The 57,671-nt window shown below is 50.1% G+C and carries 55 protein-coding genes and 1 rRNA gene (1 of these 56 running past the window's edge); 31 read left to right on the top strand and 25 right to left on the bottom strand.

The genetic code is table 11. The annotated features are described in order from the left end of the window. A protein-coding gene (locus tag GVI43_RS12980) for a FecCD family ABC transporter permease (RefSeq protein WP_159567285.1) crosses the window boundary here: on the top strand, positions 1–243 show its final stretch. 774 nt of this gene lie to the left of the window's left edge; 243 of the gene's 1,017 nt are visible here — the last part of the coding sequence; the start codon falls outside the window, past its left edge; it ends in the stop codon at positions 241–243. Positions 244–449: 206 nt separating this feature from the next. Here the strand turns inward: GVI43_RS12980 and GVI43_RS12975 are convergent, their stop codons facing one another. From GVI43_RS12975 to GVI43_RS12965, 3 genes are all read right to left on the bottom strand, one after another. Next, positions 450–752: a helix-turn-helix domain-containing protein gene (locus GVI43_RS12975; protein ID WP_159567284.1), complete on the bottom strand. Its 303-nt coding sequence runs from the start codon at positions 750–752 to the stop codon at positions 450–452. A 4-nt stretch (positions 753–756) separates the two neighbouring features. Further along, positions 757–1,110, bottom strand: coding sequence for a type II toxin-antitoxin system RelE/ParE family toxin (locus GVI43_RS12970; RefSeq protein WP_159567283.1), 354 nt, complete (start codon positions 1,108–1,110; stop codon positions 757–759). Positions 1,111–1,452: 342 nt separating this feature from the next. Beyond that, positions 1,453–2,133, bottom strand: coding sequence for an ash family protein (locus GVI43_RS12965; RefSeq protein ID WP_159567320.1), 681 nt, complete (start codon positions 2,131–2,133; stop codon positions 1,453–1,455). Positions 2,134–2,182: 49 nt separating this feature from the next. Between GVI43_RS12965 and GVI43_RS12960 the strand changes: the two genes are divergently transcribed. After that, entirely contained in the window at positions 2,183–2,329 is a 147-nt protein-coding gene (locus GVI43_RS12960; protein ID WP_159567282.1) for a hypothetical protein, read from the top strand. A 48-nt stretch (positions 2,330–2,377) separates the two neighbouring features. On the opposite strand, the gene GVI43_RS12955 is transcribed toward GVI43_RS12960, so the two are convergent. The 10 genes from GVI43_RS12955 to GVI43_RS12910 all read right to left on the bottom strand — a co-directional run bounded on the left by GVI43_RS12955 (position 2,378) and on the right by GVI43_RS12910 (position 11,562). Further along, positions 2,378–3,298: a nucleotidyl transferase AbiEii/AbiGii toxin family protein gene (locus GVI43_RS12955; protein ID WP_159567281.1), complete on the bottom strand. Its 921-nt coding sequence runs from the start codon at positions 3,296–3,298 to the stop codon at positions 2,378–2,380. Continuing rightward, positions 3,291–3,824 carry a type IV toxin-antitoxin system AbiEi family antitoxin gene (abiEi, locus tag GVI43_RS12950; RefSeq protein ID WP_159567280.1) on the bottom strand — a complete coding sequence of 178 codons (534 nt, stop codon included), beginning with the start codon at positions 3,822–3,824 and terminating at the stop codon, positions 3,291–3,293. The genes GVI43_RS12955 and abiEi overlap by 8 nt, the downstream gene beginning before the upstream one ends. A gap of 193 nt (positions 3,825–4,017) precedes the next feature. Then, positions 4,018–4,509: a GNAT family N-acetyltransferase gene (locus GVI43_RS12945; RefSeq protein WP_159567279.1), complete on the bottom strand. Its 492-nt coding sequence runs from the start codon at positions 4,507–4,509 to the stop codon at positions 4,018–4,020. After that, positions 4,506–4,799, bottom strand: a complete 294-nt coding sequence (locus GVI43_RS12940) for a type II toxin-antitoxin system TacA family antitoxin (protein ID WP_159567278.1) — start codon at positions 4,797–4,799, stop codon at positions 4,506–4,508. Before GVI43_RS12940 ends, GVI43_RS12945 begins: the two co-directional genes overlap by 4 nt. A 309-nt stretch (positions 4,800–5,108) precedes the next feature. After that, positions 5,109–6,347, bottom strand: a complete 1,239-nt coding sequence (locus GVI43_RS12935; RefSeq protein ID WP_159567277.1) for an amino acid deaminase — start codon at positions 6,345–6,347, stop codon at positions 5,109–5,111. A gap of 10 nt (positions 6,348–6,357) precedes the next feature. Beyond that, positions 6,358–7,842, bottom strand: a complete 1,485-nt coding sequence (locus GVI43_RS12930; protein WP_159567276.1) for a sodium:solute symporter family protein — start codon at positions 7,840–7,842, stop codon at positions 6,358–6,360. 165 nt (positions 7,843–8,007) lie between these two features. Next, a complete protein-coding gene (locus GVI43_RS12925) occupies positions 8,008–8,400 on the bottom strand; it encodes a RidA family protein (RefSeq protein WP_159567275.1) in 393 nt (130 codons plus the stop codon). Between the two features lie 18 nt (positions 8,401–8,418). Beyond that, positions 8,419–9,870 (bottom strand): N-acyl-D-amino-acid deacylase family protein, encoded by a 1,452-nt coding sequence (locus GVI43_RS12920; protein WP_159567274.1) that lies wholly within the window; start codon positions 9,868–9,870, stop codon positions 8,419–8,421. A gap of 17 nt (positions 9,871–9,887) precedes the next feature. Further along, positions 9,888–10,517, bottom strand: coding sequence for a 2-dehydro-3-deoxy-6-phosphogalactonate aldolase (locus tag GVI43_RS12915; RefSeq protein ID WP_159567273.1), 630 nt, complete (start codon positions 10,515–10,517; stop codon positions 9,888–9,890). Position 10,518: 1 nt separating this feature from the next. After that, positions 10,519–11,562, bottom strand: coding sequence for a 2-dehydro-3-deoxygalactonokinase (locus GVI43_RS12910; RefSeq protein WP_159567272.1), 1,044 nt, complete (start codon positions 11,560–11,562; stop codon positions 10,519–10,521). A 263-nt stretch (positions 11,563–11,825) separates the two neighbouring features. Between GVI43_RS12910 and GVI43_RS12905 the strand changes: the two genes are divergently transcribed. The 5 genes from GVI43_RS12905 (at position 11,826) to GVI43_RS12885 (ending at position 16,871) form a co-directional block, all read left to right on the top strand. Beyond that, positions 11,826–12,596, top strand: coding sequence for an IclR family transcriptional regulator (locus GVI43_RS12905; RefSeq protein ID WP_159567271.1), 771 nt, complete (start codon positions 11,826–11,828; stop codon positions 12,594–12,596). Between the two features lie 358 nt (positions 12,597–12,954). After that, the gene (locus tag GVI43_RS12900) at positions 12,955–14,619 is read left to right on the top strand and encodes an FAD-binding oxidoreductase (protein WP_159567270.1); all 1,665 of its coding nucleotides are present in this window, start codon (positions 12,955–12,957) and stop codon (positions 14,617–14,619) included. A 221-nt stretch (positions 14,620–14,840) separates the two neighbouring features. Continuing rightward, entirely contained in the window at positions 14,841–15,032 is a 192-nt protein-coding gene (gene relB, locus GVI43_RS12895; RefSeq protein WP_159567269.1) for a type II toxin-antitoxin system RelB family antitoxin, read from the top strand. Then, a complete protein-coding gene (locus GVI43_RS12890; protein ID WP_159567319.1) occupies positions 15,032–15,307 on the top strand; it encodes a type II toxin-antitoxin system RelE/ParE family toxin in 276 nt (91 codons plus the stop codon). Before relB ends, GVI43_RS12890 begins: the two co-directional genes overlap by 1 nt. A 76-nt stretch (positions 15,308–15,383) precedes the next feature. Then, positions 15,384–16,871 carry a PIN domain-containing protein gene (locus tag GVI43_RS12885; RefSeq protein ID WP_159567318.1) on the top strand — a complete coding sequence of 496 codons (1,488 nt, stop codon included), beginning with the start codon at positions 15,384–15,386 and terminating at the stop codon, positions 16,869–16,871. A 361-nt stretch (positions 16,872–17,232) separates the two neighbouring features. Here the strand turns inward: GVI43_RS12885 and GVI43_RS12880 are convergent, their stop codons facing one another. Beyond that, positions 17,233–18,102 carry an HpcH/HpaI aldolase/citrate lyase family protein gene (locus tag GVI43_RS12880; RefSeq protein WP_159567268.1) on the bottom strand — a complete coding sequence of 290 codons (870 nt, stop codon included), beginning with the start codon at positions 18,100–18,102 and terminating at the stop codon, positions 17,233–17,235. 215 nt (positions 18,103–18,317) lie between these two features. Here GVI43_RS12880 and GVI43_RS12875 point away from each other — a divergent pair, with 215 nt between their 5' ends. Genes GVI43_RS12875 through GVI43_RS12845 form a run of 7 tightly spaced genes read left to right on the top strand, consistent with a single transcriptional unit; the run spans position 18,318 to position 28,278 of the window. Further along, positions 18,318–20,186, top strand: coding sequence for an IucA/IucC family protein (locus GVI43_RS12875; protein WP_159567267.1), 1,869 nt, complete (start codon positions 18,318–18,320; stop codon positions 20,184–20,186). A 30-nt stretch (positions 20,187–20,216) separates the two neighbouring features. Further along, complete coding sequence (locus tag GVI43_RS12870; RefSeq protein WP_159567266.1) at positions 20,217–22,346, top strand: TonB-dependent receptor; 2,130 nt, start codon at positions 20,217–20,219, stop codon at positions 22,344–22,346. Positions 22,347–22,357: 11 nt separating this feature from the next. Continuing rightward, complete coding sequence (locus GVI43_RS12865; RefSeq protein WP_159567265.1) at positions 22,358–23,761, top strand: Y4yA family PLP-dependent enzyme; 1,404 nt, start codon at positions 22,358–22,360, stop codon at positions 23,759–23,761. Between the two features lie 11 nt (positions 23,762–23,772). Then, positions 23,773–24,789, top strand: a complete 1,017-nt coding sequence (locus GVI43_RS12860; RefSeq protein ID WP_159567264.1) for a PLP-dependent cysteine synthase family protein — start codon at positions 23,773–23,775, stop codon at positions 24,787–24,789. Beyond that, entirely contained in the window at positions 24,786–25,955 is a 1,170-nt protein-coding gene (locus tag GVI43_RS12855; protein WP_159567263.1) for an NAD/NADP octopine/nopaline dehydrogenase family protein, read from the top strand. Before GVI43_RS12860 ends, GVI43_RS12855 begins: the two co-directional genes overlap by 4 nt. Then, positions 25,946–27,154 (top strand): MFS transporter, encoded by a 1,209-nt coding sequence (locus GVI43_RS12850; protein WP_159567262.1) that lies wholly within the window; start codon positions 25,946–25,948, stop codon positions 27,152–27,154. Before GVI43_RS12855 ends, GVI43_RS12850 begins: the two co-directional genes overlap by 10 nt. Beyond that, on the top strand, positions 27,154–28,278 hold the full coding sequence (locus GVI43_RS12845) for an ABC transporter substrate-binding protein (RefSeq protein ID WP_159567261.1): 1,125 nt from the start codon (positions 27,154–27,156) through the stop codon (positions 28,276–28,278). The genes GVI43_RS12850 and GVI43_RS12845 overlap by 1 nt, the downstream gene beginning before the upstream one ends. Positions 28,279–28,378: 100 nt before the next feature. On the opposite strand, the gene GVI43_RS12840 is transcribed toward GVI43_RS12845, so the two are convergent. After that, the gene (locus tag GVI43_RS12840; RefSeq protein ID WP_159567260.1) at positions 28,379–28,612 is read right to left on the bottom strand and encodes a thioredoxin domain-containing protein; all 234 of its coding nucleotides are present in this window, start codon (positions 28,610–28,612) and stop codon (positions 28,379–28,381) included. 121 nt (positions 28,613–28,733) lie between these two features. Here GVI43_RS12840 and GVI43_RS12835 point away from each other — a divergent pair, with 121 nt between their 5' ends. Next, entirely contained in the window at positions 28,734–29,282 is a 549-nt protein-coding gene (locus GVI43_RS12835; RefSeq protein ID WP_159567259.1) for a MarR family winged helix-turn-helix transcriptional regulator, read from the top strand. A 189-nt stretch (positions 29,283–29,471) separates the two neighbouring features. Beyond that, positions 29,472–30,305 carry a formate/nitrite transporter family protein gene (locus GVI43_RS12830; RefSeq protein WP_159567258.1) on the top strand — a complete coding sequence of 278 codons (834 nt, stop codon included), beginning with the start codon at positions 29,472–29,474 and terminating at the stop codon, positions 30,303–30,305. A gap of 138 nt (positions 30,306–30,443) precedes the next feature. Here the strand turns inward: GVI43_RS12830 and GVI43_RS12825 are convergent, their stop codons facing one another. Then, entirely contained in the window at positions 30,444–30,974 is a 531-nt protein-coding gene (locus GVI43_RS12825; RefSeq protein WP_159567257.1) for a hypothetical protein, read from the bottom strand. Positions 30,975–31,256: 282 nt separating this feature from the next. Here GVI43_RS12825 and GVI43_RS12820 point away from each other — a divergent pair, with 282 nt between their 5' ends. Beyond that, complete coding sequence (locus tag GVI43_RS12820) at positions 31,257–31,601, top strand: DUF4156 domain-containing protein (RefSeq protein WP_159567256.1); 345 nt, start codon at positions 31,257–31,259, stop codon at positions 31,599–31,601. A gap of 154 nt (positions 31,602–31,755) precedes the next feature. On the opposite strand, the gene GVI43_RS12815 is transcribed toward GVI43_RS12820, so the two are convergent. Beyond that, positions 31,756–34,908 (bottom strand): autotransporter outer membrane beta-barrel domain-containing protein, encoded by a 3,153-nt coding sequence (locus GVI43_RS12815; protein WP_159567255.1) that lies wholly within the window; start codon positions 34,906–34,908, stop codon positions 31,756–31,758. A gap of 610 nt (positions 34,909–35,518) precedes the next feature. Between GVI43_RS12815 and GVI43_RS12810 the strand changes: the two genes are divergently transcribed. Genes GVI43_RS12810 through GVI43_RS12790 form a run of 5 tightly spaced genes read left to right on the top strand, consistent with a single transcriptional unit; the run spans position 35,519 to position 38,920 of the window. Next, a complete protein-coding gene (locus tag GVI43_RS12810) occupies positions 35,519–35,944 on the top strand; it encodes a PPC domain-containing DNA-binding protein (protein ID WP_159567254.1) in 426 nt (141 codons plus the stop codon). Between the two features lie 50 nt (positions 35,945–35,994). Then, on the top strand, positions 35,995–36,573 hold the full coding sequence (locus tag GVI43_RS12805) for an ECF transporter S component (RefSeq protein ID WP_159567253.1): 579 nt from the start codon (positions 35,995–35,997) through the stop codon (positions 36,571–36,573). A gap of 1 nt (position 36,574) precedes the next feature. Further along, on the top strand, positions 36,575–37,279 hold the full coding sequence (locus tag GVI43_RS12800) for an energy-coupling factor transporter transmembrane component T (protein ID WP_159567252.1): 705 nt from the start codon (positions 36,575–36,577) through the stop codon (positions 37,277–37,279). Next, positions 37,270–38,133, top strand: a complete 864-nt coding sequence (locus GVI43_RS12795) for an energy-coupling factor ABC transporter ATP-binding protein (RefSeq protein WP_246201855.1) — start codon at positions 37,270–37,272, stop codon at positions 38,131–38,133. The genes GVI43_RS12800 and GVI43_RS12795 overlap by 10 nt, the downstream gene beginning before the upstream one ends. Continuing rightward, on the top strand, positions 38,117–38,920 hold the full coding sequence (locus GVI43_RS12790; RefSeq protein ID WP_159567251.1) for an energy-coupling factor ABC transporter ATP-binding protein: 804 nt from the start codon (positions 38,117–38,119) through the stop codon (positions 38,918–38,920). Before GVI43_RS12795 ends, GVI43_RS12790 begins: the two co-directional genes overlap by 17 nt. A 22-nt stretch (positions 38,921–38,942) precedes the next feature. Here the strand turns inward: GVI43_RS12790 and GVI43_RS12785 are convergent, their stop codons facing one another. The 5 genes from GVI43_RS12785 to GVI43_RS12765 all read right to left on the bottom strand — a co-directional run bounded on the left by GVI43_RS12785 (position 38,943) and on the right by GVI43_RS12765 (position 43,605). Beyond that, positions 38,943–39,977, bottom strand: a complete 1,035-nt coding sequence (locus tag GVI43_RS12785) for a ParB/Srx family N-terminal domain-containing protein (RefSeq protein ID WP_159567250.1) — start codon at positions 39,975–39,977, stop codon at positions 38,943–38,945. Between the two features lie 283 nt (positions 39,978–40,260). Beyond that, positions 40,261–40,590, bottom strand: coding sequence for a FaeA/PapI family transcriptional regulator (locus GVI43_RS12780; protein WP_159567249.1), 330 nt, complete (start codon positions 40,588–40,590; stop codon positions 40,261–40,263). A 230-nt stretch (positions 40,591–40,820) separates the two neighbouring features. Further along, positions 40,821–41,612: a DNA-binding transcriptional regulator KdgR gene (gene kdgR, locus GVI43_RS12775; protein WP_159567248.1), complete on the bottom strand. Its 792-nt coding sequence runs from the start codon at positions 41,610–41,612 to the stop codon at positions 40,821–40,823. Positions 41,613–41,736: 124 nt separating this feature from the next. Further along, positions 41,737–42,651 carry a ribonuclease Z gene (rnz, locus tag GVI43_RS12770; protein ID WP_159567247.1) on the bottom strand — a complete coding sequence of 305 codons (915 nt, stop codon included), beginning with the start codon at positions 42,649–42,651 and terminating at the stop codon, positions 41,737–41,739. Between the two features lie 6 nt (positions 42,652–42,657). Then, on the bottom strand, positions 42,658–43,605 hold the full coding sequence (locus GVI43_RS12765) for a LysR substrate-binding domain-containing protein (protein WP_159567246.1): 948 nt from the start codon (positions 43,603–43,605) through the stop codon (positions 42,658–42,660). A gap of 119 nt (positions 43,606–43,724) precedes the next feature. Between GVI43_RS12765 and GVI43_RS12760 the strand changes: the two genes are divergently transcribed. Together GVI43_RS12760 and ycaC are read left to right on the top strand one after the other, a co-directional pair. Then, positions 43,725–44,591, top strand: coding sequence for a pirin family protein (locus GVI43_RS12760; RefSeq protein ID WP_159567245.1), 867 nt, complete (start codon positions 43,725–43,727; stop codon positions 44,589–44,591). Positions 44,592–44,689: 98 nt separating this feature from the next. Next, the gene (gene ycaC / locus GVI43_RS12755) at positions 44,690–45,307 is read left to right on the top strand and encodes an isochorismate family cysteine hydrolase YcaC (protein ID WP_159567244.1); all 618 of its coding nucleotides are present in this window, start codon (positions 44,690–44,692) and stop codon (positions 45,305–45,307) included. Between the two features lie 71 nt (positions 45,308–45,378). Here the strand turns inward: ycaC and GVI43_RS12750 are convergent, their stop codons facing one another. After that, positions 45,379–45,960 (bottom strand): NAD(P)H-dependent oxidoreductase, encoded by a 582-nt coding sequence (locus GVI43_RS12750; RefSeq protein WP_159567243.1) that lies wholly within the window; start codon positions 45,958–45,960, stop codon positions 45,379–45,381. Between the two features lie 345 nt (positions 45,961–46,305). On the opposite strand from GVI43_RS12750, the gene GVI43_RS12745 reads away from it, so the two are divergent. The 3 genes from GVI43_RS12745 (at position 46,306) to GVI43_RS12735 (ending at position 49,329) form a co-directional block, all read left to right on the top strand. After that, positions 46,306–47,022, top strand: a complete 717-nt coding sequence (locus GVI43_RS12745; RefSeq protein WP_159567242.1) for an AzlC family ABC transporter permease — start codon at positions 46,306–46,308, stop codon at positions 47,020–47,022. Next, positions 47,019–47,342 carry an AzlD domain-containing protein gene (locus GVI43_RS12740; protein ID WP_159567241.1) on the top strand — a complete coding sequence of 108 codons (324 nt, stop codon included), beginning with the start codon at positions 47,019–47,021 and terminating at the stop codon, positions 47,340–47,342. The genes GVI43_RS12745 and GVI43_RS12740 overlap by 4 nt, the downstream gene beginning before the upstream one ends. 88 nt (positions 47,343–47,430) lie before the next feature. Further along, positions 47,431–49,329, top strand: a complete 1,899-nt coding sequence (locus GVI43_RS12735) for a diguanylate cyclase domain-containing protein (RefSeq protein ID WP_159567240.1) — start codon at positions 47,431–47,433, stop codon at positions 49,327–49,329. A 129-nt stretch (positions 49,330–49,458) separates the two neighbouring features. Here the strand turns inward: GVI43_RS12735 and gltP are convergent, their stop codons facing one another. After that, entirely contained in the window at positions 49,459–50,760 is a 1,302-nt protein-coding gene (gene gltP / locus GVI43_RS12730; RefSeq protein ID WP_159567239.1) for a glutamate/aspartate:proton symporter GltP, read from the bottom strand. A gap of 858 nt (positions 50,761–51,618) precedes the next feature. Here gltP and acs point away from each other — a divergent pair. The 4 genes from acs (at position 51,619) to aqpZ (ending at position 56,865) form a co-directional block, all read left to right on the top strand. Continuing rightward, a complete protein-coding gene (gene acs, locus GVI43_RS12725; protein WP_159567238.1) occupies positions 51,619–53,577 on the top strand; it encodes an acetate--CoA ligase in 1,959 nt (652 codons plus the stop codon). 54 nt (positions 53,578–53,631) lie between these two features. Further along, positions 53,632–53,943, top strand: coding sequence for a DUF485 domain-containing protein (locus GVI43_RS12720; protein ID WP_159567237.1), 312 nt, complete (start codon positions 53,632–53,634; stop codon positions 53,941–53,943). Further along, positions 53,940–55,595 (top strand): cation/acetate symporter ActP, encoded by a 1,656-nt coding sequence (actP, locus tag GVI43_RS12715; protein ID WP_159567236.1) that lies wholly within the window; start codon positions 53,940–53,942, stop codon positions 55,593–55,595. The genes GVI43_RS12720 and actP overlap by 4 nt, the downstream gene beginning before the upstream one ends. Positions 55,596–56,163: 568 nt before the next feature. After that, a complete protein-coding gene (aqpZ, locus tag GVI43_RS12710) occupies positions 56,164–56,865 on the top strand; it encodes an aquaporin Z (protein WP_159567235.1) in 702 nt (233 codons plus the stop codon). 557 nt (positions 56,866–57,422) lie between these two features. On the opposite strand, the gene rrf is transcribed toward aqpZ, so the two are convergent. Beyond that, positions 57,423–57,538: ribosomal RNA gene (rrf, locus tag GVI43_RS12705) — 5S ribosomal RNA — on the bottom strand. Between the last annotated feature and the right edge of the window lie 133 nt (positions 57,539–57,671).

Below are 57,671 nucleotides of genomic sequence, written 5' to 3'. Positions count from 1 at the left end.
ACCGGCGTTATCGGCTTCGTCGGTCTGATGGTGCCGCATGTTGCGAGATATATTGCAGGCGTCAGGCACCTTTTGCTTATTCCTCTGTCCGCGCTGTTGGGTGCCGTATTACTTTGCGGGGGTGACATTATTAGCCGCACCCTTATTGAGGATCAGGAACTCCCCGTTGGCATCATTACTGCCGGGCTTGGTGGCTTTTTTATCATCACACTACTGGCGCGACAGTCATCGAAAACCATGTAGATCGTGCTGGCGGTGAGCGGACTTAAGGTCGATTTCCCGAACCAGAAGGCCCGGTAATCGCAATAGTTCGATAATGCTTTCACCGATACAGCCATCCGTAATACAAAGCCGCTCGGCAAACCTTATAAACTTGCGCATTAAGCCGAACGGTTCAAAGCTCTGGCGCCTCAAATACCGCTTTAGCGGTAAGGAGAAGGCGCTGACGTTTACAGTGCAAATCCGTAGTGCGAACCATCTGGCAGTTCGACGTCAAGACGCAGTTTTCCGCCTGTTGCCTCAACGTAGCGTTTGAGGGTGGAAAGCTTCAGATCGCGGCCCGGTTTTTCCATCCCGGCGACGGTCGGTTGCCTTATACCCAGTGCCTGCGCAATTTCCACCTGCGTTTTCTGCACTTTTTCACGCAGTTCGGCAAGGTGAATATTGAGCAGGATATCTGCAGCCATCACTTCTGCTTCAGCCACGACTTCCGGTTTTTCATCCGCAAGGAGCTGTTCCAGCGTTCTGCCCATAGCGTTACTCCTTCTTTTTCAGGTTGTTCAAATAATTTGTAAACTCCCGCTCGGCCAACGGGAGCATTTCATCGTAAAAACGTTTTTCATTGCCAACCTTGTTCCCTGCGCAAAGCAGAATGCCGGTACGACGAGGGTCGAAAGCGAAAAAAGCCCGTATCGGATCCCCCCGGTTTTGTATGCGCAACTCTTTCATGTTGCTGTAGCAGGAACCGTTGATCGTATCGGCATAAGGTCTGGACAACATCGGACCTTTTTCCCGCAGAACAATCAGTGCGGCCAGCACGCTGGCCCGGTTCGCGCTGTTTAACGAACGAAACCAGTCGTCAAACGTATCTGTTGTTTCAATAGACCACATGGGTTCCCCTTATCAATATAGCCCAAATGATATATAGGTGTAAACCTATAATATGGATTATGGCGCAGCTATTTCAGAGGTGCATTTGGATAACTGGGGGATTGCGGGAGGCATTCCGGTGATGTGGTGAATGCAAAATAAGGCTGTCGCCATTCTGCGAACCAGATTGAAAAATTGCCCGTTACGATTTACAGGTACAGGGTGAGATATGGCCTTAACCACAGATAGAGCTTGTTGTCCGGTATTTAAAGTTATCACCAAGAAACAGAGAGAAGGCTCATTTTTAAGAGAGATGGATAAAGGCCCGATACCTCGGGCCATGTCGCATTGCTCAGCAGCGTCTCACCGTGTCCCCCGCACCTCATCAATCAGCTTCACTCCCGTTGCCGTGCGTACAAAGCGCGGCGTTCTTAGCTCATCGGAAAAATAGCACACCAGCTCAAACAGCAGCCCGTTAAGCGATTGCTCCATTTCCGGCAGAAATGCGCGACCGGACAGCAGCTGCGCCAGTGTGAGGCAATAGTCACAAAGCAGTTCGGTTTCAGGCTCAAAGCAGGGAGACGTTTCGGGAATATCATCGACGGTGAGGCTTTCGATCAGACGGCGCGGTATGGGTTTGGCCAGCGCGGGTTGCAGCAGCGTCAGCATGGCGGTCAGGCGGCTGCACAGCGCCAGTCTTTCCGGCAGGCTGTGGCATTCCACCAGATTTTCAACCAGTCGTTCACAGTATCCGGCCAGTTGGGTGAAATCGTCGCTTGCGTCAAAGGCTAGAGTCAGCAGGGAGTCTTGTGAGAAATGTATTTGGGTTGGGGTAGTAGCCATAAGGGCAGCCTCCAGTATGTAGTAGTTAAAACCACCACCAAAGAGGTCAATCTTATGGGTGGTGGACTGAACGAGGTTGACCTTACCGGCCATACTGGAAACCGGCGCACCTTGCGGTGCCCTCGCCCAGCCCACCGTAGAACAGTGTAACTGAGCGCACGACACAAAAAAAGACGCTGGCGCGTCGTGTGTCGCCGGTATGGTATTTCAGGAGGTCAAGCCCGGTGCCTGATTTTTCAGGCGCGAGGACATGCTACCGTTGGCAGTCATTAACGGCAAGGGAATTTGTCAGGGTATTTTGTTGTTTGCGGGATGGCTCGCAAACTATACCCGTCATACTTCAGGCTGTCGGTGCGTTGAGCCGCGCTGGTGCTTTGCGATGCCAAAAGAATTCTGACCTTTTTGTCCGGCAACTTGAATTATTCATGGTATTGATTTGATATTTCTACAAAATAAACGAATCAACCTCATCACCGCCCTCATAAAGCTCCCTTTTCAACTGCGTTAACAGTTCCGTCAACGTATCCTGCAGAAATAATGAGAACCCTTCTTTCGCCAGAGACGTTTCATAAACAGCCGCAGGAATAAACCGTTTCATTTCCTGATGAAAGTGACCGCCAGAGATAATCGTTGGCAAGGAATCAATGCGTGTCTGGAGCTTTTTGCTGAAATTATCAATTCTGTAATCCGCTAACTTTTTGCTCACCAGTTGCGCATTCATCTTCGCGCCTTGTTGCTTAAGCCATACCAAATCCCACATGTCCCGATAACGGATATACTTCGTTGATGCAGGAAAAGCGACCAGTTTGTCTGCCATCACTTCTTCCAGCGTTTCAACATTAATCAGTGTGTCGCTGTAACCATCCGGTAATACGGAATAATTACGCACCAACTGCCTAACGGCTCGCGTATAAGCAGGAACATTGACCACTTCAATCTTAATGCGCTGTCGCGGGATGTCTCGTCGTTCAGGCGCTGTTGTTACCGAAATCTGCCATTTATCAACGCTCACTTCAGCGTATTCAGGCTCATTACGCAGTTCCTTTGGTTCTTTAACCGTCACTTCCAGCCCGTACCGATCTCCGAGATAGCGCTCAATACACTCTTTCATTTCCGCCAGATCGGCCGCGCAAAATTCGATTCTACCGGCGAAGTCCAGATCTTCACTGAAACGGTTTGAGTTGTAGCACAGCCGGAGTGACGTTCCGCCCTGAAACGTTAGGGTTCTCAACAATCCGGCCTCTGATAAACAGAATAAAATGTCGTAATGCAGCAGCTCTTTTTCCACCACAGGTCGTAACGCCGCCAGCCCATTTTGCCGGATTGCCTCCGTTACCAGCGTGTCAAAATCCACACGTTTAGACATTTTTCAGCTCCGCATTATCAATAAGGTGAGTGTTACGGCCCACACGGCGTAAGTCTCTGACCGCCGTTTCTTTGTTGGCAAGCCGAAGGGGGGATTTTGTTTCAATTGTGCCGGTCAGGATATCGCCGACAGAACGTGCGGTGTGGGTTAATTCAATCACTCCCCACGGGGTTTTATATTCGCCGCTTCGCCCGGTTGTCATGATGGTCAGGCGATCAATCGGGATCTGCGAAATTACCCCATACTGCGACAGAGCCGATTCCAGACTGACATAGCTGTACTCTCCCCGGCGCAGAGTTTTAGCAATATGTTCAAGGATAAAGCTATCCGGTGCCGCCCGATTGTAAATATAAACGCCATAGGCCGCACGTATCAGAATATGGCTTCCAACCAGACGATTAATAGAGGCTTTCAACGCCCGCTCCGATTCGTCCGGGAACAGTTTATCGAAGTCGCGCAAATGAAAAACGTAACGCCCGTTACGGCTGAATTCATCCAGTCTGTTGATTGCTGTGAGTTTATCCATTGATATATCTCTACATAAAGTACCCTTATAAGGGTACTTTTTGCCTATATAAAGCAGATTACATAATTATCTTAGCAAAAACAACGCTTATATACGTACTTATAGTAAAGAAGGGAAGACGGCTAGCAGATAATGAATGAGCCTGTCTTGTACTGAAAAACGACACGGCAACTAAGCGGAGAGTTCAATAAATTTAAACACTCCCCACCAAATCCTCCAACGTCACCATCAGCATCATCGGATCCATCGGCGACGGCTCAAACCCCACCCGCAGATAAAATTCCCGAGCTTCATCAGACAACGCATGAACCAGCATCCCGCGAATCCCAATAGTTTCCGCGACCTGAATCACGCGCAGTCCGGCATCCCGCACCAGCGCTCGCCCAATGCCCTGCCCGTGCAGTGATGTATCCACCGCCAGTCGCCCCAATACCACTACCGGGATCGGGTCGGGCATATTGCGGCGAAAGCGTCCGGGAGCGGTGATTGTCGTTACCGCACTGGACGCCAGCGAGTAATACGTTAATACGCCTGAGTTTCCGTCGCAGCAGACAAAGGTACGGGATGCACCAGTGACCTGATTTCTCATCGCCCGCTGTTTCAGCCAGTTATCCATAGAGTCCACCCCGCAGCAAAACGAGCTGAGATTATGCCCGGCATGGAGTGGATCAGGAGCAGAAATCATTTTTTATGTTCCCACGGCGCAGGGGTTTGCATGGTTTTACGCAGCGCAGCATTCGGTGTAGGAGCCTGATCCAGCCGGGTCAGAAACTCTTGATACGCTTGCGGATCAGCCATAATGATACGTTGCTCGATTAATGCGTCTTCGGCAGCTGCACGAGCCGCATCCAGCACAAAGTCCGTGCGGTTTTTCCCGCGGGCTTTCGCTGCGCGATCGATCAGATCGCGCTCGGCGGGCTTGATGCGTAGGTTTAATGTTTCACGCTTCAGGGAAAGGCTATTAGTCGCTGGCATGATGGGATCCTCAATGTATTACTGAATATTAAGCATACACGTGCGTAACGCCAATGTCATTACAATACTACGACGCTTAAAAGGAATCGTACTTAAGGAACGAACCGAGATTATTTTCGCGTGTATTGCTCTAGTATTCTGATATATAGAGCAAAATATGAGTTAGCCAGTGAGTTTTGGCAGCCAGCAGGAGAAGAACCGATGATGAAAACCAGTTCAATAGATAACTGAACGTTCGCGAATACGAACCCAAAACCAAAAAAAACACCGCCACAAACGCAGCGGTGTCTTTGACCTACAGGCTATCGATTAAAATGCCGTTTCCAGCATCTCCAGAACGTTGTAATCATCATCCACTAACAGCAGGGTTTTCCATTTATCGAACGTGAGGCACGGGTGGGAGGTGCCAAATACCAGAATGTCTCCCACCTGAACGTCGCCGTTTGGGGCCAGTTGCAGCATGCAGTGTTGATCCATGATGCCCACGCTGGTGATGGAACCCTCTTCCAGCACCAGCGCGTTACCGGCCCGGTAGTGGGCGATGGGCTGCGGGAGCCCGGCGTCAAATGCGCTGTCACGCTTGCCAAAATTGACAATCGCACGGCCCGGTTCTGGTACCGACTGTACCATCGCTACCAGCTCCAGCGCAGCGGTTAGATCGCCGCCCAGATCGCAGGCAATGCTATCGCGGGCCATCAGTTCATTTTGCGCCTGCTGATAGATACCGTTGTCATGGGTAATATAGCAGCCGGGGCGAATGGCGATGCGGCACTGAGGGGGTTTTTCCACTGCCAGCCAGATGTTGCATACCACGTCATACCAGACGGTTCCCGCGCCGGTAAGAAGAAATTCTCCGTCGACGTAACATGCCATGCGGCAAGCCAGCCCGGCGGCATCTCTCAACAGGGCTTCTACCCGCGCTTGGGTACCATCTCCGTGCAATACGCCTTCATAAAGCTCTAAGCCACGCAGCTTCAGCCCCGGTAGTTTTGCAACGGCGTCTGCCAGAGCGAGTGCCTCATCAACCGTGCGACACCCACAGCGGCCACCCGATACGCCCAGTTCGATCAGCACATCTAGCGTCAACCGTTGAGCGCTAAAAAATGCTGAGAGCGCTTGGGCGTTGGTCAGGCTGTCGATACAGCACAGGAAATCAGCCTCGGGATACTCCTGTTTAAGCTGAGCCACCAGCTGCATATTGGCTTTACCTACCAGCTGATTGGCCATCAGCACCCGGTTAATGCCGCCTTTTACCGCCGCCGTTGCCTGCCAAGCGCTGCCCACTCCGATTGCCCATGCGCCAATCTCCTGCTGTTTACGAAAGATCCAAGGAGTCATGGTGGTTTTACCATGTGGCGCAAGGCTGACGCCGCGCTGGTCCGCATAGCGCTGCATCCAGCGAATGTTATTGTCCAGCGCCTGCAGCTTAATCACAGCAGCGGGCAAGCAGGCATCCTCATTCAGGACATTAGCCTTGCCATCTGGAGTGGCAAACATTAGCGCTGATTTATGCCCCGCATCGCGGGGCTGGTGTTTTATCGTGGTCATTCAGCTTTCCTTAACGGCGAGCTGGCGCTGCAAGGGGCGTGGTAACAGGAGTAGCACTGGTATTTTCACGTTCATCGGTGATAATTTTCAGCACTTCTTCACGCGACAGTTTGTTCTTCGGCGTGATCAGCGTAACCACCACTGCAGCAACTAGGCTGGCTGCTAGTGCTGGAATAACCGGGTTGCCAAGCGCTTTCGACCATTCTGGCGTCATGATCACGCTCAGGGAGGTCAGGCTACCGCCCAGCAGTGCGGCAATGCAACCCTGCCAGTTAAAGCGCAGCCAGAATTTACCCAACAGCACGGTGATACACATACCTGACATAATCGTTGAAATCATCTTGGTGATGTAGCCGATGATGTCATTAGACGTCAGAGCGAACATCAGCGCCAAGAAGATCACGCACAGCAAGAAGATACGCGATAGGTTGATGGCTTTTTCCGGCGGTGGCATTTTGCCGGTTACCATAGTGTAGAGATCGCGCAGGATGATCGACACCCCGGCAATGGCGTCAGAGCTTCCTGATGACAGGTTGGCGGACATCCCGGCAATCAGTACAATCATCGCCAGCACATAAGGCAGGGCGTTGGTTGCATACAGGAACGCAAAGCTTGGGTTATCAAGGCCCGGGTTCATCACGTGCGTCGCCATACCGATAATAGCCGGCAGGAAAGAGAAGCCCATATACAGCAGGCCGGTAATAACAAACGATTGGCGAACCGCTTTTTGTGATGCAGCGGAATAAATACGCTGGCGGTAGGATGGTGTCGCCAGCACGCCAATACCGATAACGATAGACAAAGAAATAGCGGGTAGCATTCCCAGTTTATCAATGCCGAACAGCGTGAAAGCTTTCGGGTCGGTATTCGCTACAACGACATCCCAGCCACCCACATAGCTTACTGACATTACGGCGAGCATGATAAAACCGAGGAACAGAACAATCGACTGCAAGGTATCTATCCACGAAACGGCCTTGTAGCCACCGATACCGACATAGAAGATAAAGCCGACGGCAATGATAATCTTAGCCGTGTTGATATCAATATCCGCCGCCCAAGCCAGATACAGCCCACCACCGAGGATGTGCGCGCCCAGCCAGCCAATGGAGGCCAGAAAGATAAGCAGTGCCACGACATTTTTAACGATGCGGCTGCCGCCGGTGTAGTAGCAAACCTCTTCGCTCATGGTCATAAAGCGTAGATTTCTTAATGGGCCGAACAGCCAAGCGGTCAGCAGAATGCCTGTCGCACCGCCAATACCATACAGCATACCCGCCCAGCCATTGGCGTAGCCAAAGCTTACCGCACCAATACTGGAACCGGTACCCACCATCGTGCCTACGGTGGAGCCTAGGGTTAAAAGCATCGGCAGCTTTCTGCCGCCGAGGATAAAATCTTCTCCGGTTTTCTGATGACGGGTGACATACCAGCCAACTGCCATCATGCAGAAGGCATAAATCAAAAACCACATCAGGAAGTTACTATGTTTCATAATAAGTCCTTGTTACCTAATTATTAATTATTGTCGTTACAGACCCGCTATACGTCAGGTTGCCTCGTTGCTGGCGGCCTTCAGTCACCCCGTTCGCATAGCTATCTATGCTCCTGAGGACTCATTTCGTTGGCGCCTCGATGCAACTCGAACTATTTGGCTGTATCAGCTTTTAAATTTGGCGTTAAAACAGGTGAGATCCACTTCCACCATGCAATCGACCACCAGATCGGCCACGCAGCACACTCTGGCCGGTGGGTGATCGGCAAAAAAGCTTTTGAATACCTTATTGAAGGATTGGAAGTAACGGGCATCGGTCAGGAAGACCTTCATATGCACGATGTCCTCTTTGCCAAATCCTGCTTTGGTCATAATGTCGAGACAGTTTTGTATCGCCTGCGTTGACTGCGCAATAATGCCGCCGTCGATGATTTCTCCATCGATCATTGGCGTCTGGCCAGAAACGTACAGCCAGCCGTCGGCGGCGACCGCTTTAGCAAAAGGCAATGCCTGCCCACCGGTTCCTTTGGTACCTTCTATTCCGTATCGTTTAATCATGGTGTCCTCTGAATTGTATTATTTAGGATCTACATTATTGTTTTTACTTAAAAACCTACCCGACCGCTTGCCAGTCATCTGTTTCTGGCTATAGGTCAGTACGCCGTTAACAAAGACATGCTCAATGCCTTCTGCCTTTTGTTTCGGATTCTGGAAGGTGCCTGCTTCGTTGACCTTATTCGGATCAAAAACAACCAGGTCGGCGAAGTGACCTTCTTTAATTAGTCCCCGGTCCTGCAGGGCAAAGCGCTTGGCAGACATGCCAGTCATCTTGTGTACTGCGGTAGTGAGCGGGAACAGCTTTTCATCCCGGCTGTAGTAGCCGAGTACCCGTGGGAAAGTACCCCACAGACGCGGGTGCGGATTGGGATCGCAGGGCAGCCCGTCGGAGCCGATCATTGAGCTGGCGTGCTGTAGCACTCGGCGCACATCGTCTTCATGCATCTGGAAGTAAATAGCGCCAGCGGGTACCAAACGGCTTGCCGCCTCGTGAACGTCTACCGCCCAGTCTGCGGCAATCTCCTGAAGCTTTTTGCCGGCCATGTCAGGATGCGGCGTCGACCAGGTAATGAGAATGTCGTAGTCTTCTGTCACCTGCTTCAGATCGAGGTTGGAAGAACCAGCCCGATAGGGGTAGAGGTCGCAGTTGATATCCTGGTTTTGCTGATACTTTTCGATCAGTGCCAGCGTTTCCACCGTACGCCCCCAGTTTTTGGCACCGGCGCATTTGTGATGGGAAATCTGTACCGGCACTTTGGCGTGGCGCCCAACGTGAAAAGCTTCCTGCATGGCATCGATAATGCCGTCGTACTCGGTGCGCATATGGGTGGTGTAGATACCCTGAAACTCAGCCAGCAGTTCTGCCAGCGCGCAAATCTCTTCGGTTGAGGAGTTGATAGCATTGCCATAAGACAGGCCGGTACTTAGCCCCAGCGCGCCCTGTTCCAACGCCTTACGCAGTACCTGTTGCATCTGCTTAACGTTGGCGGCGTTAGCCGGTTCGAGCAGTGAGTCAACGCAGTTATTACGTAGCGTGGTGTGCCCGATCAGCGTGGCAACATTCACCGAAGGGGTAACGCTATCTATTTTGTCGCGATAGCTTGCCAGATCGGGATAGTGAAACTCGTCAAGCTCGCCCAGCAGGTTGATAGGATCGGGAACTTCATCTTTTAAAACCGCGCAGACGGCGCTGATGCCGCAGTTACCGACAATAATACTGGTGACGCCCTGCGAGGTTTTTTCAACATATTCCGGGCGCTTAACCACGATCAAATCGTCATGGGTATGAACATCAATAAATCCTGGTGACAGCACAAGGTTAGTGCAGTCGATCACCGTTTCGGCTTCTTCAGTAATCGTTGGGGCGATGCGGATAATCCGATCCCCTTTTATCGCCACATCGGCGATATATTCGGCATAGCCGGAACCATCAATAACGGTGGCGTTCCTGAACAGATAATCGGCTTTCATACTTGCTCCTTTATAGATTATGCGTAATGGGCAGCAGCAAAAGACTGGTACGACGCAATAAACGCCCTAGCTCGTTCTCTGGTTTGTTCAGGCGATTGTCCCGCTTTGTAGAGGTCGCTACCCAGCCCGACGCCCGCACAGCCAGCCTTGAGATAATGTGGTAGAGAATCCGGCGTGATGCCGCCAACGGCGTAAACTGCGATGTGCAGCGGCAAGACAGACCTTAGCGCCTGAACGTATCCCGGGCCGAACTGGTTGGCCGGAAACAGTTTTATTTGCAAAGCGCCGGCGGCAATAGCGCTAAACGCTTCGGTCGCGGTAGCGCAGCCGGGCAGCACTTGCATCTGGTGGTATAGCGCTTGTCGAATCACCTCAGGGTTGGTATTGGGCGTGACGATTAACCGACAGCCTATCTTTGCCAAGCGGTTTACGCTTTCGACATCCAGTACCGTGCCCGCACCGATAGTGGCCTGTTTGCCATAGTTTTTTACCGCCCGGGCGATGCTTTTTTCCCACTCGGGGGAATTGAGCGGGATCTCGATTGTTCTGAAACCGGCTTCAATCAGCAGCGGAATATGAGTATCAACTTCATCGGTAGTAATGCCGCGCAGGATGGCAACGAGCGGCATTGTTTTGGCCTCATTCATATCAGTTTCCCTGTGTAACAGCGCGAAGATTCGACGGGCAGCATGCATCTAGCTGGCCCACTCTTTGCTCAATAACGGTAATAGCCCCAACGCCGGACAGTGGACGATGTTTGTCTTCGTCTATCAGCACAACGTTGGCGGTGAAAAAGGGATCGGCATTAATCAGGGCTACCAGCGCCTGCGTCAGAATGGCTTTGCCGCTGATATATATCGGGGTGTCCGGCGTCAGGTTTAGCGCCCGACTGTGCTTCATGGCCTGTATGTCGGAGCAAAGCGTAGCACCCAGCAGATAGCTGGCTTTCTGGTTGTGAGAGGCCGTGGTAAAGAGATCTAACAGCCGTACGGAGAAGCAGCTGCGGGCAAACCCGACTTCGTGGCAAGAGGCCGCACCTTTTTGCAGATATTCACCGTCTAGCTCAGTCGCGAACTGGCTATCGAGTGAATTGGCCAGAATGGTCTGATGGGTCAGTACATCCAGCAGTTCCCCCGCCATGGTGGTGGCGCTGCTGATAATGCGTTGCTGTTCATCCACTCGGATAAACTTTGAGTGTGAACCGGGTAGAACAATCAGCGCCGGGCCGCGAATATCATGTAACGCCAGCAGCCCAAAAGTTTCCACTTCTTCGCCCCGCATCACGTCCATCGCGTCGAGGTTATCCGCCGTCACATCGGTGACCGCATTTTTGATACCGGGGATGAACCAGACGGGCTGTGGGGAGATCTCCGGAATGTCGCAGGCGATGGCGCCCTGCGCCAGTTCACCAAGAGAAATGGGGGCATGCAGATGGGGAATCGGACACAGACCGGCTTCAGCGGTGATCATCCCTGAAGCCACCATGACACACTGCTCAACGGTGCAGCCTTCGACCTGCGCCAGTGCACGATCCAACGCCAGTTTAACTCCGGCGGTTAGCGTAGCGCGATTTCCCGTTCTGGCCGTGTCGCGTAAGCCCACCGATTCACCGGCTTCAGCGATAACCTTCTTGTTCTTCCAAACTCTCACCCGCGTATTCGTTGTACCGGAATCAATGGTGACAATAAACATGCTGTTTCCTTAACAAAAGATAATATATGGAATATCATTCCGATAATTAGAGGATATTGATCCATTATAGGAATGTCATTCCATTTTTATTAAATAGGTGAAGTAACTCACAGAGTGGTTATGTAGAAGAAGCGGTTAATATGCTGCGTTGAAGAGGAGATTCTGGTGTGATTGGACTATAACTTAATAAAAATAAAAGTTTTTTGCCCTTCATAGTATTCTGGTTACAATACGTAAACTTTTTTTTTAGCGGAGATGACGGAATGTCAAGCGGCGATAATTTGAATTCCTCCAGCATTGACAAGGTATTAACCATTCTGGAAGAGATTGGCGATCATTCCGAAGGCATATCGCTGGGAGAACTGGTCAAAAGAACTGGGATTGCGAAGACCACGGCATTCCGTACCCTCGACACCCTGAAAGAACGGCAATACGTCATGCAGGATAGCGGCACCGAGCGTTATCATTTAGATCTCAAAAGCCTTGAGCTGGGCATTAAAGGCTTAATGAACGTCAATCTGGTGGAGGTCTCCATTCCTTACCTGAAAACGCTCTCCAGCAAAACGTCGGAAACCTGCTTTTTGGGGGTCTACAACAACGGCTATGTGGTGTATCTGTACAAGAGTGAAGGCACGCTTTCCATTCAGACCAACGCTAAACTCGGTTCGCGTTTTCCCGCCTGGTGTACCGGCATTGGCAAATCGTTACTGGCTTTTCAGCCGCTGGAAGAGATTGACCGGGTACTCAAAGAGCCGCTAACGCCGTTTACTGAAAAGACCATTGTTGATCGGGTGACGCTGTATGAAACGCTGGCAGATATTCGCCTGAAGGGCTATTCGCTGGATGACGAAGAGAATGAAGAAGGACTCACCTGCGTTGCGCGCCCTATTTTCAATTACACCGGAGCGGTGATTGGCGCGCTGAGCGTTGCGGGGCCTACCCATCGTATGCTGCGCAAAATTGACGAAGTCAACGACGAGCTTGGCCAAGCCTGCTCACTGATTTCCCGCCGTCTGGGGTATTTGGGCAAATAGTCGCTAGCCCCTTGCCTGATATAAAACGGCAAGGGGAAAATAGACGGTATATTCGTGGTTATATTTCTGAGCGAATAATTCTGATCGAATAGTCCTAATAAAATATTCTCGATCGCACTCATTCCCGCCTGAAAATTACATTCTATTCTGAGCAAATATAAAGAAAGGTCTGTGTACTTAATTCAGATAAAAATCATATTCTGTAATAACTCCTCTTAATTATTTCAATTTGTATAACCGATTGTAACGGGTTGTCGTCATGTGAGCCACGTCGCAATTCTCTATAGTTACCAAATGGTTATATAAATACGAAAACCAATCGTGGTTTCTCATTTAAATATTTTTTGAGGGTAACGTTATGTCTGATTTTGTTATTATCGATAATCAAAGTTCTTGCTACGATACTTTACAGAAAGGCTTTAATTTGCGTTTTCCAGATACTGGAGAAGGCGCAGATTTAATATATGTTTGCAAAAGCGCTCAGGAAGTCATTGATGCCGCTAACGATGGTTTACAAAGAGGCTGCCGGCTAACGGTGCGCAGCGGTGGCCATTGCTATGAAGGTTTTGTGGCAAATAAATTAAGTAGCGATGGTAGTCAACAGCTGGCAATCATTGACTTAGGGCTAATGACCGGAATGCAATACAGTGAGACCGGGGGCGTTACCTCTCCGTGGGATAATACGGTGTCTTATCGCTTCTCTGCAGCCACCGGAAATCAAAACTGGGACGGATACGTCGGCCTGTACAAACTGTCTGGTAAAACCATTCCCGGCGGTTCTTGCTATTCCGTAGGCTCCGGTGGGCACGTTTCAGGCGGAGGATATGGGTTGTTATCTCGCTTACACGGGTTGACGGTAGACTGGCTGGCGGGCGTGGACATTCTGGTACCCGAGGCGGCAGGTAGCAACAGCCTGATTGTCAAACATGTCCATCTCAACAGCACGGGCAGCGATCGCGATCTGTTTATTGCCTGCCGCGGAGCGGGCGGCGGCAACTTCGGTATCATCCTTAACTATTACTATGCAGATTTACCTCCGGCACCTCAACAGGCCTATCTATTATCGCTTTCCTGGCCGTGGGATAGCTTCGGTAGCGGTGCCGTCGGTCAAGCCGCGTTCGGTAATTTTTTGCGTACCTACTGGCAGTGGTTTTCCGAACACGATCAGGAATGGAACAGTGCCGATCCTACGCTGGCAAACGGTGGGCTTTTCACCTTGCTGAAACTGCAACACCGCTCAACCGGCGATGTGGTAATGACCATTCAGTATACCGGGTTGGACGGCACGGTCGGCGGCGCTCAGGATCAGCCGTTTATCGATTTCGTCAACACCATGACAGCCGCAGTGGGAGCGACGCCACGCGTTGAGACCCAGCCGATATGGCACGGGGCAGTGACGAGAAAAGCTAATGATATGGATGAATTACGCGATCCTGTCAGTGATTCCCAATTAATGGATTGGTTATGGTTAACCGAAACCATTAATGGATCGGGCGGAAATATGCGCAATAAATATAAATCTGCCTATCACGTTGGTAATTTCACCAATAGCGAAATTACTGCCCTATGGGATAACCTTAATACGGCATATGATGCGCGCCTGACGCAGGCCTGGGTTCAGATTGATTCCTACGGTGGCTGCATTAACAGTAATGATGAACTGGCTAATCCAACGTCTATCTATCAACGCTCTTCTCTATTGAAGTCACAGTTCCAGATTCACTGGAATAACGCGACGGACGATGATTTTTGTTTATCATGGATGGCGAATATCTATTCGTCCTACTTTGTTGATGCCGGTGGGAAACCTGTCGATGACATATCAGGACATTATCAAGGTTGCTATATTAACTACCCTGATATTGATATGAAATATACCGATATAACGCATACAGCCGTTGATCCTCAGTGGCTCACGCTGTATTACGGCGAAAAAGCCAGCGGACTGGTCGCGACAAAACAGGCGGTCGATCCCGATAATCTTTTCCGCCACGAAATGTCGATTCCGTTAGTTCTTCCATAACCAACGCAACGAGAATAGTGCGTTGTTTGCTCCAAGGAGGGAGCAGCTAAGAGCCAGCGCCTGATGCGCGTTCAATCAGTGCGATCATCAGCCCCCAGCAAAGCTAACTAACCGTCACCGAGAAACGCACAGACTTGCGCATCAGTGAGGATGACGTAGCTTGGTTTAGAGAATGGAAAGGGCTATACTGGTTAGAAATACAGCAGCAAGGGAACGAGAGTATGACCACTAAATTATCGCCAATCGTCTCCGAATTTGAAACGCAAGAGCAGGCAGAAAGCTACGACCGCTGGTTTCGAACTAAGGTCGAAGCATCAATGAACAGCACTAAACCCCAAATCCCTCACGATGAGGTAATGGCCGGGGCACGCAAGATTATTGAACAAGCTAAAGCCCGGAGGAAACTGGCTTAATACTCCCGATTAAATGGACTGATGAAGCAAAAACGGATCTGTATTCACTGATTGCGTTTATCGCAAAAGAAAATCCCTATGCAGCAGAATCATTGCTTCACCGACTAGAAGAATCTGTCCTTCCTGCGGCAGAACACCCTTATATGTTCCGTTCTGGCAAAATTCTCGGGACTCGGGAAATTATTGCTCATCCCAATTACATTGTTGTTTATCAGGTGGTGGCTGACCGAATCAGTGTGTTAAACGTTGTGCATTCCCGGCAGGAGTATCCCTGATTTTTTAGCACATATGTGCAATATGAGATGGAACGATGAGCACAAAAATTTACTTATTTCCTGATACCAACCTTTTATCCAGTGTAAACCACTAAACGAACTTAACTGGTCCGAATGGGAAGCATACGATGAAGTCTGTCTGTTAGTCTCTCGCCCGGTTCAAGTTGAGATCGACAGGCAAAAAGGTGGTGGTAATAATCGATTATCAAAGCGAGCCAGATCGGCATCCAGCCTGTTTAGATATATTCTTCTGCCTGAAAACAATTATTACGAAGTCCGCAATGCCAAACCAATTGTCCGACTTTACTTACGACAAGATATAAAGCCAGATGAATCTCTATCCGATCGGCTTATGTATAGCGAACGAGACGATCAGTTAGTAGGAATTACCGCACAATTTTCCAAAGATCGCCCGGATAGTCCGGTTATTCTCTTAACCCATGATACTGGTCCGATGGCTTCAGCAAAGATGGTTGGTGTCAATTTTCGAACGATCCCTGATGAATGGCTATTAGCACCAGAGACAAGTGAGACGGATAAGCAGATTAATAAATTGCAAGCTGAACTCACGCGCCTTAAACAGACTGCACCCAATGTTGAGATCTGCTTTGAAAACCAAATGACCGGTGAATCTGATTTCAATTTAGAAACCGTTATATATAGTGCATTAACTGAAGAACAGGTTTCAAAATTACTTGAACGAATAAATTCAACCATTTTCCCTGAAAGCAACTTTAACGTTCAGGAAACCGACGACAATACGCTCACTGGGCTCAATCATTTTCGTTCACTTCCGGCATTATTTGGAAAGCCAACGTTCACGCCAGCAACTGATGAAGATATAGCATTATATAAAGATGAGCAGTATCCAGACTGGATCCGAACATGCGAGAAATACTTATGCGTTCTCCATGAGCATTTGAATGAATTAACACCCTTTCCCGAAGTAACGGTTTGGCTATCGAATACTGGCACCCGCCCAACTGAAGACACGTTAGTGACACTTTCAGCTAATGGGAAGCTTCTTATTATCCCCTCAGAAGAAAACGACGAAGAAAACAAACTCAATGGGCCTGCATTACCTTTACCACCTGAAGCACCTAAAGGAAAATGGGAGACAATAAATCCTCTGATGCAGCAACTTAATCATTCGGCATATCGTGTGACCCCATTTAGCGATTCAGACTCATTAATGTCAAGACTCAAAAACATTAATAATTCTCTATTTTCAGAAAATGTAAATCCAAATCTTTTTTATTATCAACAGCGGCCTGAGCGACCTGTAAAAAGTTACTCATTAACCTGTAAACAATGGCGGCACCAGAACGAGGAAGAGCCATTTTCCTCTACAATATTTTTTGAACGTTCTCCGGGTAAAATATCAGGAACGCTGGAAGCAAAAGTTCAGGCAACCAATATGGCAGATCCTGTAACCAAACGTAAACCTATATACATAACGGTAACGGAAGTCAGTGCTCTTGAAAAAGCTGAACAATTGGTGGAGTCCTTAATACAAAACTCAAAGGCGAATATCAAATTCCAGTTCCGTCAGCGCGTCAACTAACAGAGAGTCGAAGGCAGGATTCAAAAGCCCGAGTTCAAAGTGATTAAATTGAGCCATGACGTTTAGTTACCTCAACTAAGGTAAAACAACATCTCGAAAGTATAAATAAAATATCAATAAAATTAATACATTATATATAATTCCATAAAGTATTATCTCAAAAATGAACAACTCAACATGTCAAATTTAAGTTTAAAACAAATCAAACTTAGAGGGGAATAGCCAAATCGCAATACCGATCTGGTTGCCATGAATGAAGCGCCAATATGGCCGGCCCTAATACCGCTACGCTTTTGCCCGACCGCATTTCCCATCAAGCAACGGGCTTACCGTGTTCATAAAGCGGCGTATGCAGAAGGCTTCATCGGTCGGCTGGAGCACTGTCGTCATCGCTTAGCGTTCGCTGTCGTCGCTCGGCCAGCAGTCGCTCCGCCTGACGAATAAGCGGCAGATCGACCATCTTACCGTCAACCTGAAATGCATAGCCCTCGTCGGCCTGAGCCACTACCCTCTCGGCCCAGCGCAACGCCTCGGCATCCGGTGAGAAGGCCTGTGTCACTACCGGAATCTGGTGCGGGTGAATGCACAGCTTAGCCCCAAAGCCCAGCGAACGCGCATGGAGCGCATCGGCCCTCAGCGTATCCTGTTCAACGATTTCCGGCGTCACGCAATCAATAGGGGGCGGGAGCCCGGCAACGCGGGAGGCAATCACAATCCGGCTGCGGGCATAAAGCAGCGCGTGCAACGTTTGCTGGCAGTGGGTATCAAGGGAATAGTCCAGCGAGCCAAAGGCCAGTATTGCTACGCCGCTGGCAGCAATCTCATCGCAATAGTGCACGCCGCGAGCCGTTTCAATAATGCCTACCAGAGGCAATTCGGACAGCCCTTCCGGTAGCCGGGATGCTATCTTCTGCACGGTTTCGGCACTCTCCAGTTTGGGTAGCACCAGACCTGACAGCGCCTCGGTCTTCATCGAAGAAAGCATTTTGACATCTTCTGAAAAATAGCCAGAGTCCAGAGAATTGATGCGAATGTATATTTTACAGGCTTCAGGGCAGTCTATTGTCGCAGACAACCAGCGTATAACGTTTTCTCTTCCGTGTGGCTTGTCTACCGGCCTTACGGCATCTTCCAGATCGACAATGATAGCATCCGCCCCACTGTGCAGCGCTTTCGGTAAAAACGTACTTTTATCGGCAGGTACAAAGAGGTAGGTAACGGTGTTTTTCATAATCACTCCGTATAAAAAGCTCAATTAATGAAGATTAAAGATATAAACCCTACAAACTTAAATGATAATGATTTTCATTTACATTAAGTTTTTTGGATGATAACGTACCAATCCTCAAGTTTCAATGCGTGATAATTTCCCGATTAAATTTATTTTCCCCTTATGGACAAGGCTAACCTTAATATTTTTTCACACGCTTTTGTAGGAAAGAAAATATGGTGAAGCAGACCGACTCATTAACCAGATTTAAACCAAACGCCGCGGCAGTTAACGCCGACTACTCCACGCGTAACGCGCTGGACAGGATCGTCCGCTGCCTGTTTGCTGAGAAATTACTCGATAAATCAAAAATCATTATTGGCAATAATCACCGTGAAGCTCTTTACCCGCTCGCAGCGGGCGCATCTTCACTACGTTTCGAAAATATGAGGCGGTTTCCAGCCGATACGTTCATCAATGAAGGGAATATCTGGCTGGTCGCTGCCGATGGAAATGAAACACCGATTATCGACCATGAACGGCTGATGGACGCCGTCAGGGATAGCTTGGATTGCCAGCTTAATGAAGAAGGCGTTCATCACTTTAAACGCGATGTTGCCAACAGCATTCATAACGATAGGCTCGCGCGCCGTCATCGCGCCGGGTGGCAGGCCGATATCCGTCAGGAAATGGCACAGCGCGGCGAGGCGCACTTCACCCTCTGGCTGCGCTCCCATCACGGCCTCCGCGATGCGGCTACCCTGCTTGACCAGTGGGGAGCGCTGGAAGGCCACCCCTATTATCCAACGTGGAAATCCAGACCGGGGCTCAGCGACGGTGACGTCACCGCGCTGTCCGCCGAATTTTCCGCCAGAGTTACCCTGCGCGTCGGAGCGCTACGGGCAGATATGGCGTACTGCGAAACCATGCCCCACGTGACGAATATCCATCGCTGGTTCGAGAACGCCTTCCCGCACCTTTGGCCAACGTGGTGCGAGTGGCTGGTTAATCAGGGCCAGCGGCCTGACGCGTGGCTACCGCTGCCGCTGCACCCTTGGCACCTTAAGCACTGGGTGCGCACCCATTACGCCCAAGAGATCGCCGACGGGATCCTACTGCCGGACGGCCCCGAGCTTACCACGGCGCCCTCTATGTCATTTCGCACCGTGCTGCCAACCGTTGGTGATAATGCCCCGTTTATCAAGCTGCCGGTCGCTATCTGGATGACCAGCGAAATACGCAGCCTACAGGCGAAATCGATTCATATGGGCCCGCGCATCAGCGCGGTGATTAGCGCCATTCTACGGGATGAAAACGGCTTTAACGGCCTGCTTGACTGCTTCCGGGAAGAGGCCGCGTGGCATTTCCGTCATCATGAGCGTAAGGATGACGCCGAAGGGAAGTTCCTGTCGGTGGTTTTCCGCGATACCTCGCCCTGGGCCCGCCCGGATAATCCACTCGCCGTCACCGTAGCGACGCTGTTCACCGAACTGCCGCACCGACCCGCGCCGCTGGTCAGTGAACTGATTTCCCTGTCGGGGCAGGATCCGCAGTCCTGGTTCCGCCATTACCTGAGCGTGGTGGTGAAACCGGTGCTAGCGATGTATTTACTCTACGGCGTGGCCCTTGAAGCCCATCAGCAGAACACACAAATCCTGTTTGATGAGCAAGGATTAGCGCAGGGCATGCTGATCCGCGATTTCGGCGACGGTCGCACCTATGCGCCGCTGCTGCGCGCCCGAGGCTACGATATTAAGCCTTACCGCTGGCCGGGAATCCTGCCCACGGTGTTCGAAGATGACATCGAACCGGTCAGAACCTTTGTGGTGGATGCCTGCTTTGTCAGCCATTTACACGAGCTGGCGCTATGCCTAACCCGCACCTTTGCCATTCCCGACCATGTCCTGTGGAAGGTTATGGCACAACAGGTCGAAAAGGCGTTTGACGAACTGCGCCCTCGGCTGGATCCCGATTTCTGGCTGCAGGAGCGCGACCATTTCCTACGGAGCCCTTGGTTTACGCGCTCGCTAATGAGCATGCACTTACAGCAATACACCGATTATCGCGTACAGCACGGGCTGACCAACCCGCTGTTAAGCGCCTGATGCACATATCTCTAGAAACGAGGAAATTATATGGCAGTCACAAAGGATAAGTCGGCTCAGCTGCGCTATCTCATCCCTCTAGCGCTGGCTTCCGGCGTAATACCTGCGGGCACTCAGGCGTCAGAAGATACCATCGTGGTGCGAAAACAGGCATCCGGCACAGCGTTCGGCGGCAACGACGCCCGGCAGGCCAACGTAGGATTACTGGGAAACCGTGATGCGTTGAATACGCCCTTCAGCATTAGCGGCTTTACCTCGCAATACATCGAGGATCGTCAGGCAAAATCCCTTGGTGAAGTATTGCAAAACGATCCCTCAGTGCAGGTCACCAGCCCGACGGGCGGCATTCTCGACTCGTTTAGTATCCGCGGGTTCCCGATTGGCGAGGGCAATATTGGCGAAATAGCGCTAAACGGCATCTACAGCGTCGCGCCTAACTACCAGCTGTTGCCGCAATACCTTGAGCGAGTGGAGGTACTGAAAGGCCCGGGCTCCGGGCTTTATGGCATGTCGCCCAACGGGGGCGTAGGGGGCGTGATTAACGCGGTCACCAAGCGCGCCACCGCTGAGGATATTACCCGCCTTTCGACCACGTGGGAATCCGACGACCAGTTTGGCGGCTATATGGACGTTGGCCGACTGGGGCAAACGCAAAACGGCGATATCTGGGGCATGCGTTTTAACGGTGGCGGCAGCGGCGGTGATATGCGCCTAGACAACACCAGCAAACGCTCTGCCCTTGGCGCACTGGCGCTGGACTATATCAGCGGCGGTTTTCGTACCTCGGTTGATGTGATTGACCAGTACCAGCGCGTCAACTCGCCTAACCGCCCGTTTACCGCCGCGGCGGGCATTAGCGTGCCTTCGGCGCCAAACGGCAAAACCAACATTGCTCAGCAGGGAATGTGGTGGACCATTAAAGATCAGGGTGCATTACTGCGCACCGAATACGATGTCAACGATAGCCTCACGCTGTTTGCTAACGCTGGCGGCAGCCGCTCGGAGGTCGCTCGCCTGTCGGAACAAACGGGCAATATCATCAATGAGCGCGGCGACGTTACCTCTCAGCTGACCAACTTCCGCTTCAACGTCGATCGCTACACGTTAGAAACCGGTGCCCGCGGCAGCTTTACCACCGGCTCGATTGAACATCTGATGACGCTACAGACCAGCTACTATCACGACAGGCTGGCAGTGGGGAGCACGCGCGGCGCAACCCTATCCTCAAATATCTATTCACCGATTGAGGTGGACGTGGACAAACCCGGCACCCCGGATCGAGTGCCTAAAACCTCATCCACCCAGTTAACCGGCGTTGCGCTGGCAGACACCCTGACCTTCTGGGATAGCAAAGTGGATGTGATCCCCGGCGTTCGTTTCCAGCAGATCGGCTCTGATAACTTTGCTGCCAACGGTAGCCGCAGCGCCAGCTATGATGAGTCAGCCTTTACGCCCATGCTGGGGCTGGTCTATCGCCCATGGCAGCAGGTCTCGCTGTATGCCAACTACATTGAAGGCCTCAGCAAAGGCGACGTCGCGCCGGGCACCGCTCGTAATGCCGGTCAGGTCATGAGTCCTTACCGTTCTCGTCAGTATGAGGTGGGGGTGAAGTACGATGCGGGTAAATTACTGAGCAGCCTATCGCTGTTCCAAATTACCCGCCCGAGCGGCGCTCTCGATAGCAACAACAACTTTACCGACAACAGCGAACAGCGAAATCGCGGTGTAGAACTGAATCTTTCCGGCGAACCGCTTGACGGGCTACGCCTGCAGGGAAACCTCGCCTTGATTGACGCCGAACTGACCAAGTCGCCGCGCCCCGGCGTGCGCGGCAATGACCCGGTTGGCGTCGCGCCCGTACGGGCCAGCGCGGGCGCAGAGTATGACCTGCCCGCGCTGCGGGGCGTTTCCGTCAATTCGCAGCTGAACTACAGCGATAAACAGTATATCGATCAGGCCAACGCCCAACGCATCGGTTCATGGACCACTGTAGACATGGGTGCCGCCTATAAAACCCGTATTTACGGAAAGAATACCGTCTTCCACTTTGACGTTCGCAACGTATTTGACCGCGATTACTGGACCGGCGTGGCCTCCTACGGCACGTTCGTTCAGGGTGCTCCGCGCACCTTTCTCGCTTCTATGTCCGTCGACTTCTGAGGAGAGCAGCCATGACGCTATTACTTAACACCACGCCCGCAACGCCGGTCCGGTGGCATACCGTGATGCCGGTGGATTTGCCGCCGTATCTGGAACAGAACATCGCCGACTGGCTTAAGCAATCGGCGCAAAACGTCGCCTGGTTGACGGAAATGTACGGCTCGCCGCTAAACGTTGTTTGGCCGCACACGGTGGCGCAAAATCTGGCCGCAATGACCGCGGCAACCGCCCGTTTTGGCATTCGGGCACGCTTCTTTTACGGCGTCAAAGTCAATCAGTCGCAGGCGCTGTTGCAAGCGGCAGCGGCGGCGGGCGCCGGAGCGGATATCTCTAGCCTTCAGGAATTACAGGATGCCCTGCGAACGGGGCTGCGCGGCGATCGCCTTTGCGCCACCGGGCCTGCCAAAACGCCGGATTTTTTGCATGAGCTGATGCTGCACAATGTCCAGATTGTGGTCGACTCGCCGCAGGAACTGAATGACATCATGACGCTAACCGCGCGCTGGCTGCCGCCCTCCGGCAGCGTACGCCTGTTGCTGCGTCTGCGCCCCGAGGCCAGCGCTCACGGCCGCTTTGGCTTAACCTCCGGTGAAATCACTCGGGCGTTGGAAGACATTGCCGCCTGCCCGCGGGTGCAGTTCGTCGGTTTTCACTTTCACCTCAGCGGCTATGCCGCCCACTCCAGAATTAGCGCGTTCTTTGATCTCTTGCCGTTGCTGGAAAAATCCCGATCGCTGGGGCTTCGACCGAACACCATTGATATTGGCGGTGGCCTGCCGGTCCAGTATCTGGCCAGCGATCGCTACCGCGCGTGGATAGCCGGGCAGCAGCCAGCGGACTACCATAACGCCAACGTTCCCACCGGCTTCTACCCGTACGGCGGTGAAACTAACGCAGAGCAGTGGTTGACGCAGTTCCTTGAGGGGCAAGATCCGCAAGGGCGGCGGGTAGCCGACGTACTGCGGGAAGAAGAGCTAACGCTGTGCGTAGAGCCCGGGCGTAGTCTGGTGGATCAAAGCGCCGTCACCATTTTTCGCGTCGTGCGAACGCGCCCCCAGCCGGATGGTCACCACGTTATTTTCGTTGAGGGCAGTAGCTTCAGCGCCTGTGAGACTTGGTTTAACTCCGAATTCCTGATAGATCCCATCCATGTACGCTGCGCCAACGACGCGCAGCCCGCTCCGTTCGGCCAAGCTTGGATCGCCGGGCACAGCTGTCTGGATGAGGATGTGATCGCTCACCGCCTCGTGCGCTTTCGCCACCTGCCGCAGCCGGGCGATCTGCTGGTGTTTGCTAACACCGCAGGCTACCAGATGGATCTGCTGGAAAACCGTTTCCACCGCCATCCGCTACCAACGCGTCTGGTCGCTTGGCATACCCCACTGCGCCGTTTGGCATTTTCTCTTGATGAGTAAGGAGATAGTTGATGATTTTCAGCAAAGTCACAGATTTAATCGGCAATACCCCAATCGTACAGTTGCCCTTGCCGCAGGCAGACGCTCGGCTTTATCTCAAGGTCGAGAAAAATAACCCCGGCGGCAGCATGAAAGACCGCATGGCGAGAAACATGATCGTTGCGGCGCTGAAGGCCGGGCGTATCCATCCCGGCGGTACCATTATTGAATCGTCGTCCGGCAACACCGGCATCGGGCTGGCGCTGGCCGCCATCGAGTTTGGGCTGCGCTTTATCGCGGTGGTCGACCATCATGCCGCTCAGGACAAAATCGCCATTATGCGGGCGCTGGGGGCAGAAATTCGCTATGTCAAAGGCGATTACGGTGAAAATGAAGTCGCCGTTGTCGAACGTCAACGCATGGCCGCAGAAATAGCCGATGAGATTCCGGGTGCCATATTTATGAATCAGTCCGACAATGCGGCCAACGCCGGTGGCTATGCCGATCTGGTGCGTGAAATCATCGGGCAGGTTGGGCGCGTCGATGCGTGGGTAGGCTGCGTCGGCACCGGAGGGTCGATGACCGGTATTGCTCACGGCCTGAAGGTTCACAATCCGGACACTATCACCATCGCGGTCGAGCCCGAAGGCTCCATTGTGTTCGGTAAACCGGGCAAACCTTACTATCAGTCCGGAACCGGCACCCCCGATGGCGATACCGTCGGGCTAGTACTGGATTACAGCTGCATTGACTATGGCGAACAGATTTCCGACGCCTGTGCCTTTGAAACCGCGCGCTACCTCGCCCGTCGCTTTGGCCTGCTGGTCGGGGGCTCCACCGGCGGTGCAATCTATAAAGCGCTGGATTACCTTAACCAAGGGATCATCAGCGGCAATGTGGTACTGGTGATTGCCGACGGCGGCGAAAAGTATCTGCATACGGTGTTCAACGAAGAGTGGCTGAAAGCGCGGGGCCTGATATCGCCGGAGGTCTGGGATAGGCTCGATAGCTGGTTTGCGCTGCCCGCATCCGGAGAGCCGCTGTCATGAGCGCCGGACAGCCGCTGAAAGTGACGATATGCGGCGCAGGGCGAACGGGCCACTTGGCCGCCGTGCTGTTCGGCCAGCGTCCCGACGTAGAGGTGACGCTGCTCAGCGGCCAGACCGGCATTCCTGCGCTTTACCGCAATAGCGGCGCACGCCTGCGCGCTCGGCTACCGGACGGCAGCGAACTCACGTCAACGCCGGCCTGCGTTACCGCTAACCCTGAAGAAGGCTGCCGCGATGCCGACATCGCGATCGTTACCGCCCCTTCGCACGCACGTGAGCGCGTGCTGCAAAGCCTGGCACCGGCGTTGCCCCGCCATAAACCGGTGTTTGTCGGCGCTATTCCCGGCTTTAACGGCTTTGACTGGCTGGCAGAACGCTGGCTGGGCCATCTTGGCAACGTGGTGCTATGGGGAATGAAAGACGTTCCCCACATTGCGTTCGATCTCAAGCCGGGGCGCAGCGTGCGCCTTGGCGGCGCTAAATCACAGCTTTATGTCGCGACCCACCGCCGCCAAACTCGCGAGCAGGCGGAAATGTTACTGAGCCACCTGCGGCGGCTGTACCAAGCCCCGGTTTCACTGCTCCACGACTATCTGGAAATCACCCTCACGCCGGGCAACCCGATTATGCACAGCGCGGTGATCTATGGGCTGATTGGTCCGTGGGGCCAGTGGCATAACCATGCCTTCAGCCATATTCCCTGCTGGTGGAACGACTGCCCGGAGCTGGGTGCCTATTTTCTTGCCCGCTGCGACGCAGAGAATCAGGCCCTTTGCCGGGCGGCCGAAACGACGCTGGGAATCGATCTGTCCTCCGTTCAACCCTTGCTACAGGAGATTGTCGAGGCCTACGGCGAGCAGATTGCCGACCGGCGTACGCTGCTGAGCACGCTGCGAACCAACCGCGCTTACCATGGGATCTCACTGCCGTTGCTCCCGCAGGACGGTACGGCGGGCTATCAGTTTGATCGTCAGCATCGCGTGTTTCAGGAGGATATTGCCTGCGGACTGGGCCTGCTGGTGGCGCTCGGAGACCGGCTGCGGGTACCGGTGCCCCAGATGCGGGAAATATTCCTGTGGTGTCGCGATTATATGGGAAATGCCCCGCCGCACGTTTCTCTGCCCGACGAGTGGCCATTGCAGGAAGCCGCAGCGTCATGCGTATAACCGGCAGCGTGTTTTTTATTGTCCAGTTTATGTTCGTTATCCAGTTGCTCTCAATGGGGGCGATGGAGATGAGCGGCCCGTTCTGGCCGCTGCATTTGGCGACCATGACGTCTAAAGAGCTTCTGAGCGTAGTAGGCACCGGAGCCTATATCGCCCCGATGCTCGGCGTTATGCTGACCGGCCCCTTCTGGGGAAAAATGGGTCAGCGGACCGGTAATAAAGCGATGATGATCCGCGCACTGCTGGGCCTGGCCCTCACTCAACTGGCCCTCGCCTTCGCTAACGATGTCTGGTTAGTGCTGGCGCTGCGCTTTATTCAGGGCACCTGCGCTGGCTATATCGCTCCGGCACAGGCTTACGGTATCGCGATGGTACCGGCCGCACAGCGCACCCGCCTGTTCGCTTGGCTACAGGTGTCCACCAACACAGGCTCGCTGGCCGGTGCCATTATCGGTGGCGCTATTCTCGATCTGCTGAGCTTTTTCTGGATCAACCTGAGCGCGGCTATCATCTGTGCGCTGTGCGCGCTTCTGGTCGCGCTGTTTTTACCCAATGACCGCGTGCGCAACCCACAAACGCCCTGCGCTGCTGTACCGGCTGGCCGCCTTCACCTCGGGCATCCGGTGGTGGGCTTACTGATAATTTTAGGACTGCTGCTGATGAGCCGCATGGTGACGCAGATGCCTTTTTCACTCTACGTCACGCAGACGTTCAATGCCGCCAACTGGCTCACCGGGCTGGCGTACGGTCTACAGGCTACCGGAGTCATCGTTTCCGCCACGCTCTGGGCGCGCTGGTTTGAATTTTGCGATCGTCGCGCTTCGTTGCAACGCCTGCTGGGTGCTGTCGCCGCCTGCGCGCTGTTGACGCTAATACTGGCCGCCGTGCGGCAGACCGGATGGTTCGTCATCCTCTATTTTCTGTGGGGCATATTGCTTGGCGCAACCACGCCGGTGCTGACCGCTCTGATCTCCCGCTCGGTGGGTGAAGAAAGCCAAAGCCTGATACTGGGCCTCACCCAAAGCGTTAGCCAGTTTGCCTCTATTATCGGTATTGCGCTCGGAGGAGGTGTGCTGCTGTGGCCGGGGCTATCCACGCTGTTTGTCTGCGTCGCACTGATGTACGCCATCACTTTCGCCATCGCGCTGTGGATCAACCGCGCTTCTCGGCCGAACGGCCAGCCTGAAGGATATCAATAATGTTAAAACACATTTTACTCGGCCTGTCGCTGCTTAGCGCTGGCATAGTTCAGGCGCAGCAATCCCTTACCCCGGTGGTTGATCTTCTGGGGCGAACCGTATCGGTGAAACTGCCGGTTCAGCGGGTGGTCCTCGGGGAGGGGCGGCAGCTTTATCTGGTTGCCATGCTTGACAAGGAGAATCCGGCGCAGCGATTGGTTGCCTGGCGACGGGACCTGATCCAGTCAGATCCCGCCACCTGGCAGCAGTATCGCCAACGCTTTCCCGCGCTGGAAAAGCTACCCACCTTCGGCGGGAGCGAACAGGGCACGTTTGACGTGGAGCAAACCCTTCGGCTACGACCCGACGTGGTTATCATGAATATGGATGCCCGCACTGCGATTATGGATGCGGGCTATGAAGCGGCCCTTGCCCGCGCGGGGATCCCTATCGTTTATGTCGATTTTCGTTACGATCCAATAAAGAATATTCCTTCCACCGTTCGGTTATTCGGTCAGCTGTTTGGCAAGACGGAACGGGCAGAGGCCTATTTGCAGTTTAGAGAAGCTGAACTTAAACGCGTGAGCGATGGGCTGGCCAACGTCACTCAGCCTAAGCCTAGGGTTTTTCTGGAGCGGCTGGGAGGCTACTCCGAGGAGTGCTGTATGACCTTCGGAAAAGGCAGCTTTGGGCGTTTTCTGCGGCTGGCCGGTGGCGATAATATTGCTGAAAATCTGGCGCCGGGCTCCTTTTTTACCGTCAACCCGGAGCAGGTTCTCGCCGCCGGTCCTGACGTTGTGATCCTGACTAGCGGCAACTTTCAGGCATTCGTGCCCGGAGGACGATGGATCCCTCTTGGACCGGGCACCGATATTACGGAATCACGCAGAAGACTGGCTTGGTTTACCACGCGTCCGGCCTACACCAGCAGCCCCGCACGGCAAAACGGCGAGTTTTACGCCATCTGGCATCAGTTCTACAATAGCCCGTATGACGTTATCGCCATCCAGCAGATAGCTAAATGGATCTACCCGCAACAGTTTGCCCATCTCGACCCGGATAATACCTTCCACCGCCTGCATCAGGCGTTTCTGCCGGTGCCTTATCAGTCTGGATATATGGTCAGCCTGAAGCCCGAGCGGTGACCCGTTGGCCGGTGATAGAAACGGCTCAAAAAAAATCCTCTGCCCATAAAGGAGAGGATCTTACAGAAAAGCGAACCCGATGCTCAAACTGCCTTATACCCTATTTCAGGTCACACAGGCTGGCACCAAAGTTAATGTGCATAGGCTGGCCGTTAACCACCAGCGCCGGAACGCTTTTCACTCCGGCCGCTTCGGCTGCCTTGATCTGATCCGGGCGTTCGCCGAGGTGCACGATGTCCACTTTGACGTTCTTATCCAGTAAATCAACAATGCCGTGTTCTGCACTAATGCATACCGGGCAGCCCGCATGATAAAACGTTGCTACTGTAGTCATAATTAATTCCTCGATTTATTAGTAATTGGTATCGGTTCGATACAACTGAATAGTGCAAAACCATTACTTCCTTGTCAATATGGTTTCGAATCGATACTATTGGCCAAAATCTGGGGGAAACATGACGCTATTTGACATACTAGAAAGGCTGGCAAACCTACAGCAGAGCGGATTTCGCCGAAATTCGCTGCTAGAGTCTCTTCCCTCGGTGCAGGTTAATGCACTTTATTATTTACTGCGCTGTAACCATTATTCGAACACGCCTGGATCCGTCACCGAATACTTAGGCCTGACGAAAGGAACGGTTTCTCAGTCGTTAAGAAAGCTGGAAGAAAAAGCGCTGATTTACCGGCAGTCCCACCCCGGAGATAAACGCAAAGTTCTGCTTTTTCTGACCGACAAAGCCAGACAGGCCATCGAAGGTGCGTTATCACAAGATAACATCGCCAAAGTACAGTCTGCGTTACCCAGCGGCGGTGAGGAACTTCAGCTACAGCTAATGGGGTTATTACGGCAGGTTCAGCTGCGGGAAGGGGTTCGTCTTTTTGGTGAATGCCAGTTTTGCCGTTTTCATCAGCGTCAGCAAGGGCAATCGTTCTGTCGCTTAACGCAGGAGTTATTACCATCGGAAAGCATCACCCTGATCTGCCGGGAGTTTGAGTCGCAATAAAGCAAAAACCATGGGCTGACTCCAGCCCTACTGCGTTAGCCTGGTGATTTTTCATCTATACTTCCAATCAGAACAACACATTAGACGCCCCGCACGTTTCATTCAATGATGTTCAAAATGGCTTCATTATTGATTAACCCTCAGCGTTATTAATATCGTATAACGCCGCGAAATTACCAGAGAACCCATATGAAAGATAAAATACGCGTGGAAGCTAAAGAAGAACGTGGCGATCGTATCGAAACCGACGAAGATAAATTGCCCTCACCGGCCGCCGCCGTGCATGAACAGATCCGGGCAGAAGGCCATAAAGAGCTAGAACGTGACTTTGTTGCCCTGATATTCTCAGCCATTGCTGCCGGTTTATCGATTGGAATCTCGCTAATAGCCAAAGCTAACTTTCATACTGTGTTTCAACAAAGCTATTTCACCAACCTAATTGAAAGCTTTGGTTATACCTTCGGCTTTATTATTGTCATTATGTCTAAACAGCAGCTATTTACTGAAAACACCCTGACTGCCGTCCTGCCGGTGATACAAAAACCCACGGCCAAAAATTTAGCTATCCTGCTGAGGCTATGGGGAATAGTCCTGCTCGGTAATCTGATCGGTACCGCCGTCATTGCATGGGTATTGGTTAACTTTTCGGTATTTGGCGTAGAAATGCAAAAAGCATTCTTAACCCTGTCTCAGGCGATGATGGAAAAAAGCGGCAAAGATATGTTCTTAGGCGGGATCCTCTCCGGCTGGCTGATTGCCACTATGGTATGGATGTTTCCGACCGCCGGTTCGGCCAAAATATGGGTGATTATTCTGATGACCTACATTATTTCTATCTGCGACCTGACCCATATCGTAGTTGGCTCAGTAGAAGGCTTCTACTTAATCTTTACCGGCCACACCGCATGGGCTGAATTCATTTACCCGTTTGCCCTACCAACGCTGGCCGGGAATATTCTGGGTGGAACCTTTATTTTTACTATCATCAGTCACATTCAAATCCGTAGCGATATGAAAAAATAAGCTAATGGGTCAGAAAATAAAATATCACTTTATAGAAAGGCAGTATCAAAGAGAGAAACGATAGCTATAACAAAAAAATAACCGACAGGCTAAAGTGCAGTTAGTGAGCACTCACAGGGGATTGCCGTAGATCGTCGGTTATTTCGACGTCAACTTTCTGATATCGCCCGCCCAAGAATACAGCACTGACTGCTGCCCGACGGTAAGGCTAAGCACAAAAGCATAGGTCAGATCGCGATCGCCGTTGCCTAAGCCTGCGCCGCCAAAGGGAAAATTAATGCACAGATACTGGCGATCGGCGCTATCCACTTCCGCCCATCCGGCCATAGAGAAGTCAAACTTGGCTAGCGCCCGTGCGGAAGGCGCACCGATCATGGTTAACGGCTGGCTTTTTTCTACCGTATAGCTTTGCTCATTATAAATAACCTCTCCCTTGCCGTATTTTTCAAAATAGCCGAGGTTTTTGCCATCATAGGGAAAGGTGTAAGACATGCCGTTAGAAGAGTTATCGCCGCGAATACGCACGTTACGCACGTTAATGTTTTTATACCGGATATCGTCATTGGCGCTCTTTGCCAGCAGGCAGCTTAGCATTACCGGCTCTTCCGGCAGCGGCTGAGCCACGCTGACAAGCGGGTATATCATCAGAATAAACGCTAATCTTTTCAATCTAATCCTTCCCTTACTGGCTCACCTGAATAATCAATCATACGCGACAGCTAATGCCGCTTCTTCCGCCTAGAGTTCTCATCCTTATACTAACCGATCCTACCGGCTAAGGGGGAAAGTGGTTTCACTCTTTTATCCCGTAATGGTTATTGTGGCCTAACGCCGGTGCTTTGATACATTTTTTCGTGATCATTCTGGCAGTTAAAACCATTGCCCTGAGACAGGGCGCGCACATCTGCTAGTATTTAGCTATCCCTTTCCAACTATCCGCCGGAGAAAAAGATGCGAATAAAAGCGTTGTTATGCCTTACTACTATGGCTTTATTAGCCGGTTGCAGTACGTCAAATCAATTAAACGGAGCCGGTCAGCAGGTCAGACTTGTCAATGACAAGCCGGGCGCTCAGTGTCAGCTATTAGGCGAAATCACCGGTAGCCAAGGCAATTGGTTATCCAGCGGCGAGACGTCTAGCTCTATCGACGGCGCGACCAATGATTTACGCAATAAAGCTGCCGCGATGGGTGGTAACGTGATTTATGGAACCGTTGGAGCCAGCGACAGCTTCTGGTCAGGATTTGTTCCGTTAGATACCAAAGTGATAGGTCAGGTTTATCGGTGCCCCAACTGATGAGCGGTAGTGAGTCGTTTTTACTATTGTCATTTAGCGTATAGGCTGACGAAAACGGGGCCAAGCATTAATTTGTGAACTATCCCGACTTTCGTCGGGATAACGAAGATTCACGCGGTTTTATCGCCCGTTTTTATTCAACCTCATATCAATATCAGAACTGATACTTAACCCCCAACGTTCCCTCAGTTCTTTGATAGTGCTGAGCATCAAACTGGTGGCCGATATTTCCCCACAGGGTCAGAGAGTTTGAAATCTTCCCTTCCACGCCGGTTTTCACCTCGGCAATATCTCTTGAAGTATCGCTTTCATAGTGACGCGACCCTCTATCCGTCCGGTAATCTACGCCATAGCCGTGGCTGTTGTGCAGCCAGCTGGCTTCAATAAACGGCTGGAAGATCTGGGCACGATTGGCCGGAGAGGTTCCTTGCAGGTAGGTGCGCAGGCCAATCCGACTTTGCCAGTAATCCTGATTATCGCTGTCGATCGCGCTACCCCGGCCGTCGTCAACTTTATCAGCACGTACGCCGGACCAGATAATCTGAGCCTGCGGCTGAACGAACCACGTGCCGTTGCTAAATTCACTGACTTTCTGGGTATAGCCCGTCTCGATGGAGGCGCTAACGCCTTTGGCATCATAATTAATCGTTGAACGCCGATCGGCACTGACATCGTTGTTAAACCAGCTATGCTGTACCCAACTGTCAACGTACAGCCCGCTCTGTTTTAAATCCTGATTAGCATACCAGGTTGCATATAAACCCACGCTGTAGCCATCGATCTGGCTCTTGGCGGAATAGCCGCTTTGTTGGGAAGCAGAAGTTAAGTGTGCATTGCCGTATCCGGCCATTGCGCCTAAATGGCCCCGATCCTGCCCGTTAGTGCTCCATAGGGCAACGTCGCCACCAAGCTGAACCAGACTGGCGTTGGTTTGTAGCCTGAGCCGGTCATCGGCCACGTGACTCTTCTCATGAGAACCCACTACCCGTAACCACATGGACTCCGCGATGTTAGCTGAACGGTTAGCTGCACTGTTAACCGAACGATCCCCCTTCGAGCTGAACTGAGCCTCTCCAATGCGATCGTGAAGACGTAGATTAAACAGCGTATTGGCAACGGTCTGATTTCCGGCATAAATACCGACTTCAGGTTCAATCACCGGCCGCGAATTCGGGTAAACAGGCGGCGTTGGCGTTGCTGGCTGAGGTTGAGGCGCTGGTACTGGCTGAGGCGTTGGTGTAGGGGACGAAGGCGGGGTGATACTGTACTCAGAACGTAAGTACCAGTCGCCGCCGTTGCCGGTGCTATCGCCCTGATGAAGGAAATATTCATAACCGCCGTAACCGACCCGCCCGTTCAGCGAGAACCGCCCGTCAGACTGCCCCGCCACGCTGATCACCCGTATACCATCGACGGTCTCACCGCCTAAGCCACCCGCGTTGTTAATAGCGAGGTAGGTCTGGCCCCGCGTATTTCCGATTACCACCATGCTATCCGTGGCCGATATATCATCACTCAGTTGGGAATAAAGCGTCAGCGTGCCGCCATGACCAACGTAGTCACCGTTAACCGTCAGAGTACGCCCGGTAAAGGTTGCGCTACCGGGATCGGTAAAGCGCACATGACCCGAGTTATTCAAACTATTAACCGTTGAATCTCCCGCAACGTCCCATATGCTGGCCGTATCAATCAGGCTGACCGAAGCGCCGTTAACCCGGCCTTTCATATAAGAGGCATTATCCAGTGTCATATTCAGGCGACCGCCGCTGAGCACGGAGGTATCTCCGTCAGCATTCACGCGATTCAGAGCCACAGTCGCATCGGCAAGCCCTTCGGCAGTCACAAACCCGGATGTACCCGAAACGCTCATATTGCTCAGGCTAATATCGCTGAATCCGTCAACGACAACCCCGACATTTTGAGTACTGGTTAAGCTACCGCCCGTCAGCGTTACCGTATTGCGTTTGATGGCGCTGCCGCCAGCAACGTCGAGCACTGGGCTATCGAGCCCGGTAGTTTTAGCAATCACATTCGTTCCGTTCAGCCTGGAGCCTTCCCAAACCACTAAAGCTGCGGAACTTTCTCCCTGAGTCAGTACGTTTACGCTATCCAACTCGCTGGTGATACGACCGCTATCGGTATAGTTTCTCACCATAATACCCCGCGACCTCACGCCGTCAGTGGTCACACTGCTGTTAGTCAGTTTAAGGGCAGAGGGAGAGTAGCTGGAACTCGATCCGGCAACATAGATACCGATAGATCTGTCACCGTGAGTGGCAATTGCTGAGTTATCTATGTCAGCTTTTGCACCAACGGTAAAATAGAGCCCGTGCGATACCGTACCCATCGTATCGATATTAACCCTGTTCAGCGTCGCCGTTTCACAGCCCGAAGCACATAAATCATCAAGGTTCTGTAACCAAATGCCATGCCCTACATTGACCCCGAGCGTATTAATTTGTACATCGGTAAAGTCTAACTTAACGCCATCCGCATAAATTCCAGCTTGGCCCTGCATTCTGGAAAAACCGTCCAGCTTCACCGAACTTCCGGCTAACGCCTGAATCGCTTGCCTGCCGGCAATAATAGACACGTTACTGCCGGAAAAAGCGCTGTCCTGATTAATCACTAACGCATTACCATCAGACTTAATCTCTCCCCGCTTAAAGGTAAGCGTCCCCTCATTCGTTACCGTTATGCCGCCCGCTTTACCGTAAATGGTTGAGTCTTCAATCAGGAGGTTAGACTTGTCGTTAACCACGCCGACACCAACGTTTGATGCCGTATCAATGCGACTGTGTCTAAGATTTCCGGTACTGGCGGACAGATAAATACCAGAGAGCGCGCGAAGGTTATTAATTTCTACGTTGGCACCGTTAGTCGCCATGACGGCGAGATAATTATCGGGACCAACGGTAACGCCGTTTAGCTGAGCCGTAGCCCTATCCTTAACCATAATGGCGTTACCCGCATTCGGGGTTGTGACTGAAACAGAGTTAAATGTCAGTTTACTTCCGCTGCCGGACGCCAAAACCCGGCTATTGGTCAGGGCTGAGTTGCTCAGCGTAATGCCAGCCCCTTGTGAAACATAAACCGAGGCCTCAATGGAAGAGGCCATCGAATCAGGCACGTTGATATTCAGCCCATTCGCATCAATCTGATAACCCGCCCCGGCCGCAATAACTGCCGCTTCCGCCAGCATAGGTCCTGTATTGGTGTACTCTCCACCGTTAAGGCCCCTCTTTGAACCGTTCTGTTTATCGGCAATAAGCTGCACCGCCGATACTATTGCAGGGCTACTGCTCAATAAAATAGATCCAATAAGAATAATTAAATGCCGTTTCTTAAATTTGGATAATTTATTGACCGCCAATCTTTGATGTTTATTCATAGTGTCATTCCATTGCATGGATAATTTTTAAATTAATAAAAATTTGATTAGGACAAATTTAAATTGACCACCATTAGACAGGCAATTTAATGCGTTGATGACCATAATAAATGACACTAGAACAACCGGTTAAAAAATGAACCTTCAATACTCTGAATAACTCTCAATTTACCTCATAAATACTGATTTTTTGAATTAACCCCAATCGACAAAATAGCCTTATAAGAATAACCTCGTTCAAAACTAAATATTTAATTCACTCTTCATATTCATTGAAAATATAATATATCAAAGCAAGTAACTCATGCTGGTAATATTTTCCATCCGAAATAAGAAATACATAATGCTTATTTTCTGAAACTTGTTTTATAGATAATTGCAGAAAAATCATCCGGTTCGGGCTAAGCAACCTCATTCTCTGGTTTATTTTGCCGGGAACGGTGTATGATAGCGCCCGTTTACTATCGTCGTAGCTATGCGTTGTTCAAGCGCTATAATGGCGTATATCCGATCAGGAATGTAACCGATGGCCAATCAATCCAATAAAACGTCCAGCGCCAAATTTTTTGCCTTACGCCTTCTGCCAGGAGACGACGTTATGGGTTCCCTGCAGAAATTTATCGCCAATAACCGGTTACAGGCCGCGTTTATTGCCGGCTGCGTCGGTAGCCTGACAAACGTAGCATTGCGATTTGCCGGTCAGCCAGAAACCACCACGCTGCATGGCAAATTTGAAGTGGTATCGCTGATTGGTACGCTAGAACAACGGGGTGAGCATCTCCATTTATCCGTTTCAGATGAGACAGGAAAAATGACCGGCGGCCATCTTATGTCTGGCTGTACGGTCAGAACAACGCTGGAACTGGTTCTCGGTGAGTTGAACAATCTTAGCTTTAGCCGACAGCCATGCTCACTTTCTGGTTATGATGAGCTGGTAATAAACCCGCGCTGATAACAAAAATACCCCCCTGCTTTTTATTCTGATTCATCTTTGAGGTTTTTATGGCAAGTAATGCTGTTTCCAGTCGTACTCTGGTACTAATTGTAATGTCTATTGCTATCAACATGATTGGCGGGCAAATCGTCTCAATGCTCAAGCTACCCATTTTTCTCGATTCCATTGGGACCATGCTGTGTGCCCTGCTGGCCGGTCCTTGGGCTGCGTTGTTTACCGGTCTGCTCACCAATCTGCTTTGGGGATTACTTTCTGGTCCGATAGCGGCGGCATTTGCGCCGGTGGCGATGGTAATTGGTTTAAGCTGCGGCATTATGGCCAGAATCGGCTGGTTTAGATCCCTGCCTAAAGTCATCGGTTCCGGTATTGTGATTACGCTGGCACTTACGCTAGTGGCAGTGCCAATCCGTACTTATCTGTTCGGCGGCGCAACCGGTAGCGGCGCGGACTTCATCGTTGCCTACGTCAACGCCATTGGTCAAAACCTGGTTAAATCTGTGGCTATTACGGTCATCGGTGCCAATCTGGTCGATAAGATCCTAACCGCCATTATCGCCTGGCTATTAGTCAGGGGCTTGCCGCTACGCACTCAGCGTAACTTCCCAAATATGGCTGCCGTGCGCTGATATGCACCCGTTTACCTCATTAATGCTATGGGGGTGGTTTGCCCTCAGCGGTCTGTTGTTACCGCTGGGCAACGTGTTGCTGTGCTACAGCTTCGGGATATTTTTGCTATTACTACTGCTGCCGGATACCCGCTGGCGCTGGCGTTATGTCGCGTGGTTTATGCTCCCCATGGCCATTGGCCTGTGGCTGGTACACGGCGGCTGGCTGGCTTTTTGGCTGCGTGGGGCTCCTATCGAGCAGAACAGCATGCCGATGGCAATCGCGCTGTGGTTAAAGCTACTGGCCATTATCAGCAGCGCACAAATCTGGCTACAGAAAGTCTCTACCCGCCGGTTTGTGCGGGCGCTGTTTTCCAGCCGTTTACCCATCAGTTTTGCTTATGTACTAGCGGGTCCATTATTGATCGTTGAGCAACTTCGCCTACAGCTTAGCGTAATTAAAGACGCCCAGTTAGCCCGAGGTATCCCGCTTGACGGTGCCTGGCATCAGCGGTTGCGTGCCCTTCCCGCGCTGCTTATGCCACTAATTACCAATGCGTTAAATGAACTGGCTATTCGCGGCGCGGCGCTGGATATGCGCGCATTCAGGCTACATCGACATAGAACCACCCTCTGGGCCCCCACTGACAGCCGGAGGCAAAAAGTGATTCGCTACGGCCTGATAGTCCTGATGGCGATTGAAGCAGGAGCGTACCTTTGGCGGTAGCGAAATTAGACATAGTTAATCTACAGGCTTTCACCTTTACCCCGCAGGGCGTGGAGAAGCCGCTGTTAGGTCCGCTGAACTTAACGTTACCCGATGACGTTTTTTTCGTAGTCTACGGCGGTAACGGTAGCGGAAAAAGTACGCTAGCCCAACTACTGGCGGGCTGGTATCCGGAGCAGTTGGCCGGAACGATTGGCGGCAGCGCCACGCTGTTTGGCGTTCCTTTAGAGCAAAAATGCCTGACGGAGCTGGCGGCTCAGGTTCAGTTGGTTCAGCAATCGCCTCAGCTTCAGCTATCCGGCTGTACCTTCAGCGTAGAAGAAGAGATCGCTTTCGGGCCGGAAAATCTGGCTTTACCCACGGATGAAATCCTACGGCGAATTGATGAAGCCTTGAGCTATACCCACAGTGAACATTTGCGTTTACGTCACCCGGCAACGCTGTCCGGCGGTGAAGCCCAACGTGTGGTGCTAGCCTGTGCGCTGGCAATGCATCCGCGCCTGTTACTGCTTGATGAAGCATTTAGCCGACTAACCCCGAAAGCTACCGAGCAATTGTTAACCCAGCTAAAGCGTTACGCAGAAGATCGTCTGTGTCGGATTATTCTCTTTGAACGGACCCTATTACCCACGGCTAAATACTGCCCGCAGGCACTGGTGCTCTCTTCAGGCCAATCGCTGGCCGAGGGCTTGGTTAGTGACATATTTCATGCCGCTATGGGCCAGATTAACGCTCCGGCCGCATGGAGAGTCATCGATCAATTAGCCTCCCGGCAGGCATGGCCAACCGATATTCCGCTGAGTGAACGGGCGCTGATTGGTGCATTTAAGGAGCAATATGCTAACTCTAAATAGCCTGTCATTTCGCTGGCCCAAAGCAGAATCGTACTGTTTGAAGGATCTGTCATTACACTTGGCGGCAGGTGAAAGGGTTGCGCTGGTCGGGGATAACGGCGCAGGTAAATCAACCTTACTACGTTTAGCCGCCGGGCTACTCACGCCGGAAAAAGGGTCAATTACTCTGGCAGGTAACAACCTGTCAAAAATGAAAGCCCGCCAACGCGCTGGGCAGATTGGTATTCTGTTTCAGGAAGCGGAGAAACAGATATTTCATAGCCGGGTCAAAGATGAGATTACCTTCGGGCTGCTTCATCAGGGGTTGTCGAAAGAAGAGATCGACCGACAGGCGGTTCAGGCTCTGGAACTTTGCCAGCTAACGGACGTTGCCGACAGTCACCCGCTGGACCTTCACGCCGGGCAGCGCAGAATGGTAGCCGTTGCCTGTCTGGCAGCACGCCAGCCCCAGCTATTGTTACTCGACGAACCGAGCCGGGACTTTGATGCTTACTGGCTGGACGTGTTTGAAAACTGGCTGGCCGTGGTTCAGTCACAGGGCACCGCGATTTTAACTATCAGTCACGATCTGGACTTCGTTGCCCGCCACTTTGCGCGCGTGGCTCACCTGAGCGGCGGAACGATCGTTAACGACGGGCCACCGTCGCAGGTTCTTAGTACCACCGAGCTTCAGCAGCCGGGCGATTTGCCATCGCCAACGCTAAGTTCACTGAATAAGGCGCTCGGCGTAGATTATCCGCAAACGGTTGAAGGCTGGCGTGATGCGTGGATAAACAGGCTGGCTTAGCCTGCTACCGGCAAATATAGGCTTAATGCTCAGCCTGATACGCCAACGCCTTAGCTAATTTAGAATCAGGTTTCGCCAGCTTATTTAAACGTGTTTGATCGATGCTGGCCATCTGGCCTAGTTCGGCCGCCGTTAGACCCGAGCTACCAATTAACTGCCGTTTCGGCAAACCCACCATCAGCGTTGCGGCTTCGTTCAGAGCCATCATATAGCCATCCTGCTGATGCAGGCTGTAGCGGTTTACATCCATTTTGCTATTTAGCAGCTGCCCCCAGTAAAACTCCAGAAAAGGAACTTCAGGGTACGGTTTTCCGGTTTCGGGGTTAAGGTTGTTATCAGACTTATCGTAAGCCACGCCGCGTAAATAGTAGAGCATTGAACGATAAGGATCGTCCTGAAATGCGCTCATGCCCAGCGTTTTAGGCAACTGAGCGAAGGTAATAGCATTGCCATTGGCATCAACGGGTAGGAAGTGTTTAAGTTCAGCCATTTTATGTTCGAACTGCGCCTGGGTCAGAGAAATACCGTTAGCATCTTTGCTGACATTCTGCCCAACCAGTACGCTTAATGTCACATCACCACCGCCGCCTGGGACGTCCCAGAAGCTATTAAAAGCATGGTGCCCGTCGGTCAGGTAGAGTTTGCCCTCCGGCCCGATATCAACCGTATTCATCTCCGATGTTTTAGTGCCAACCGCCAGTTTACAGCGATATGATTCGGGATCTTTTGGCGTTGACGAAACGTTGCTATCAGCCAGTTTGCCAGCCCCTTGAACCTTGCACAGATCGTTGAACAGGCTTTTAGCATCGCTGGCATAGTCAGCCAAATCACCGGCAATTTGAAGTTTACCTACCGCGCTTTGGGTCGGATACAGTTCACTCAGCTTTATTTGAATAACGTCACCGGGTTTCGCCGCGAGGTAATTCGTAGCGGCAGACACGCTAGCCGAACACAGAATTAGTCCGGAAAACAGCATAAGAGCCGCCGATGCTAACCGGCCAATTGGCCTTACTTGAACCAGCTCGATATGGCATAAATCAACGTTACTCAAACACATATTTAGCTCCTAAACGGACACTGCAACTCTCCCGAAAACGTTCAGCTAATACCTTAATATAAGCATCGGCAGAGGCTTAATCGAATAACCCGAGCTTCTCGGTTAACCACGCTGAAACCCTATCATAAAAAAATCCAACGGGGATATAGAGTAAAAACAAGAGGAGCACTAGGCCCACGACCGTAGGCTTAGTATCAATAACATCACTGCCGGAAACAGTAGAGCTAGCAGATATAGAGAAGAAAAACTGAATTCAGAACTATTGGAGAAAAACCGTTGAACATTACTTAGGCTTATCAGCACCTATCAGCCACCAGTGTAGAGGGTAGCCCTTTTTTACACCGGTTTTAAGCACCAGCCCATCTTCCATCAGCTTAAGTAAATAGTAACGAGCCTGATACACGTTAATCACGCACATTGCAGCAATATCATTCGTCGTTGGGCCAATCTTACGCAGAGTTTCATCACTAATATCATCGTTAATACAGACTTCACCTTTAACCGCAGCGTATTTCATTGCACACTGCTCGGTTAACGCGGCGAGTATCTCTTGCGTAATAACGCCGCCCTTTGTCATTTTTTGAGTTTGAGCGACTTCATCGTTGTTGACCATATAAGCCTCCTTCCCAGACATTCATATTAAAACAAACAATATCACTTTTCGAGTATACACTAGTCATAAAATCTTCATCTATGAATAACTTAAGAGATTTTACGGTTTTCTAACCCATGCTATGGGGTTAGGAATCAGATCAACGGCGGTCAGTGGCGAAAATGGATATCACTACGGCCAATGAACCAAAACAATTAAGTAAAGATGATACGCCCCCCTCAGCGCTTCGCTTAAAAAGGATAATCGTGATACCCCATTTGAGCTGAAATATTGCGCGCCGCATCGTGCAACATATTAACCATTTGCGCTTTATTCTCTTGCGAAAAGCGAATGGTCGGAAAAGAGATACTCAGGCCAACAATCACAAAGCCAAAGCGATCAAACACCGGCACGGCGATGCATCGCAATCCGTCTTCCTGCTCTTCTATATCTTCCGCATACCCTTGTTCTCTGGCCTTTTCCAGCACCGAGAGGAAATCTTCAACGCACTCAATGGTGTTGCCAGTGCTGCGGGTAAAGATGATTTTCGACAGAACGTTTTGCTGTTCCTGAGGATCGCTCCATGCCATAAGCACTTTACCAATCGCCGTGGAATGAATTGGATTGCGCCGGCCAATGCGGGAATACATCCTAAGGTTGTACAGTGAATCAATTTTATGAATATAGATGATGCAGTCATCGTCCAGCGCCCCGAGATGGATGGCCTCTTTAGTTTGGCGAGATATCTCACGCATCTGAATATTAGCATAGCGGATCACGTCTACGTTTTGCAGCGACGTAGAACCTAATTCAAATAGCTTTAGCGTCAGGGAATATTTGTCAGAATCCCCTTCTTGCGTCACATAGCCCAGGGTTTTCATAGTTTGTAGAAATCGATACACCGTGCTTTTTGACATCATGACCTGCTGAGCCAGCTCCGAGATGCCGATTTCCTGCTCTTCGCCTAACGCCCGTAATATCCCAAACACCTTAAGTACAGAGGAGACCGAGTCAGGCTGCTTATCTATATCATCTGTACTCATTAGATTAGTACCTATATCCATAATTTATTTGATTAATGTTCATTTGATTAGAATTCATTTGATTAAATTTGGAACGCTGTTTTTAGTATATGAAAAAGCAATGGTAGTGACAAATGGCCGGTTTTTAGACTTCAAACACCGAGAAATCATAGGCTACCTCGGTCGGCGGAAATATTTCCCGGCATTCGGCCAGCAATCGCTGGCAATCATCCTGACCGTAGCGGGCGCTGAAGTGCGTAATAATCAGCTTTTTAGCCCCAGCCTGTTTAGCCAGTTCAGCCGCCTGACGCGTGGTGGAGTGGCCGCGGGCGTTGGCCTGTTCCGCCATTGCGGCCTCCAGTGTGGTTTCATGCACCATGACGTCTACGCCCGCGGCTAGCTGAGGGCCAAACTCTGTCGGGGTCGTATCGCCAAAAATAGCCAAAGAGCGCCCTTTATAGCCCGGTCCGATATAGTCACTACCGGTGATGACCTGCCCATTTTCCAGTTCTACCGACTCACCTTGCTTAAGCCGCTGAAACAGCGGGCCCGGTTTAACGCCGGCAGCAATCAGGCGGGCGGCATCCAGCGTTCCTGGTTTATCAATCTCTTCAATACGATAGCCAAAGCTCGGAATACCGTGGCTCAACGGCAGCATGCTCACTTCAAACTGCGGGTCTTTAAACACCAGCCCCGGCTGAATTTCAATAATGTCCAGAGGGTAGGTCAGGTAGGAACCACTGAGGCTTAGCGCTGACTCAATAAACGCCTTTATCCCCACCGGGCCGTAAAGCGTCAGGAGATCGGTAGAGCCGCCCATCGAGCGCGACCCCAGTAAGCCGGGCAGGCCAAAGATATGGTCCCCGTGTAAGTGGGTGATAAAGATTTTTTCAATTTTAGCTAGCTTCACCGGCGTGTGAAGGATTTGGTGCTGAGTGGCCTCCCCACAATCAAATAGCCAGAACGCATTACGCTCGGCCAAAAGGCTTAACGCAATCGATGTCACATTGCGTTCTTTACCCGGCATTCCGGCTCCAGTACCTAAAAAAATCAGTTCCATAATGATTTAATTCTCTTGGCGATCGTCATATTCAGCATCAGCAGTAGGTTGGGTAAAATCCAGCTCGCCAAAACTCTCTGATAAGTAATCGAGAAAACTTCTTACCGACGGCAATAGCCCGCGTCGTGACGGAAAAACGACGTGCACCACACCGGCACGAGGCCGCCAGTTGGGAACCACTGGCACAAGCGTCCCGGCGGCAATATCACGATGGACGATCAGCAATGGTAACTGCACTATGCCAATACCGGCCAACGCAGCCTCTCTTAACGTCACCATATCATCAGTAACTAAACACGGAGAATGAGGGATTAGAGCCGTTGCGCCATCGGGTCCTTCCAGACACCATTGGTGATCATTTTGGCTCCAGCCCCAGTCTAGCGTAGGAATACCGTTCAGATCGCCCGGCAAAATGCAGTCGCCGTATTTTGCCACTAACTCCGGGCTGGCAACCAGTTGCTGCGGGCTGGATGACAATATTTTCATCACCAGATCGCTGTCTTCCAACGGAGGAAAACGCACCCGGATGGCCATATCAAAACCCTCTTTGACTACGTCGACCGACCGGTCAGTACTCTCCAAATAGATCTTCACCTTGGGGTACTTTTTCATGTACCCCGGCAGCAACCGGGCAACCTGAAAATTCAACATGCCGGTAGGGCAGCATAACCGAACCGTTCCCTGAGGCTCGGAGCGGGTGATATCAATGGCATCCTGCGCCGCCTCGGCTTGCATCAGCATGGCTTCACAGTGCTGGTAATAGATATGACCAATATCAGTAACCACAAAACGCCGGGTGGAACGGTTAATAAGCCGCACGCCAATTCGTTCTTCCAACCGGGAGATCCGTCGGCTCAGCTTTGACTTAGGCATGTTCAACGCTCGCCCTGCGGGGGCAAAACCCCCGTGCTTTACCACCTGAATATAATAATAGAGGTCATTGAGATCATACATTCTGCTGTTCCATTAAAAGAACGATGAGTTCATTTTTTTAGTCTACCGGATGAATTGTCCCATATCTATACTAAATCCATCAGTAGCATGAATGCCGCTAACACAATGAGGATAGCATCATGAAGAAAATTTCAGGCGTATACAGTGCCCCGAAACAACACTGGGTTGGTGACGGTTTTCCGGTCCGCTCTCTGTTCTCTTATCAAAGTCTGGGCGCAAAAAGTATCAGTCCTTTTCTATTATTAGATTACGCAGGTCCGGCCGAATTTACCCCCACCACCGCCCGCAGAGGCGTTGGCCAGCATCCGCACAAAGGGTTTGAAACGGTAACGTTGGTTTATCAGGGCGAAGTTGAACACCGGGATTCAACCGGAGCTGGCGGCGTTATCGGCCCCGGAGACGTGCAATGGATGACCGCAGGCGCAGGAATTGTGCATCAGGAGTTCCACTCTGAGGCCTTTGCCAAAGCAGGCGGAATGCTGCACATGGTTCAGCTATGGGTCAACTTACCGGCAAAAGACAAATCAGCACCGGCCGGTTATCAGGCCATTACTAATCAGCAGATCCCGCAGGTTACGCTGTCGGATAGTGCCGGTACGCTCAGGGTTATTGCTGGCCAGTTTAATCAAACCAAAGGACCGGCTAGCACCTTTACTGACATTAACCTATGGGATGTGAATTTGAAGGCCGATAAACAAGCGGTTCTGGCTATCCCTGAGGGCCACAATACCCTGCTGGTTGTGGTGTCAGGCACGGTGTTAATTAACGATAAGCAGGTTGCCCGCGAAGCCGATTTAATTAGCTTCGACACTCTGGGCAGTGAAGTACGGCTGGAATCTAACAATAACGCTACCGTTTTAGTATTAAGCGGTGAGCCAATTGATGAGCCAGTCGTGGGGCAAGGCCCTTTTGTCATGAACACCCGTGAAGAGATTCATCAGGCCATTGATGAGTTTAACCGGGGGGAAATGGGGCAGGTACGTTAAATCAGCCTGCATTCGTTTACCTGTAGCAACCTAAACTTAGCGCGAGCGGCAGCCTCCTGCTGCGAGCGCTAATCCCAAGCATCAATAAGGAGTCTATTATGTCTTTTACTTATAACCGTTTGAATAAAGATGACGTTGCCGTTCTGTTCGTTGACCATCAGGCAGGGCTACTCTCATTAGTCCGGGATTTCACGCCCGATGAGTTTAAGAATAACGTGTTGGCATTGGCCGATATCGCTAAGTTCTTCAACTTGCCAACCATCCTTACCACCAGCTTTGAAGACGGTCCGAACGGCCCGTTAGTTCCAGAACTGAAAGAGATATTCCCCGATGCCCCTTACTTTGCGCGCCCCGGCCAGATTAACGCATGGGACAACGAAGACTTTGTGAAAGCAATAAAAGCCACCGGTAAAAAGCAGCTATTAATTGCCGGCGTGGTCACTGAAGTGTGCGTCGCCTTCCCTACGCTTTCAGCGTTAGAAGAAGGTTTTGAGGTATTCGTCGTTACCGATGCGTCGGGCACGTTTAATCAGGTAACCCGCAATGCGGCATGGAATCGCATGTCTCAGGCAGGAGCACAGTTAGTGTCGTGGGTCGCCGTGGGTTCCGAGCTGCACCGTGACTGGCGTAACGATGTTGAAGGCTTCGGCGAAATCTTCGCCAAGCATCTACCAGCCTATGCCAATCTGATGCAGAGCTTTAACGCTAAAAAATAGCCCATCAGCAATGAGCCATCCCGTTGATAAAAGCGGGATGGCAGCAATCACCGACTCGGTTTTATCAACCGCTAACCAAGAACCGCTACCAGATGCTGACGCAACCGCTTAATGTTGTTTTCAACGTCAGGCTGTTTCATCACATCGGTACATAAAAACGTTGGCAATGGCGTCATTCCTAAGAACTGATTAGCTTTGTGGAATGGCAAATAAACGCCATCAACGCCAACGCCATCAAAGAACTGAGTAGGATCGTCAAACGCTTCCTGAGGCGCATTCCATGTTAGAGACAGCATATAAGTTTTACCCTGAATCAAACCGCCTGAGCCATACTTTTGAGAGGCATCTGAACGACTGCGGCCGTCGCTTTGGTACAGGCGACCGTGACCTTCAGTGAAAATTTCATCGATATATTTCTTCAGGATCCAAGGCGTTCCCATCCACCAGCCAGGCTGTTGATAAATGATGGTATCGGCCCACAGGTATTTTTCGATCTCTTGTTCAATATCGTAACCGTGATCAACGATAGTTTCTTTTACTTCATGCCCGGCCTGACGTAAAAACTCGGCGGCCTCTCTGTGCAGCGTAAGGTTCAGCTCACCGTTTGAATGAGCGAACTTTTTCATGGCGTCGATAATAAGAATTTTACTCATAATTTTACTTAACCTAATGAATTGAAAACGATCCGCTGGCTCACCGGTTAAAAACCGCTAACTGCCACAGGTGATGGCGTGATTCTACAGATTCTATCCCGACAGAAAACAGCAATAAAAGCACAATATAATTGACTAAAAATCAATAATGAGAATATGGAGAAGAGGAGCATGTGCTCCGCCATTTTAAGATATCAATAGGAATGACCTCAGCCGGTATGTAAAAACACTTTAGTTTGCTTTTGCTATCAGTCGTAGCCTGATAGTCTAACGGTTCTTATCTCTCAGACGCCGTGTCGTTAACATCAAACCATTTCAGCATGGATGACGGATCAAAAAATAGTAATGAGTGAATTGACTTCAGAATCAAACCACCCGGACTGGTGGGTCAGTTTTTTAAAAGGCGGAATAGCCATACTGCCACTGAGTATTGCCGTGTTGCCGTGGGGGATTCTTGCCGGGTCGATGGCTATCGAAACCGGGCTGACCCCTGCCCAAGGGCTAGGCATGTCGGGTATAATTTTTGCCGGTGCCACTCAATTAGCCGTTATGGGCATGATAAAAGCTGGCGCGAGTCTGGTATCAATCTTAATTTCAGCCTTCTTCATTGCTTCACAGCATTTACTTTATGGCCTGACGCTGCGAGAACGTATTGCCCCGCTTCCATTAGGCTGGCGGCTGATTTTGGGCTTTCTGTTAACCGATGAACTTTTCGCCCTGATAGGCAAGCATTCTGCCGCTGAGTTTAGCCGTTGGTATGCGCTCGGCATCGGGCTGTTTTTTTATATATTTTGGATACTGTCGACGCTAGCCGGCATTTTAGCCGCCACACAAATTGAAGATCTCGGCAGCTATGGACTGGACTTCTCCATTGCCGCAACCTTTATCGTTATCGTTGTGCCAATGATTAAAAGCATCCCGACGATGGTTTGTGTTTTAACCGCCTTAGTTTTATCGGTAGTGCTGGGCTACTATCATGTTCCAAGTTCACTCATTATTTCGGGCGTTAGCGCTATGGTTGCCGGATTACTCACCTCACTAATTATCGGGGAGAAAGAATGATCTGGTTTATCATTTTCAGCACAGCGCTAGTGGTTTTCTTTAACCGCTACGTTTTTCTTGAGCCGAATTTACCCATAAAGCTCAGCCCGACAGTCAGAAAACTATTAGGGTTTTCTATTCCGGCAATATTAACCGCCATTTGCGGACCTATTATCTTTCTCGATAACAACGGAATCAGAGATTCACTGTTAAATCCTTACCTTATCGGCGCTATATTCTCCATATTACTGGCGCTGTTTATTCGAAATACCTTGGTATCGGTGATAGTCAGCTTAGTCATATTTATTATCTTAAAAGATTTCATCCTGGCTTCTTTTTAATAAGATAGAAATTAACGGTGCTCACAGAACATCGAAACAATTGGTCTATACTCAGGGCATTGATATTTCTCAGAAGAGAGAAGTTGCTATGCATCCAGCCCGGTTACCCAACAATGAAAATGAACGACTAGAACTACTCAATGCGCTGAATATCCTCGATACTCCGCCGTCGGAACGTTTGGACAGAGTGACTCGGCTCGCCGCTGAATTCTTTAACGTTCCAATTGCTCTGGTGACCCTGATTGACGCTGACCGCCAATGGTTTAAATCTCGTTTCGGTCTATTGGTTACTGAAACGCCAAGAGAAATATCGTTATGCAGCCATGCCATATTAGAGAAAACAATATTTATTGTTCCTGATTGCCGTAAGGATCCACGCTTTTGCGACTTACCAAAAGTAAACGATTCAACTGAAATTGTATTCTACGCAGGATGCCCTTTCTATTCTCAGCAGGGCGTAGCATTAGGCACGCTGTGCGTTGCTGATTCAATGCCGAGAACCTTTGATGACAACGATATTCACAATCTGCGCGACTTTACCCAGCTAGTACAACAATACTTCCACAGTCTGGAGGAAGTCACTTACACAAAAACTGTTGAAGATAATTTGGCTACCGCCGAGGTCGTTTTTTCACAGACCTTTAATCAGGCCGCCGTTGGCATGGCAAATCTTTCATTAGAGGGAAAATGGACAAGAGTCAACCCTAAGCTATGCGAGATGTTAGGCTACACCGAACAGGAACTATTAAAAAAAGACTTTCAAGAAATCACCCATCCGGACGATCTGAATACTGACCTACAGCTGCTTGTTCAGCTAATTTCCGGCGAAATCGACACTTTCTCAATAGAAAAACGCTACTTCGATATACAGCACAAAGTTATCTGGATTTTACTTACGGTGTCCATAGTCAAAACCCCTGATGGTCAACCCAGCCACTTTATTGCGATTATTATTGATATTAATGAGAAAATTGCTGCAGAAAACCAGCTAAAGCAGATGACCGATAAGCTAGAAATAAGGGTTAAAGAAAGAACAGAGCAATTAGAGAGAATGTTGCAGCTGGTTAATGATGAAGTTGAACAAAGAATAGAAACTCAGGCTTTATTGAATATTGAGAAAGAGAGGCTGAAAGAAATTACCGATAACGTGCCTGCGCTCGTCAGCTGCGTTAATCACGATTTGCGCTATACCTTTAGTAACCGAACCTATGAAGACTGGTTTGGTATTTCATCTAAAAAAATGCATGGCATGTATATACCCGAAGTTATTGGCGAAGCCAGTTTCAATCACGCGAGAAAATATATAGAACAGGTTATGGCCGGCTTCAAAGTAGCCTTTGAAAATACCATCCCAACGCTGGAAGGGATTAAGCATGTGCAAACGACGTTAATCCCAAACCGCGATAAAAGCATTAATGAGTTCTACATTCTCTCGCTTGATATTTCTGAACTAAAAAAACTGCAGGAAACGCTAGTATTTGAAGCCTCACACGACATGCTCACCGGGCTACCCAACAGGCGCGCCTTTATGGACAGGCTTAACCATATGCTACATAACAAGCCTGAAAACCGGTGGGTAACGCTGTTCTTTCTCGATCTAGACGGGTTCAAAGCCCTCAATGATAATTATGGTCATGGCTTCGGCGATCGGGTGCTGAAAGCGGTGGCTGAGGTTATCAGAGATTCGGTTGAGCCGGGCGATTTTACCGCTCGCCTCGCCGGTGATGAATTTACCATTCTATTCAGCCGCCAGGAAAATCCGAAAGATGAAGCCATAGCGATATGTCAGGGTCTAATAGACGCATTAGCCAGCATCCATCAGTTATACAACATTCCCGTTCGTCTGAGTTCCAGTATTGGCATCCATATTGAAAAGAATAGCGGCGAGCTTTCGGCGGAGCATTTACTCACCAACGCCGATCAGGCGATGTACCTCAGTAAGCTTAATAACAAAGGAACGTTTACCATTAATGCCATACAAGAGTGATATACCGGCGTTTTGCCATTAAGCCAAAGCCGTGGCAAAACAAGCGCATTAGAATTTCTTATCAGATAGTGAAAAGCCACCTGTCGGTGGCTTTAATATTAAATACGCTAGCGCAGTTCTCAGTGAAAATTAGATACGTTCTACCTTACCCAACATTTCAGCTTCATAGGCAACTGCTTTAGCCTTATCGAACTGATTTTCCCATTTGGCAATAACTAACACTGCCAGCGCGTTACCCACCACGTTCAGTGCGGTACGAGCCATATCCATAATTCGATCAACCCCGGCAATAAACATCAGGCCATCTAACGGAATACCAACGCTGCCTAACGTTGCCAGAAGTACCACAAACGATACGCCCGGAACGCCAGCAATACCTTTAGAGGTCACCATCAGGGTCAGCACTAAGGTGATTTCCTGCATCAGGCTAAGCTCAATACCATAAAGTTGGGCAATAAAGATCGCGGCAATACTTTGATATAGCGTTGAACCATCAAGATTAAACGAGTATCCGGTAGGAACCACAAACCCAGTAATAGCTTTAGGCGCACCGTAGGCTTCCATTTTCTCGATAATTCTTGGCAATACGGTCTCGGAGCTGGCCGTTGAATAGGCCAGAATCAGCTCATCTTTTAAGATGCGGATCAAAATAAGAATACGTAGCCCACAAATTCTGGCTACGGTGCCTAGCACCACCAAGGCAAAAAAGATAATGGCCGCGTAGACTAAAACCACAAGCTTAACCAGCGGAATCAACGAACTAAATCCGAAGTTAGCCACGGTAACAGAGATAAGCGCAAACACGCCAACGGGAGCGTAATGCATAATCAAGTGGGTCACTTTGAACATCGCTTCAGACATCGATCTGAATACGTTCAACAGCGGAGCCCGACTCTCTTTGGGCAGAGAAGATAAGCCTAAGCCAAACAGTACCGAGAAGAAGATAATCGGTAACATGTCACCGGCAGCCAAAGCCTTAAAGATATTGGTTGGGATCAGCGACATAATGGTGATGACCAGACTATGGGTGCCGCTCTGCACTTCTGTGGTTGTCGCTTTATACTGAGAAATGTCTACGGCATTAAGCTGTGACATATCGATACCGTGACCGGGTTGAAAAACATTAGCCGCCATCAGGCCAACAACAATGGCGACTGTGGTAATAACTTCAAAATAAATAATGGTTTTCAATCCGATACGACCTAGCTTCTTCGCATCACCAACGCCCGCGATACCAACCACTAACGTTGATACAACAATAGGCACAACAATCATTTTAATCAGACGAATAAAGATGTCACCGGCCGGCTTGAAAAAGTTAGCAACCAACCACTCGGTAGAAGTACCGCCGTGCATCATTGAACCAACAAGAATGCCTAATACAAGGGCAATGAGAATTTGCCACGCTAAACTAACTTTAAAACTCTTCATATATAAGAAATCCTTAAATATTCATGTAATAGCCGGTTAATTCACGGCTAGCCTTAAATAAGGCTTTTATTTTATTATTACGGGTATCAATACTCTCAAACAGCCTCCCGCCAGATAACCAACTCGTCCCTTATCGGCTGCCCAAATGAATTATATAAATTCAGAAGAGCCCTTTTTAGCATCTTATGCATGAAAATTACATTTTTCTTTACATAAACCCTGCAATTCAGATGAATGAACTGCTAAAAAACGCGCAAGTCGACTACTTAATCGACAAAAGTAACAGTTAGGCCACCGCTCATTATTCACTATAAATATGGGCTATGAGTGGCATCAAATTAGATATTTTAATCGATAAAGTGTCGTTACCTGCTTAAATAATAACAAATTAATTTACATTTTGGCCGCTATTCCTATTCACTACCCCATTCGGCGTATTTAATCGGCGACGGCGGTTAAAAAGTGATAAACAGCAATATTGGCCGCTATATCATTTTTTGACCGGATAAGGATTAAAAATAGGAGAGAAATAGCCATAAATAGCCCGATTTAAGCAATCTGGCATTAAAGTCGGTGGAGATGCCATCAATCCTAAATAGCAGAGACAGCGAGAGGAAAACAGAGAAAAAAGGTTATACGCCCGTTAGCCTCCTGATACAAAAAAACCACTCAGATGCCAACGCTAGAGCTATGTATCTGACGCTCTATATATTTGAATAATTTACTAATCACTCAAATTTTTACAATTATCTTCCCCGGTGAATAGTGATCTTCCGCGCAAAAAACAAACATAAAAAGTGCGCAAACTATATGCAACAACTAGATTACATAGTATTAACAAAAATAAAGGGGACAATAATGAGCACCGTTCATAAGCATCCCGTGCCTGCTGATATAGCAGAAAACGCACTGATTAATAAGTCAAAATATGAAGCAATGTATCAGCAGTCAGTACAGGATCCGGATCGGTTTTGGGCCGATCAGGGTAAAAATGTTGATTGGATAAAACCCTATACTAAGGTTAAAAACACCTCATTTTCGCCAGGAAATATTGATATTCGCTGGTTCGAAGACGGTACGCTGAATCTGTCCGCCAATTGTTTAGATCGTCATTTGACGGCCCGGGGAGATCGCACAGCCATACTTTGGGAGAGTGATGACGGTACTCAATCGCAAGAAATAACCTATCGCCAGCTTCATCAGCGGGTGTGCAAATTTGCTAATGCATTGAAGTCACTGGGGTTAGTTCAAGGTGACGTCGTTGCAATCTACATGCCAATGGTTCCTGAAACGGCCATTGCCATGTTGGCCTGTGCCCGCTTGGGGCTCATTCATTCCGTTATTTTTGCTGGATTCTCGCCTGAGGCTATCTCCGGCCGAATTATTGACTCAAGTGCCCGACTCATCATCACTGCCGATGAAGGGCTTCGGGCTGGAAAAACAATCCCGCTGAAGAAAAATATTGATGACGCCTTGGCCAATCCTAACGTCAACAGCGTTGAGCATACCATCGTCTTTAAAAGAACCGGCAACAGCATCAACTGGAAAGCCAGCCATGACCTATGGTGGCACGAACTTGAAGACGTTGCTTCTGATGATTGCCCGCCCGTTGAACTTGGCGCAGAAAATCCGCTGTTTATTCTCTATACCTCAGGCTCAACCGGAAAACCTAAGGGCGTATTGCATACCACCGGCGGGTATTTAGTCTATATCACCCTGACGTTTAAATACGTTTTTGACTATCACGAAGGGGAGATTTATTGGTGTACTGCCGATATGGGGTGGGTGACTGGTCATAGCTATGCACTTTATGGCCCGCTGTCTAATGGTGCCACCACGCTATTGTTTGAAGGGCTGTTGACCCATCCGGGGGCCAACCGCATGTCTCAACTGGTGGACAAGTACAAAGTAAACATTCTTTATACGGCACCAACGGCTATACGTTCTTTAATGGCTCAGGGTGAGCTGGCCATAACGGATACAAAACGAACGTCATTACGCATTATGGGAACCGTTGGTGAACCGATAAATCCTGAAGCATGGGAATGGTATTACTACACTATCGGCAATGGAAAATGTCCTATTGTCGATACCTGGTGGCAAACCGAAACCGGGGGTTTCATGTTAACCCCGTTGCCCGGAGCGATCGAACTGAAAGCTGGCTCGGCAACGCTGCCGTTCTTTGGCGTTAAACCGGCACTGGTTGATAACGACGGCAAAATATTAGAGGGTGAAAGCGAAGGTAATCTGGTTATTACCGACTCGTGGCCGGGACAGGCTCGTACGCTATACGGCGATCATGACCGGTTCGAACAAACCTATTTTGCCTCATTTAAAGGCTTCTATTTTAGCGGTGACGGCGCACGTCGAGATGAAGATGGATATTACTGGATAACCGGACGGGTAGATGACGTACTCAACGTGTCGGGACATCGCCTAGGAACGGCAGAAATCGAATCCGCGTTGGTTGCCCATCCCAAAATTGCGGAAGCCGCGGTGGTAGGCATTCCTCATTATATTAAAGGACAGGCTATCTATGCCTACATCACGCTAAACCGCGGTGAAGAACCCAGCGATGAACTCTACGATGAGGTCATTAAATGGGTGCGTAAAGAAATTGGGCCGATTGCAACGCCTGACATTTTGCACTGGACTCAAACCCTTCCTAAAACCCGTTCGGGGAAAATCATGCGCCGCATATTACGGAAAATCGCCGATGGCGATACCAGTAATTTGGGCGATATCTCTACACTAGCGGATCCTAGCGTGGTCGAGAAACTCTTGCAGGAAAAAGAGTTAATGAAAGCAGTTTCATAACCAGCGCCGCCTCGCGCGGCCATATTCAATCTATATCTCACAGGAGACGCTCTGATGAATGACCTCATTTATCAACGGATTGAAAATAACCCGCGCTTCAAAGAACTGGTGCGCAAACGTGAACGTTTTGCCTGGTTATTATCAGCCATTACGCTAGCGCTTTACGTTTCCTTTATCCTGTTAATCGCTTTCGATCCACAGTGGCTTGGAACACCCATTTATACCGATTCAAACATTACCAGAGGGATTCCGATCGGTGTTGGTCTAATCGTTATCTCATTTGTACTAACTGGTATTTACGTTCATCGGGCAAACGGTGAGTTTGATGACATGAATAGTGAAATCTTAAATGAGGCGAAAAAATGAAGATCAGATCTTTTGCTGCACTGTCTCTACTCACTCTATCGCCGTTGGCCTTTGCCGATACTATTAACGGGGAAGTTAAACGCCAGCCCCTGAACGTTGAAGCGATCGTAATGTTTATCCTGTTCGTGGGCTTAACGTTATACATCACTTACTGGGCCTCTAAACGCACCCGTTCACGCTCTGATTACTATACTGCTGGCGGAAAAATCACCGGCTTTCAAAATGCCTTGGCTATCGCCGGGGATTTTATGTCTGCCGCGTCGTTCCTTGGCATATCAGCATTGGTTTACGCTTCCGGCTATGACGGGCTCATTTACTCTATCGGCTTCCTAATCGGCTGGCCAATTATCCTATTTCTCATTGCTGAACGCCTACGTAATTTGGGTAAATACACCTTTGCCGACGTTGCTTCATACCGCCTGAAACAGAAGCCAATTCGCACCCTATCGGCCTGTGGCTCACTGGTCGTTGTCGCGCTGTATCTGATTGCTCAAATGGTGGGGGCGGGTAAGTTAATACAGCTACTTTTCGGCCTGAACTACCACGTAGCAGTTGTGCTGGTCGGCATTTTGATGGTGCTATATGTCCTATTTGGCGGCATGTTGGCGACCACATGGGTACAGATCATTAAGGCCGTGATGCTGCTTTCAGGCGCTAGCTTTATGGCTATCATGGTCATGAAATCCGTTAACTTCAATTTCAATGAACTATTCGCTCAGGCAGTCAAAGTCCACCCCAAAGGGCTAGCGATTATGAGCCCCGGAGGGTTAGTATCGGATCCGATATCGGCACTATCATTAGGCTTAGCGCTAATGTTCGGTACGGCCGGATTACCGCATATCTTAATGCGCTTTTTTACCGTCAATGATGCCAAAGAAGCACGGAAAAGCGTGTTCTATGCCACCGGCTTTATCGGTTACTTCTACATACTAACGTTTATCATCGGGTTTGGTGCCATCCTGCTGGTCGGCTCTAACCCTAACTTTAAAGATGCTGCCGGCGTTCTGCTCGGCGGAAATAACATGGCCGCAGTCCATCTTGCCGATGCGGTTGGCGGTAGCTTCTTCCTTGGATTTATCTCTGCAGTCGCTTTTGCAACGATCTTGGCCGTAGTATCCGGCTTAACTCTGGCCGGAGCCTCGGCGGTTTCCCATGACTTATATGCGAATGTGATCAAAGAAGGAAAAGCCACTGAGCGCGATGAACTCAAAGTCTCCAAAGTGACTACCGTCGTTTTGGGCTTCGTGGCAATCGGACTTGGCATTTTATTTGAAAAGCAGAACATCGCCTTTATGGTCGGTCTGGCATTCTCAATTGCAGCCAGCTGCAACTTCCCAATTATTATTCTTTCGATGTATTGGGCTAAATTGACCACCCGAGGTGCGATGATCGGCGGCTGGTTAGGGCTTATCACCGCAGTGACATTAATGATTCTGGGCCCTACGATTTGGGTGCAAATTTTAGGCCATGCTAAACCGATTTACCCTTATGAATATCCAGCGCTATTCTCGATGGCAGCCGCATTCATTGGTACATGGTTTTTCTCAATAACGGACACATCGTTAAATGCACAGCAAGAAAGGAGCCGCTTCTACCCGCAGTTTGTTCGTTCACAAACGGGATATGGCGCTTCAGAGAGCACATCTCATTAGTTGAGCCGATGCTAACGATAAAGGCGCCATTGGCGCCTTTAGTTTTTAATAATCCGTCACAGCTATTGCTTCAAAAGAGAACGGTTCATTAGGGCGTGCGGCATGGCGAAATGCTCTCCAGATAAGCATATTTAATACGCCAACGTTACATTTGGCCATTTTATTAAGACATCGCTTGCGAGCCACTCATTAAAAAAAATTCTCTATTGTTAGGCTCAATTACGTTGCCAAATGCCGCCCAAAAAGTAACAAAATGTATCATTTAATTTCAAATTATATATTTAGCTAGCAATAAATATCAAAAAAATGGCTATTAAACAGCCAATTAGTAGAGAAATTATACAGAAAACAGAATGAGATATTAATTTAATTGTTATTAATCATTTGGTTAATGAAATAATTTAATCATCGAAATTTATATAACGCCATTTATGTGATGCGCATCTCAAATTTGAATAAGATTCAGCCATTGTTATACACTCTGCTCCGAAAATCATATTGGACTATATTCAGAATAGGCATGCTCCGTTCGAGTATGTTTATTCACTCTTTAATAGGGAATTACATCATGTTGAAAAAGCTGTCGGCTGAATTTTTTGGTACGTTCTGGCTGGTATTTGGTGGTTGTGGTAGCGCTGTTTTAGCCGCTGCCTTTCCAGAGTTAGGCATCGGCTTTGCCGGTGTTTCATTAGCATTTGGCCTTACAGTTTTAACTATGGCTTATGCCGTAGGTCATATCTCAGGCGGACATTTCAACCCTGCGGTTACCCTAGGCTTATTTGCCGGTGGCAGATTTCCAGCCAAAAACGTTATCCCTTACATCATTACCCAAGTTATCGCGGGTATCGCTGCCGGTGGAGTGCTTTGGTTAATTGCCAGCGGTAAAGCAGGCTTTGACGCCAGTGCAAGTGGTTTTGCTTCAAATGGTTACGGCGAGCACTCTCCGAGCGGTTTCTCTTTACAGGCTGCTATCATCGCTGAATTTGTACTAACGGCATTCTTCCTGATTATTATTCATGGCGCTACCGATAAGCGTGCTCCGGCAGGTTTTGCCCCAATCGCTATTGGTCTGGGCTTAACGCTTATCCATTTAATCAGTATTCCGGTAACAAATACGTCAGTAAACCCGGCCCGTAGTACCGGTGTTGCCGTATTCCAAGGTGGCTGGGCGATAGACCAACTGTGGATGTTCTGGTTAGTGCCTATTGTAGGCGGCATTGTCGGTGGTTTGATCTACCGCTACTTGCTGGAAACTAAGAACGCTGACTAATTAAGTTTTTTGTATCAACCATCAACCCGCTTTAATTAGCGGGTTTTTTTCATTAAAATTTGGCAAGCGAAAAAATAATTCTGCTCTACATGAATGTGTAACGTTTAGTACATATGAATGAACACAGAGAGAATCTATGCACTCAAACACCATGCGTATGGAGAGCCATAATTGCAGGTAATCTATCTCGGAACTTGCACGGAACTGTAATTTTAATTGACCAACTCACCCGCTGATTTCTGCGCCAAGAAAATTCATCTCTTTGCTAGAACATATAACCTCTGAGTAGTAGCACTAACGCTACCAATTCACTAACCCTCAAGCTTATAGATAGATAAAGTTTGAATTAGTCACTTAGGCTCAATGTCTCCAATAGAAAAAGCCCTCTGCTTTCGCAGAGGGCTTATCCGTTTAATGAAAGCCTGACCGTTTACGGCGGCTCTTGCCTGCCGCCACTCAAACGTGCTCCCGACGCGGTTGTCCTACTCTCGTCATCCATACCCGCCAACACAAAAACAAAAGGCCACCCGATTGGGTGGCCTTTCATTACAATTGGAGCCTGGCAGTTCCCTACTCTCGCATGGGGAGTCCCCACACTACCATCGGCGCTACGGCGTTTCACTTCTGAGTTCGGCATGGGGTCAGGTGGGACCACCGCGCTGTTGCCGCCAGGCAGATTCTGTTTCATCAACCGTTATACCTGCGTATAACCATCAATCTCAATCCAAAACTTCGCTGAAATTCGTCTTCGTCTCTTCAATCTCACCCAAAACACCTTGGGTGTTGTAAGGTTAAGCCTCACGGTT

The organism is Budvicia diplopodorum, from assembly GCF_009800925.1.
Lineage (GTDB): Bacteria > Pseudomonadota > Gammaproteobacteria > Enterobacterales > Enterobacteriaceae > Budvicia > Budvicia diplopodorum.
This window is presented reverse-complemented; position numbering and strand designations above follow the sequence as displayed.

Bases quoted from the DNA above. Each gene is read 5' to 3' on its own strand.
- GVI43_RS12975 (WP_159567284.1), bottom strand. From the start codon at position 752: ATGGGCAGAACGCTGGAACAGCTCCTTGCGGATGAAAAACCGGAAGTC.
- GVI43_RS12970 (WP_159567283.1), bottom strand. From the start codon at position 1,110: ATGTGGTCTATTGAAACAACAGATACGTTTGACGACTGGTTTCGTTCG.
- GVI43_RS12960 (WP_159567282.1), top strand. From the start codon at position 2,183: ATGCTACCGTTGGCAGTCATTAACGGCAAGGGAATTTGTCAGGGTATT.
- GVI43_RS12955 (WP_159567281.1), bottom strand. From the start codon at position 3,298: ATGTCTAAACGTGTGGATTTTGACACGCTGGTAACGGAGGCAATCCGG.
- abiEi (WP_159567280.1), bottom strand. From the start codon at position 3,824: ATGGATAAACTCACAGCAATCAACAGACTGGATGAATTCAGCCGTAAC.
- GVI43_RS12945 (WP_159567279.1), bottom strand. From the start codon at position 4,509: ATGATTTCTGCTCCTGATCCACTCCATGCCGGGCATAATCTCAGCTCG.
- GVI43_RS12940 (WP_159567278.1), bottom strand. From the start codon at position 4,799: ATGCCAGCGACTAATAGCCTTTCCCTGAAGCGTGAAACATTAAACCTA.
- GVI43_RS12935 (WP_159567277.1), bottom strand. From the start codon at position 6,347: ATGACCACGATAAAACACCAGCCCCGCGATGCGGGGCATAAATCAGCG.
- GVI43_RS12930 (WP_159567276.1), bottom strand. From the start codon at position 7,842: ATGAAACATAGTAACTTCCTGATGTGGTTTTTGATTTATGCCTTCTGC.
- GVI43_RS12925 (WP_159567275.1), bottom strand. From the start codon at position 8,400: ATGATTAAACGATACGGAATAGAAGGTACCAAAGGAACCGGTGGGCAG.
- GVI43_RS12920 (WP_159567274.1), bottom strand. From the start codon at position 9,870: ATGAAAGCCGATTATCTGTTCAGGAACGCCACCGTTATTGATGGTTCC.
- GVI43_RS12915 (WP_159567273.1), bottom strand. From the start codon at position 10,517: ATGAATGAGGCCAAAACAATGCCGCTCGTTGCCATCCTGCGCGGCATT.
- GVI43_RS12910 (WP_159567272.1), bottom strand. From the start codon at position 11,562: ATGTTTATTGTCACCATTGATTCCGGTACAACGAATACGCGGGTGAGA.
- GVI43_RS12905 (WP_159567271.1), top strand. From the start codon at position 11,826: ATGTCAAGCGGCGATAATTTGAATTCCTCCAGCATTGACAAGGTATTA.
- GVI43_RS12900 (WP_159567270.1), top strand. From the start codon at position 12,955: ATGTCTGATTTTGTTATTATCGATAATCAAAGTTCTTGCTACGATACT.
- relB (WP_159567269.1), top strand. From the start codon at position 14,841: ATGACCACTAAATTATCGCCAATCGTCTCCGAATTTGAAACGCAAGAG.
- GVI43_RS12880 (WP_159567268.1), bottom strand. From the start codon at position 18,102: ATGAAAAACACCGTTACCTACCTCTTTGTACCTGCCGATAAAAGTACG.
- GVI43_RS12875 (WP_159567267.1), top strand. From the start codon at position 18,318: ATGGTGAAGCAGACCGACTCATTAACCAGATTTAAACCAAACGCCGCG.
- GVI43_RS12870 (WP_159567266.1), top strand. From the start codon at position 20,217: ATGGCAGTCACAAAGGATAAGTCGGCTCAGCTGCGCTATCTCATCCCT.
- GVI43_RS12865 (WP_159567265.1), top strand. From the start codon at position 22,358: ATGACGCTATTACTTAACACCACGCCCGCAACGCCGGTCCGGTGGCAT.
- GVI43_RS12860 (WP_159567264.1), top strand. From the start codon at position 23,773: ATGATTTTCAGCAAAGTCACAGATTTAATCGGCAATACCCCAATCGTA.
- GVI43_RS12855 (WP_159567263.1), top strand. From the start codon at position 24,786: ATGAGCGCCGGACAGCCGCTGAAAGTGACGATATGCGGCGCAGGGCGA.
- GVI43_RS12850 (WP_159567262.1), top strand. From the start codon at position 25,946: ATGCGTATAACCGGCAGCGTGTTTTTTATTGTCCAGTTTATGTTCGTT.
- GVI43_RS12845 (WP_159567261.1), top strand. From the start codon at position 27,154: ATGTTAAAACACATTTTACTCGGCCTGTCGCTGCTTAGCGCTGGCATA.
- GVI43_RS12840 (WP_159567260.1), bottom strand. From the start codon at position 28,612: ATGACTACAGTAGCAACGTTTTATCATGCGGGCTGCCCGGTATGCATT.
- GVI43_RS12835 (WP_159567259.1), top strand. From the start codon at position 28,734: ATGACGCTATTTGACATACTAGAAAGGCTGGCAAACCTACAGCAGAGC.
- GVI43_RS12830 (WP_159567258.1), top strand. From the start codon at position 29,472: ATGAAAGATAAAATACGCGTGGAAGCTAAAGAAGAACGTGGCGATCGT.
- GVI43_RS12820 (WP_159567256.1), top strand. From the start codon at position 31,257: ATGCGAATAAAAGCGTTGTTATGCCTTACTACTATGGCTTTATTAGCC.
- GVI43_RS12810 (WP_159567254.1), top strand. From the start codon at position 35,519: ATGGCCAATCAATCCAATAAAACGTCCAGCGCCAAATTTTTTGCCTTA.
- GVI43_RS12805 (WP_159567253.1), top strand. From the start codon at position 35,995: ATGGCAAGTAATGCTGTTTCCAGTCGTACTCTGGTACTAATTGTAATG.
- GVI43_RS12800 (WP_159567252.1), top strand. From the start codon at position 36,575: ATGCACCCGTTTACCTCATTAATGCTATGGGGGTGGTTTGCCCTCAGC.
- GVI43_RS12790 (WP_159567251.1), top strand. From the start codon at position 38,117: ATGCTAACTCTAAATAGCCTGTCATTTCGCTGGCCCAAAGCAGAATCG.
- GVI43_RS12785 (WP_159567250.1), bottom strand. From the start codon at position 39,977: ATGTGTTTGAGTAACGTTGATTTATGCCATATCGAGCTGGTTCAAGTA.
- GVI43_RS12780 (WP_159567249.1), bottom strand. From the start codon at position 40,590: ATGGTCAACAACGATGAAGTCGCTCAAACTCAAAAAATGACAAAGGGC.
- kdgR (WP_159567248.1), bottom strand. From the start codon at position 41,612: ATGAGTACAGATGATATAGATAAGCAGCCTGACTCGGTCTCCTCTGTA.
- rnz (WP_159567247.1), bottom strand. From the start codon at position 42,651: ATGGAACTGATTTTTTTAGGTACTGGAGCCGGAATGCCGGGTAAAGAA.
- GVI43_RS12765 (WP_159567246.1), bottom strand. From the start codon at position 43,605: ATGTATGATCTCAATGACCTCTATTATTATATTCAGGTGGTAAAGCAC.
- GVI43_RS12760 (WP_159567245.1), top strand. From the start codon at position 43,725: ATGAAGAAAATTTCAGGCGTATACAGTGCCCCGAAACAACACTGGGTT.
- ycaC (WP_159567244.1), top strand. From the start codon at position 44,690: ATGTCTTTTACTTATAACCGTTTGAATAAAGATGACGTTGCCGTTCTG.
- GVI43_RS12750 (WP_159567243.1), bottom strand. From the start codon at position 45,960: ATGAGTAAAATTCTTATTATCGACGCCATGAAAAAGTTCGCTCATTCA.
- GVI43_RS12745 (WP_159567242.1), top strand. From the start codon at position 46,306: ATGAGTGAATTGACTTCAGAATCAAACCACCCGGACTGGTGGGTCAGT.
- GVI43_RS12740 (WP_159567241.1), top strand. From the start codon at position 47,019: ATGATCTGGTTTATCATTTTCAGCACAGCGCTAGTGGTTTTCTTTAAC.
- GVI43_RS12735 (WP_159567240.1), top strand. From the start codon at position 47,431: ATGCATCCAGCCCGGTTACCCAACAATGAAAATGAACGACTAGAACTA.
- gltP (WP_159567239.1), bottom strand. From the start codon at position 50,760: ATGAAGAGTTTTAAAGTTAGTTTAGCGTGGCAAATTCTCATTGCCCTT.
- acs (WP_159567238.1), top strand. From the start codon at position 51,619: ATGAGCACCGTTCATAAGCATCCCGTGCCTGCTGATATAGCAGAAAAC.
- GVI43_RS12720 (WP_159567237.1), top strand. From the start codon at position 53,632: ATGAATGACCTCATTTATCAACGGATTGAAAATAACCCGCGCTTCAAA.
- actP (WP_159567236.1), top strand. From the start codon at position 53,940: ATGAAGATCAGATCTTTTGCTGCACTGTCTCTACTCACTCTATCGCCG.
- aqpZ (WP_159567235.1), top strand. From the start codon at position 56,164: ATGTTGAAAAAGCTGTCGGCTGAATTTTTTGGTACGTTCTGGCTGGTA.